The sequence below is a fragment of the Methanofastidiosum sp. genome, assembly GCA_013178285.1.
GTDB lineage: Archaea > Methanobacteriota_B > Thermococci > Methanofastidiosales > Methanofastidiosaceae > Methanofastidiosum.
The window spans coordinates 1-57,671 of the sequence record JABLXD010000001.1; the positions used below are offsets into that span (position 1 = coordinate 1).

Annotated in this window: 62 protein-coding genes (1 of these 62 running past the window's edge); 19 read left to right on the forward strand and 43 right to left on the reverse strand. The window is 37.1% G+C overall.

Translation table 11 applies throughout. The features are described from left to right. On the reverse strand, positions 1–311 hold a 311-nt coding region (gene tmk / locus HPY60_00005; GenBank protein ID NPV49566.1), incomplete at its 3' end, for a dTMP kinase. Between the two features lie 93 nt (positions 312–404). On the opposite strand from tmk, the gene HPY60_00010 reads away from it, so the two are divergent. Next, positions 405–1,007, forward strand: coding sequence for a hypothetical protein (locus HPY60_00010; GenBank protein ID NPV49567.1), 603 nt, complete (start codon positions 405–407; stop codon positions 1,005–1,007). Here HPY60_00010 and HPY60_00015 read toward each other — a convergent pair. Next, the gene (locus HPY60_00015) at positions 1,004–1,480 is read right to left on the reverse strand and encodes a hypothetical protein (GenBank protein NPV49568.1); all 477 of its coding nucleotides are present in this window, start codon (positions 1,478–1,480) and stop codon (positions 1,004–1,006) included. The genes HPY60_00010 and HPY60_00015 overlap by 4 nt on opposite strands. A 165-nt stretch (positions 1,481–1,645) precedes the next feature. On the opposite strand from HPY60_00015, the gene HPY60_00020 reads away from it, so the two are divergent. The 10 genes from HPY60_00020 to HPY60_00065 are packed head-to-tail and all read left to right on the forward strand — an operon-like array spanning position 1,646 to position 9,335. Next, a complete protein-coding gene (locus HPY60_00020) occupies positions 1,646–2,758 on the forward strand; it encodes a hypothetical protein (protein ID NPV49569.1) in 1,113 nt (370 codons plus the stop codon). 12 nt (positions 2,759–2,770) lie between these two features. Then, positions 2,771–3,436 (forward strand): ribose 5-phosphate isomerase A, encoded by a 666-nt coding sequence (gene rpiA / locus HPY60_00025; protein NPV49570.1) that lies wholly within the window; start codon positions 2,771–2,773, stop codon positions 3,434–3,436. 44 nt (positions 3,437–3,480) lie between these two features. Further along, positions 3,481–3,921 carry a transcriptional regulator gene (locus HPY60_00030; protein NPV49571.1) on the forward strand — a complete coding sequence of 147 codons (441 nt, stop codon included), beginning with the start codon at positions 3,481–3,483 and terminating at the stop codon, positions 3,919–3,921. 6 nt (positions 3,922–3,927) lie between these two features. Further along, positions 3,928–4,290: a metalloprotease gene (locus tag HPY60_00035; protein NPV49572.1), complete on the forward strand. Its 363-nt coding sequence runs from the start codon at positions 3,928–3,930 to the stop codon at positions 4,288–4,290. Next, the gene (locus tag HPY60_00040) at positions 4,287–5,099 is read left to right on the forward strand and encodes an asparagine synthase (GenBank protein NPV49573.1); all 813 of its coding nucleotides are present in this window, start codon (positions 4,287–4,289) and stop codon (positions 5,097–5,099) included. Before HPY60_00035 ends, HPY60_00040 begins: the two co-directional genes overlap by 4 nt. Before the next feature lie 32 nt (positions 5,100–5,131). After that, positions 5,132–6,652 carry an AMP phosphorylase gene (locus HPY60_00045; protein NPV49574.1) on the forward strand — a complete coding sequence of 507 codons (1,521 nt, stop codon included), beginning with the start codon at positions 5,132–5,134 and terminating at the stop codon, positions 6,650–6,652. Then, positions 6,652–6,990, forward strand: coding sequence for a hypothetical protein (locus tag HPY60_00050; GenBank protein NPV49575.1), 339 nt, complete (start codon positions 6,652–6,654; stop codon positions 6,988–6,990). The genes HPY60_00045 and HPY60_00050 overlap by 1 nt, the downstream gene beginning before the upstream one ends. After that, entirely contained in the window at positions 6,983–8,110 is a 1,128-nt protein-coding gene (locus tag HPY60_00055) for a DUF362 domain-containing protein (protein NPV49576.1), read from the forward strand. The genes HPY60_00050 and HPY60_00055 overlap by 8 nt, the downstream gene beginning before the upstream one ends. A 43-nt stretch (positions 8,111–8,153) precedes the next feature. Continuing rightward, positions 8,154–8,477 (forward strand): carboxymuconolactone decarboxylase family protein, encoded by a 324-nt coding sequence (locus tag HPY60_00060; GenBank protein ID NPV49577.1) that lies wholly within the window; start codon positions 8,154–8,156, stop codon positions 8,475–8,477. Between the two features lie 21 nt (positions 8,478–8,498). After that, complete coding sequence (locus HPY60_00065; protein NPV49578.1) at positions 8,499–9,335, forward strand: deoxyribonuclease IV; 837 nt, start codon at positions 8,499–8,501, stop codon at positions 9,333–9,335. Here the strand turns inward: HPY60_00065 and HPY60_00070 are convergent. The 11 genes from HPY60_00070 to HPY60_00120 form a co-directional block, all read right to left on the reverse strand. Next, positions 9,304–10,866 (reverse strand): radical SAM protein, encoded by a 1,563-nt coding sequence (locus HPY60_00070; GenBank protein NPV49579.1) that lies wholly within the window; start codon positions 10,864–10,866, stop codon positions 9,304–9,306. The two genes, HPY60_00065 and HPY60_00070, sit on opposite strands and share 32 nt — an antisense overlap. Positions 10,867–11,017: 151 nt before the next feature. Next, complete coding sequence (locus HPY60_00075; protein ID NPV49580.1) at positions 11,018–11,551, reverse strand: 2-oxoacid:ferredoxin oxidoreductase subunit gamma; 534 nt, start codon at positions 11,549–11,551, stop codon at positions 11,018–11,020. Then, entirely contained in the window at positions 11,548–12,324 is a 777-nt protein-coding gene (locus HPY60_00080; GenBank protein NPV49581.1) for a 2-oxoacid:ferredoxin oxidoreductase subunit beta, read from the reverse strand. Before HPY60_00080 ends, HPY60_00075 begins: the two co-directional genes overlap by 4 nt. A 47-nt stretch (positions 12,325–12,371) precedes the next feature. Then, complete coding sequence (locus HPY60_00085) at positions 12,372–13,544, reverse strand: 2-oxoacid:acceptor oxidoreductase subunit alpha (protein NPV49582.1); 1,173 nt, start codon at positions 13,542–13,544, stop codon at positions 12,372–12,374. Further along, entirely contained in the window at positions 13,534–13,743 is a 210-nt protein-coding gene (locus tag HPY60_00090) for a 4Fe-4S binding protein (protein ID NPV49583.1), read from the reverse strand. Before HPY60_00090 ends, HPY60_00085 begins: the two co-directional genes overlap by 11 nt. A 118-nt stretch (positions 13,744–13,861) precedes the next feature. Continuing rightward, positions 13,862–15,079 (reverse strand): hydroxymethylglutaryl-CoA reductase (NADPH), encoded by a 1,218-nt coding sequence (gene hmgA / locus HPY60_00095; protein ID NPV49584.1) that lies wholly within the window; start codon positions 15,077–15,079, stop codon positions 13,862–13,864. Positions 15,080–15,088: 9 nt separating this feature from the next. Further along, a complete protein-coding gene (locus HPY60_00100; GenBank protein NPV49585.1) occupies positions 15,089–15,505 on the reverse strand; it encodes a Zn-ribbon domain-containing OB-fold protein in 417 nt (138 codons plus the stop codon). Then, a complete protein-coding gene (locus HPY60_00105; GenBank protein ID NPV49586.1) occupies positions 15,498–16,646 on the reverse strand; it encodes a thiolase domain-containing protein in 1,149 nt (382 codons plus the stop codon). Before HPY60_00105 ends, HPY60_00100 begins: the two co-directional genes overlap by 8 nt. A gap of 4 nt (positions 16,647–16,650) precedes the next feature. After that, positions 16,651–17,694 (reverse strand): hydroxymethylglutaryl-CoA synthase, encoded by a 1,044-nt coding sequence (locus tag HPY60_00110; protein ID NPV49587.1) that lies wholly within the window; start codon positions 17,692–17,694, stop codon positions 16,651–16,653. Between the two features lie 129 nt (positions 17,695–17,823). Further along, entirely contained in the window at positions 17,824–19,341 is a 1,518-nt protein-coding gene (locus HPY60_00115; GenBank protein ID NPV49588.1) for a methanogenesis marker 3 protein, read from the reverse strand. A 2-nt stretch (positions 19,342–19,343) separates the two neighbouring features. Next, positions 19,344–21,767: a DUF87 domain-containing protein gene (locus tag HPY60_00120; protein ID NPV49589.1), complete on the reverse strand. Its 2,424-nt coding sequence runs from the start codon at positions 21,765–21,767 to the stop codon at positions 19,344–19,346. A 45-nt stretch (positions 21,768–21,812) separates the two neighbouring features. Between HPY60_00120 and HPY60_00125 the strand changes: the two genes are divergently transcribed. Both HPY60_00125 and HPY60_00130 read left to right on the forward strand, forming a co-directional pair. Further along, on the forward strand, positions 21,813–22,853 hold the full coding sequence (locus tag HPY60_00125; GenBank protein ID NPV49590.1) for a tRNA-guanine transglycosylase: 1,041 nt from the start codon (positions 21,813–21,815) through the stop codon (positions 22,851–22,853). 186 nt (positions 22,854–23,039) lie between these two features. Continuing rightward, positions 23,040–25,661 (forward strand): hypothetical protein, encoded by a 2,622-nt coding sequence (locus HPY60_00130; protein NPV49591.1) that lies wholly within the window; start codon positions 23,040–23,042, stop codon positions 25,659–25,661. Between the two features lie 42 nt (positions 25,662–25,703). Here the strand turns inward: HPY60_00130 and HPY60_00135 are convergent, their stop codons facing one another. The 3 genes from HPY60_00135 to HPY60_00145 all read right to left on the reverse strand — a co-directional run bounded on the left by HPY60_00135 (position 25,704) and on the right by HPY60_00145 (position 26,955). Continuing rightward, positions 25,704–26,132 (reverse strand): hypothetical protein, encoded by a 429-nt coding sequence (locus HPY60_00135; protein ID NPV49592.1) that lies wholly within the window; start codon positions 26,130–26,132, stop codon positions 25,704–25,706. Between the two features lie 120 nt (positions 26,133–26,252). Then, positions 26,253–26,561, reverse strand: coding sequence for a hypothetical protein (locus HPY60_00140; GenBank protein NPV49593.1), 309 nt, complete (start codon positions 26,559–26,561; stop codon positions 26,253–26,255). A 136-nt stretch (positions 26,562–26,697) separates the two neighbouring features. After that, positions 26,698–26,955 carry a hypothetical protein gene (locus HPY60_00145; protein ID NPV49594.1) on the reverse strand — a complete coding sequence of 86 codons (258 nt, stop codon included), beginning with the start codon at positions 26,953–26,955 and terminating at the stop codon, positions 26,698–26,700. 173 nt (positions 26,956–27,128) lie between these two features. Here HPY60_00145 and HPY60_00150 point away from each other — a divergent pair, with 173 nt between their 5' ends. After that, positions 27,129–27,419, forward strand: coding sequence for a hypothetical protein (locus HPY60_00150; GenBank protein NPV49595.1), 291 nt, complete (start codon positions 27,129–27,131; stop codon positions 27,417–27,419). Further along, positions 27,420–27,803, forward strand: a complete 384-nt coding sequence (locus tag HPY60_00155; GenBank protein ID NPV49596.1) for a hypothetical protein — start codon at positions 27,420–27,422, stop codon at positions 27,801–27,803. Here HPY60_00155 and HPY60_00160 read toward each other — a convergent pair. Genes HPY60_00160 through HPY60_00175 form a run of 4 tightly spaced genes read right to left on the reverse strand, consistent with a single transcriptional unit; the run spans position 27,800 to position 33,024 of the window. Beyond that, on the reverse strand, positions 27,800–28,087 hold the full coding sequence (locus HPY60_00160; GenBank protein ID NPV49597.1) for a hypothetical protein: 288 nt from the start codon (positions 28,085–28,087) through the stop codon (positions 27,800–27,802). The genes HPY60_00155 and HPY60_00160 overlap by 4 nt on opposite strands. Before the next feature lie 2 nt (positions 28,088–28,089). Next, on the reverse strand, positions 28,090–31,029 hold the full coding sequence (locus tag HPY60_00165; protein ID NPV49598.1) for an FtsX-like permease family protein: 2,940 nt from the start codon (positions 31,027–31,029) through the stop codon (positions 28,090–28,092). After that, a complete protein-coding gene (locus HPY60_00170; protein ID NPV49599.1) occupies positions 31,013–31,699 on the reverse strand; it encodes an ABC transporter ATP-binding protein in 687 nt (228 codons plus the stop codon). The genes HPY60_00165 and HPY60_00170 overlap by 17 nt, the downstream gene beginning before the upstream one ends. Before the next feature lie 17 nt (positions 31,700–31,716). Continuing rightward, entirely contained in the window at positions 31,717–33,024 is a 1,308-nt protein-coding gene (locus HPY60_00175; GenBank protein NPV49600.1) for a hypothetical protein, read from the reverse strand. Positions 33,025–33,229: 205 nt separating this feature from the next. Between HPY60_00175 and HPY60_00180 the strand changes: the two genes are divergently transcribed. Both HPY60_00180 and HPY60_00185 read left to right on the forward strand, forming a co-directional pair. Continuing rightward, a complete protein-coding gene (locus HPY60_00180; GenBank protein NPV49601.1) occupies positions 33,230–33,520 on the forward strand; it encodes a hypothetical protein in 291 nt (96 codons plus the stop codon). Continuing rightward, entirely contained in the window at positions 33,520–33,912 is a 393-nt protein-coding gene (locus tag HPY60_00185; GenBank protein ID NPV49602.1) for a hypothetical protein, read from the forward strand. The genes HPY60_00180 and HPY60_00185 overlap by 1 nt, the downstream gene beginning before the upstream one ends. A 3-nt stretch (positions 33,913–33,915) precedes the next feature. On the opposite strand, the gene HPY60_00190 is transcribed toward HPY60_00185, so the two are convergent. The 22 genes from HPY60_00190 to metG form a co-directional block, all read right to left on the reverse strand. Continuing rightward, complete coding sequence (locus HPY60_00190; protein NPV49603.1) at positions 33,916–35,832, reverse strand: hypothetical protein; 1,917 nt, start codon at positions 35,830–35,832, stop codon at positions 33,916–33,918. A gap of 136 nt (positions 35,833–35,968) precedes the next feature. Next, positions 35,969–36,448, reverse strand: coding sequence for a universal stress protein (locus HPY60_00195; GenBank protein NPV49604.1), 480 nt, complete (start codon positions 36,446–36,448; stop codon positions 35,969–35,971). A gap of 10 nt (positions 36,449–36,458) precedes the next feature. Beyond that, positions 36,459–37,886, reverse strand: coding sequence for a hypothetical protein (locus tag HPY60_00200; GenBank protein ID NPV49605.1), 1,428 nt, complete (start codon positions 37,884–37,886; stop codon positions 36,459–36,461). A 120-nt stretch (positions 37,887–38,006) separates the two neighbouring features. Next, positions 38,007–38,798, reverse strand: coding sequence for a hypothetical protein (locus HPY60_00205; GenBank protein ID NPV49606.1), 792 nt, complete (start codon positions 38,796–38,798; stop codon positions 38,007–38,009). A gap of 10 nt (positions 38,799–38,808) precedes the next feature. Continuing rightward, a complete protein-coding gene (locus HPY60_00210; protein NPV49607.1) occupies positions 38,809–39,639 on the reverse strand; it encodes a hypothetical protein in 831 nt (276 codons plus the stop codon). Between the two features lie 250 nt (positions 39,640–39,889). Beyond that, entirely contained in the window at positions 39,890–40,393 is a 504-nt protein-coding gene (locus tag HPY60_00215; GenBank protein NPV49608.1) for a hypothetical protein, read from the reverse strand. 116 nt (positions 40,394–40,509) lie between these two features. After that, positions 40,510–41,673, reverse strand: a complete 1,164-nt coding sequence (locus tag HPY60_00220; protein ID NPV49609.1) for a hypothetical protein — start codon at positions 41,671–41,673, stop codon at positions 40,510–40,512. Between the two features lie 101 nt (positions 41,674–41,774). Then, positions 41,775–42,710, reverse strand: a complete 936-nt coding sequence (locus HPY60_00225; protein ID NPV49610.1) for a hypothetical protein — start codon at positions 42,708–42,710, stop codon at positions 41,775–41,777. 116 nt (positions 42,711–42,826) lie between these two features. Then, complete coding sequence (locus HPY60_00230) at positions 42,827–43,840, reverse strand: hypothetical protein (GenBank protein NPV49611.1); 1,014 nt, start codon at positions 43,838–43,840, stop codon at positions 42,827–42,829. A gap of 103 nt (positions 43,841–43,943) precedes the next feature. After that, positions 43,944–44,435, reverse strand: coding sequence for a PIN domain-containing protein (locus HPY60_00235; protein ID NPV49612.1), 492 nt, complete (start codon positions 44,433–44,435; stop codon positions 43,944–43,946). Beyond that, entirely contained in the window at positions 44,428–44,634 is a 207-nt protein-coding gene (locus HPY60_00240; protein NPV49613.1) for a hypothetical protein, read from the reverse strand. The genes HPY60_00235 and HPY60_00240 overlap by 8 nt, the downstream gene beginning before the upstream one ends. Positions 44,635–44,773: 139 nt before the next feature. After that, positions 44,774–45,109, reverse strand: a complete 336-nt coding sequence (locus tag HPY60_00245) for a DUF86 domain-containing protein (protein ID NPV49614.1) — start codon at positions 45,107–45,109, stop codon at positions 44,774–44,776. Continuing rightward, positions 45,106–45,399 carry a hypothetical protein gene (locus HPY60_00250; protein ID NPV49615.1) on the reverse strand — a complete coding sequence of 98 codons (294 nt, stop codon included), beginning with the start codon at positions 45,397–45,399 and terminating at the stop codon, positions 45,106–45,108. Before HPY60_00250 ends, HPY60_00245 begins: the two co-directional genes overlap by 4 nt. Before the next feature lie 59 nt (positions 45,400–45,458). Then, positions 45,459–46,811, reverse strand: a complete 1,353-nt coding sequence (locus HPY60_00255) for a PFL family protein (protein ID NPV49616.1) — start codon at positions 46,809–46,811, stop codon at positions 45,459–45,461. A 5-nt stretch (positions 46,812–46,816) separates the two neighbouring features. Beyond that, positions 46,817–47,104, reverse strand: a complete 288-nt coding sequence (locus tag HPY60_00260; GenBank protein ID NPV49617.1) for an ACT domain-containing protein — start codon at positions 47,102–47,104, stop codon at positions 46,817–46,819. A 66-nt stretch (positions 47,105–47,170) separates the two neighbouring features. Further along, positions 47,171–48,250, reverse strand: coding sequence for a hypothetical protein (locus tag HPY60_00265; GenBank protein NPV49618.1), 1,080 nt, complete (start codon positions 48,248–48,250; stop codon positions 47,171–47,173). Between the two features lie 143 nt (positions 48,251–48,393). Beyond that, entirely contained in the window at positions 48,394–49,416 is a 1,023-nt protein-coding gene (locus HPY60_00270; GenBank protein NPV49619.1) for a hypothetical protein, read from the reverse strand. 130 nt (positions 49,417–49,546) lie between these two features. Further along, positions 49,547–50,593 carry a hypothetical protein gene (locus HPY60_00275; GenBank protein NPV49620.1) on the reverse strand — a complete coding sequence of 349 codons (1,047 nt, stop codon included), beginning with the start codon at positions 50,591–50,593 and terminating at the stop codon, positions 49,547–49,549. A 157-nt stretch (positions 50,594–50,750) separates the two neighbouring features. Further along, the gene (locus HPY60_00280; GenBank protein NPV49621.1) at positions 50,751–51,218 is read right to left on the reverse strand and encodes a hypothetical protein; all 468 of its coding nucleotides are present in this window, start codon (positions 51,216–51,218) and stop codon (positions 50,751–50,753) included. A gap of 85 nt (positions 51,219–51,303) precedes the next feature. Then, positions 51,304–52,293, reverse strand: coding sequence for a hypothetical protein (locus HPY60_00285; GenBank protein NPV49622.1), 990 nt, complete (start codon positions 52,291–52,293; stop codon positions 51,304–51,306). 101 nt (positions 52,294–52,394) lie between these two features. Then, positions 52,395–53,645: a PQQ-like beta-propeller repeat protein gene (locus HPY60_00290; protein NPV49623.1), complete on the reverse strand. Its 1,251-nt coding sequence runs from the start codon at positions 53,643–53,645 to the stop codon at positions 52,395–52,397. Positions 53,646–53,742: 97 nt separating this feature from the next. Beyond that, positions 53,743–55,779, reverse strand: coding sequence for a methionine--tRNA ligase (gene metG / locus HPY60_00295; protein ID NPV49624.1), 2,037 nt, complete (start codon positions 55,777–55,779; stop codon positions 53,743–53,745). 138 nt (positions 55,780–55,917) lie between these two features. Here metG and HPY60_00300 point away from each other — a divergent pair, with 138 nt between their 5' ends. Next, positions 55,918–56,415 (forward strand): hypothetical protein, encoded by a 498-nt coding sequence (locus HPY60_00300; GenBank protein ID NPV49625.1) that lies wholly within the window; start codon positions 55,918–55,920, stop codon positions 56,413–56,415. A 44-nt stretch (positions 56,416–56,459) separates the two neighbouring features. After that, positions 56,460–56,975 carry a hypothetical protein gene (locus HPY60_00305; protein ID NPV49626.1) on the forward strand — a complete coding sequence of 172 codons (516 nt, stop codon included), beginning with the start codon at positions 56,460–56,462 and terminating at the stop codon, positions 56,973–56,975. A gap of 43 nt (positions 56,976–57,018) precedes the next feature. Here the strand turns inward: HPY60_00305 and HPY60_00310 are convergent, their stop codons facing one another. After that, positions 57,019–57,671, reverse strand: the 3' portion of a protein-coding gene (locus HPY60_00310; GenBank protein ID NPV49627.1) for a hypothetical protein. 553 nt of this gene lie beyond the right edge of the window; 653 of the gene's 1,206 nt are visible here — the last part of the coding sequence; its start codon lies beyond the right edge, outside the window — the gene reads right to left on this strand; its stop codon occupies positions 57,019–57,021.

Here is a 57,671-nt window from a genome sequence, read left to right on the forward strand (position 1 = left end):
GCACCTTGATACGCCATGTTGGAATATTTGTATCTGTCCGATATTACAATTTTATTTTGATCTAGAGCATTCTTTATTTTAAGATAGTGCTCGTGTCTGTCAGCGGCATAAAGCATTGCGACAGTCTCAGATGCTAATGATATTTTTTTTTCAAGATTTGATTTTATGATTTTCCCTATTGGTTCATCATATATTGGCTCATGAGTCAGTAGTACCTCAAATCCATTATTTTCAAGAAATGATGCGAGTAATTTTGCTTGTGTTTCTTTTCCAGATGCATCAATGCCTTCAAACACAATGAATCTTTTCATAGATTGCTTAAAGACAAATTCATTTTTATAGTTTAGTGTAAGAGTTTAGAACAATTTAGTAAGATTTTTAAGCCATATGGTTAATGAACATTAATGGTTTATAATAAACTCTACATCAGAATAGCCGCTGCAGGAAACTTTGATGAAAAGTTTCTTATTGATTTTCAAAAAGAACTACAGAGCCTTTTGTGGGACACGCTTGGAATAAATGCAAGTTGCTATTACAATGTTTCAAATTCAGGAGGTATTCCAATATACAAAATACCTCCAACAGCATATACTCCTCATGTAGGGAAATACAATACACAGAGTTTATTTGTATTTGGAAAACAAAGAAGAGAAGAATCTCTCAAAAAATTTGGAAAAGCTGAAGTTCTTCTGAAAGTACTCGTATTGGTAGATTTTGAGATATACAGATCAGGATTTGCCGGAACTCTTTTTGGTGAGGCTGAAGTTGGAGGCGAGATAGCCATTGTTACAACAGCCCCTCTAGAGAACCATTTCAAGAGTAGTTTTCTAATAAAGGAAAGGGCATTAAAAGAAGCATTGCATGAACTTGGCCACACACTTGGTCTTGACCACTGTAAAGTTCCAGGATGTGCAATGAACATTTCTAAGGATATCTATGATATAGATGAAAAAAAGAAAACATATTGTAAAACATGTTTAAACAAGCTATTTGGTGGATACACTTAGGAAACTCTTATATAAACAGTGTTTGGGAATCCAGAATCTGCCATTCCTTTGTAAGATACTTCTCCAGTATTTTTACTTACCTCAAACATTAAAGCATGGTAGCTTACAGTAAGATTATTTCCGTCTAATTTTCCAATTCCTCTCAACACCTCTATTTCATAAAAAGTTCCCTTATCTGTTACCTTGTAAGTTGGGCTATAGGGGTGAAAGGAGTACGACCTTGTACCTGCAATTTTCTGACCATTATCCCAAATATATGCATCTACAAGTTTCAGTGCATTTTTCTCTGAAACTGGAATCATAGTCTCCATCTGTGTGTTTAGCCTATCTCTTTCTTCTGTTAGAAGATTTTTTTCAATAGTGAGGGTTTCAATATCTTCTTTCAAATCCTTATTTTCGGTAAACATAAGATATGATGTAGCTCCAAAAATAAGTACAAGTATTCCGAGTATTGCGATTAAATTTTTGCTCATAGTATCACTTTTTAATAAGATTTCAAAAAATATCTATATAAATATTTGTAAAAACTGATAATTAATTATTAATTATCATCGTTATCTAAAGAAATTGCTATAGATTATAGACGATAGTTTAATCTTTTTAGAAAGATTTAAATATTCTTTTCCAAAATGTTGTTTATGAATAGGAAACTTAGGATGGGTATCTCACTTTCTCTCGTTTTATTCACTTTGTCATTGTTTATAGCTTACGCTGCAGCTGAATCTGCAGCTAATTCTCAGCATTATAGATTTCAAATGAAGTTTTTAGGCACAGAGGGGACTGTAAGACCAGATGAAAATCTCAGAATCTCTGATGTCAGATTTATAATAAATAAAGATACAATTACTCTAAAGATGAATGTCTATATTCCAAGGAATTCTGGAATTGACAAAATGGAAATTTCTTTTGTCAATGATCCCGATCGTTCAAAAAGATTTTTCCTTGAGCCTGCAGAGGCTAAAGGTGTTGTAAGTTCAATTAAACCACTTTATATGAATGCATCTCAATCTTATTTCTTGAGGGATGGAGATGTCTCTAGGAAGGTATCTATATTGACCCTTACATACAAAAGAGTGGGAGACTATTATTACCAACTGCCTTTAAATGCAACAGTCGATTCATTTTACGGTGAATTTTGGATAGTCTTTGATAGAGGTACAGATGATCCTTCGATATTACTTGAAAACAACAACATTAATATTTCATTTTCATACCCATATGGAGATGCCGGAATAAATGGGATTAAAGTCCCAGATGATTACACAATAGCTACAGTTACCCCTGAGACAACAGAGAGAGTAAAATCATTCATTGTCTATTACTCAGCACCACCAACTAGTGTTTTCATAGAAGCTGTGAGAGGTCAGACAGAACCAACTCCTCTAGAAAAGTTAAGTTTATGGGGCAATTCAAATCTTGGTATATTTCTTATTATCTTCACATTCATTTGTGGTATAGATTCCTCTATGGTTTTCCTTTCAAGTTGGAAGAAATCTTTTGGAAATAAGAAAAACGTTAAAGTAACTATCAAAAAAGAAGAGTGCGAAGAAAAACCTCCTCCTGAAAAACCTAGACCAAGACCTATACCGGCACCTGTTGAAAGAGAAAGGCCTGTAAGAAGGGAAGAGCCTGTTAGTAGATATCAGCCATATGGTAGAGTGGACAGCACAAAAGACCTTATTGATGATATAAAAAGACTTGAAAAGGCAATGGAAGATTATGAAAACTCAGTAAGATTAAGAAAGAAATAAAGGTTGAGATACTTGGATGATAAAAAATCAGTTGGTACATATGCGGCATCACTTGTAAAAGATGGTAATGTTGTAGGGCTAGGAACAGGAAGCACTACTGCATTCACAATAACAGAACTTGGAAGAAGAATAAAGGAAGAAGGCATCTCAATATATGGTATACCTACTTCATTCCAAGCAAAGCTTTTGGCTGTAGAATCAAATATACCAATTACAACTCTAGATGAACATGATATAGATATATCGATTGACGGTGCGGATGAAGTGGATCCAACTCTTTGCCTCTTAAAGGGTAGGGGTGGGGCCTTATTACAAGAGAAGATAATTGACTACAATGCGAATAGATTTGTTGTTGTTTGTGAAGAAAGAAAACTTGTAGAAAGGCTTGGAAAAAATTTTCCTGTGACTATTGAAGTATTTCCACTTGCATATAGAAAGGTCTTTGAATCATTGACTTCATTTGGTAAGCCTATATTGAGAGATGGGGGCAAAAAAGATGGCCCGGTAATGACAGACAATGGAAACTTCATAATTGACTTATTTACATCTGTTGAAAATCCTAAATCCATGGAAAGAGAACTAAATGACATACCAGGTATATTTGAAAATGGGATATTTACTTCAAAATGCGAAGTAATATTTATGAAAAATAATAAGATAGTAGTTCTTAAATCATGATAAATTATTTATAATATAATTTAAATAAATAGTCAGGTGATAAAATGAAAGAATATGCCAAGGAAATAAAAATCAATGTTCCAGAAAAAAGCGATATAGATAAAGGATTAATGGATATGCTAAAATTCTTTTTAGACACAGAATCAAAAGTAAAGATCTATTTGTATCTCTTAAAAAAAGGCAGCTCTACCTATGACAGTATTGCCGAAGGGACGGCAATATATCCAAGTATGTGCCGTGAATCTTTAGCTTCAATGGAACAGATGAAGGTAGTGGAGAAGTCACCAGGAGATCCAGAAAGGTATTCTGCAGTTTCGCCTTCGCAGCTTGTAGATCGAAAAATTGGTCAAATTGAGAAGGAGCTAAATGAATTCTTAAAACTTGAAGAGATAGTAAAAGAGAAAAAAGAGATTAAAACTCCCATACTTCCTTTCAAAATAAAGATAGAAAGGGTAGAAAATACGGATAGTAAGGATGAGGAATGAAATCTTTTGTTAAAGATTAGTAATGAGCTCTTAGATTTCATATCTCATGCTGCAAAAAGTACCCACCCGAATGAATTTGCTGCTTTTTTAAGAGAGGATAATGGAGTTATTTCTGAAGTTATTTTTTCTCCTTTTAGTATATTTGGAAAGAACTCATCTACAATCTCCCACTTTAGTCTTCCAATTGATGCGTCTATTGTAGGCACAGTCCACTCACATCCTTCTGATAATGGACTTCCTTCAGAAGGAGACTTAAACTTTTTTTCCCGCTATGGAAAAATACATATAATAGTCAGATACCCCTATGGTGCAAAGGATTATTTCTTTTACTCAAGGGAAGGGGAAATATTAGAATACGAGGTTTTATGATGCAGCTAAAAGAAGAGCTTTTTAAAGCACTTTCAAAATCTGCTTTAGACCTAGTAGGAAAAAGAAAAGAGGTACCGATCTCATTTTCTGGCGGTGTTGATAGCTACATCACTGCAGCCTTAGTTAAGAATTATTCAAATCCAATCCTTTATACTATTGGAAACGCAGAATCAAAGGACATAGATTATTCAAAAATTGCATCTGAATCCTTAGAATGCTCCCTTGAAATAATAAGCTTATCCGATGAAGATATAGTAAAGGGAATCGAAGGAACTATTGGGATTATAGGCAGAGAGAATAGCCTTGACATCTTGATAGGTACGACCTTTTATCTTATTGCAAAAAGAATAAATCAAGATAGATTCAATATCTGTCTATCAGGTCAAGGTGCAGATGAGTTATTTTTTGGATATGATAAATATAGAAGGGCTATGGCAAAAGGTGAAGATCCTGATGGGTTAAGAAATAAGGATGTAATGGGGCTAGGAGAGATATTGAATAAACGAGAATACAAGATATTTGGAAATTTTGGTATAAAATTCTTATCTCCTTTTTTAGATGAAAATGTCAGAAAAATAGGCCTGCAGATTGAAAGGCACTATAATCTGAAAAACTCAAGTGACAATTTAAGAAAACATCTTCTTAGAGAAATCGCACATGATTTAGGGGCCCCTCCAGAGATTGTAAATCGTAAAAAGAAAGCTCTGCAATATGGCTCAGGAATCCTTGATGATGTTAGAAGGATATCCAGAGAAAAAGGATTGGCTTATTCTCTTAATGCTTATCTAGAATCTATTAAAAAATCGTAACTCTTTTAATAATAGTTTACAATATATATATTATGGAACTTAAAATAAAATATCTTGATATTCAGGAAATCCAAGATATTGTTTTCTTAAATGTAAAGGATGCTATAAAGGAAAGAATAGACCCTGGAGAGAAAATTATTATTAAAAAAAATAATTATTCTTATTCATCATCTGCAGTGCTAACCAAAGGCCTAGTAGCACAAGGATTTATTGGGATACCTCTGGAAAAATCAAAGCATTACAATCATTTAGAAAACGAAATAGTTGAAGTATTCCCTGATGTTAATATGGAACTAGTCCATATATCAAAAAAGAAAATAGATGGAAAAATACTGACTAATGAAGAGATAACAAAGTTTGTAGGCGGGATTATTAACGGGAATATTGATAGTGTAATAATCTCTAGCTTTCTTACAACAACTCAAATACTTGGAACATCTACAAAAGAAATAGAATACCTTACTCGTGCAATGGCTGAAACTGGAACAATGATAAGATTTGACAAAGGTCCTATAATGGATGTTCATAGCATTGGAGGTGTTCCAGGAAATAAAACTGCACTTCTCACAATACCAATAGTTGCATCTGCTGGCCTTTACATTCCCAAAACATCTTCAAGGGCAATAACATCTCCTGCAGGGACGGCCGATGTTGTAGAAGTAATATCGCCTGTTGATTTTTCTCCAGAAAAATTAAAAGAAATTGTCAAAACAACAGGAGGATGTCTTGCATGGAGTGGAGTCTTGAATTTATCGCCAGCAGATGAGAAGATAGTTGAAGTTGAAAGGAGACTTCATATAGATCCAGAACCGATCATCCTTGCAAGTGTTTTAAGTAAAAAATATGCGATGGGTTCAGAGTTTCTTCTTATAGATATACCAATGGGAGATGGAACTAAAATTAATAGTTGGGAAAATGCAAGGAAGCTTGCATCTAATTTTACAGAACTTGGATCGTCTCTTGGAATGCATGTCGAAGTTGCTGTAACCTATGGAGGGCAGCCTATTGGAAATGCCGTTGGGCCAGCACTTGAGGCAAGGGAAGCTTTAATGGCCTTAGAGGGGAAGCGAACTGGAAGCCTTACCGAAAAGGCCATTGGTCTTGCAGCTATACTACTTGAGCTTGGAAAGAAGGTAGAAGTTGGCAAAGGCAAATCAATGGCAAGAGATATCCTTGAAAGTGGAAAAGCCTTAGAAAAGTTTAGAGAGATCATAGAGGCCCAAGGTGGTCAATCTGATATAAAACCTGACGAAATACCCTTGGGGGAGTTTAGAGAAACAATCCTATCAGAAGATTCTGGGTATATAACTAAAGTTGATAATGACACTATTGTTAAAGTTGCAAAAATATTGGGAACCCCTTTTGATAAGGGAGCGGGACTCCTGTTAAATTATAAAGTAGGGGACCGTGTTGAAAAAGATGATGTAATTGTAGAACTTTATGCAGAAAGCAAGGAAAGACTTTTATCTGCAAAGAGATTTTTGGATTACAATAGGATATTCCAAACTGAAGGAATGATCCTTAAAAGATTTCCAGGACTTAGGGTGATTTGATGGAACCTGATTATTATAATCTTAAACATAGGAGAATCTTGGAAGATGCTAGAAGGAAAAGAGAGGACGGAATTATCCTATTTTTTGCACTGTTCTTGTCATCTCTATTCTTATTCCTAGTGGGGTTCGGGTTCTCTGTTGTTCTTATCGTTGCTGGAGTTATTGTTCTATTGTTAGGGGTCTTGTTGTTTATTTATGAAGACTCACAAAGTAGGAAATTCCTTGATAAAGCCTCTGAAATGGAACATCCTCTTGAAAATCCAGTTGAAAAAGAAGTGGAAAATGCAATCACTGATCTTTTGATTGAAGGAATCTCTTATCTGATGAAACATGACTAAAACAGTATACATTAGAAAGGCTCAAGACTACGAAAAAAGTCTCTCAGAGAGTATAAATAAAATCCTAAACGATTTAGGAGGTATAGAAAGATTTGTAAAAAAAGGTGACAGAGTCGCTCTTAAACCTAATTTGTTAGTTTTTTCGTCACCTTCAAAGGCCATAGTAACTCATCCCCTTTTCGTATTCGAAGTCTTTAAGAAAATAATTGAAGCAGGTGGAGAGCCTTTTGTAATAGATAGCCCAGGAAGTGGGATACCTTTCACAAAATCTTCTCTTAAATCCCTATATAGATTGACAGGTTACTGGGATACCTTCAAAGATTATTCTGACTGCCTTAACACAGATACCTCTAAAGTCAATGTAGAAGTTGAAAATGGCCTTATCCTCAAGAGAATCGATATTTTAAAGCCAATTCTAGATGCAGATGTCATTATTAATCTGCCAAAAATGAAGACTCATACTCTTACATTTCTTTCGGGTGCAGTGAAAAATATGTATGGTTCAATTCCAGGTATGGAAAAAACACGTTATCACTCAAGATTCACAAATGTACACGATTTTTCAAAGGCCATACTCGATGTTTGGAACGTTACAAAACCTGATTTGACAATAATGGACGGGATACTCTCTCTTGAGGGTGATGGCCCTGCAATGAGGGGGCTCCCAAGAAAAACTGAAATAATATTGGGTTCAGAAGACTCTCTGTCAATGGATCTAGCTATATGTAAGTTGATTGGATTATCGTATAATGAAATACCTTACTTAAAGGTCGCAATAGACAACAACCTTTCTGATGGAAACTTTAATCTAGTTGGAGAAATTCCAGAAATAGATAATTATATCCTTCCAAGAACATACCACGGTAAGATATCTTTAGACCCGGTATCATTGTATAATTATATCGTATTCCCAATATTCACCAAGTTTTTAGTTGAAAAGCCAAAGATACTAAAGAAAAAATGTATAAGATGTGGTGTATGTCTAAGGAGTTGTCCTGAAAAGGCAATAACTATGGGTAAAGAATCAGCCATTATAGATTACAGTAAATGCATTAAATGTTATTGTTGCCACGAGCAGTGCCCCGAGGGTGCTATTGACCTTAAAAGAATTAACTTATAGAAATCCATTTAAATATAAGTATTTTCATGTATTTGGTGATAAAATGAAAGAAGAAGTTTTCTACGGAAGAGGTATGAAAAAGATCAGGACAGATTGCCCAGAAGTATATGATGCAATTATAAAATTAAATGATGCCGTATACACAGGTAAGGCTTTGGATTACAAAACACAGAAACTAATTGCTATAGGGATTGCGGCGTCCAGATGTGATCAGAGTGCAACTGAAAAGCAGATGAGATCAGCAATGAAAGAGCTTGGGGTAACATCTGATGAAATAGCAGATGTCTTAAGAGTAGTATTGCTCCTCTCAGGTATGCCGTCTTTTACAAAGGGCATGAGGATTCTAGAAGAAATAGAAAATAAATAAAATAATTAATTTACTATTTTTATGCTAAGAATAGGATTTCACGTATCTGTAGCCCAAGGATTCCTAAAGGTCTTTGATAACGCAAAAGCCCTTGGGGCTAACTGCTGCCAGATATTTACTCACTCACCAAGAAGCTGGAAATTTAACGTAGTATCAGAAGACCTTGGAAAGATATTCAAGGATATGTACCAAAAAAATGATATTAGGCCCATAGTTGTCCATGATTCTTATCTACCAAATCTTGCTTCTGAAGATGGAACTATGTTAGATAAGTCAATTGACTCTATCAAAAAAGAATTTATCTCGTGTAATAGATTAGGCCTAGAATTTTTAAATATACACCCTGGTGCGCATAAAGAACAGGGAAAAGAGAAAGGATTAATTCAAATTTGTAAATCGCTTAACTCAATTAAAGATTATGTAGAAAAATCTACACTGTTATTTGAAAATACATCTGGGAGTGGATCCGTTTTAGGATCTAGATTTGAAGATCTTAAATTTTTGCTTGAGAACACGGATTTCAGTTGTGGAATAACACTTGACACCTGCCATCTTTTTACTTCTGGTTATGACATATCGAATAAAGAAGCTCTTGAAAATACGCTGTCTAGTTTTGACAAGATAGTGGGCCTAGAAAATTTAAAATTAATACACCTAAATGATTCTCAAGGAGAGTTAAATTCAAAAAAAGATAGGCATGAGCATATAGGTCTTGGAAAAATTGGGCCAGAAGGATTTAAAGCTATAGTAAATCACGATTATCTAAAGAATATACCTATGATAATGGAAACTCCAGTAAATGAAAAAAGGGGAGATAAAGAAAATATTATTTTTTTGAAGAAAATGATAGGGATTTGAGGTTTCTGTGACTTTGTATATTCTTATCCCTGTTCTGTTTTTCCCATACATCTAAAGGTATTGCATACTCTTTCTCTATTTTTTCTCTGTGTAAGCTGTTGTAAGTACAAAATGGAATAACTTTTCCCCCTGGGACTGCATAATGTATGGCGCATCTCTTGACCCTCTCAACATCAAAATTATATGGGTCTTGGAAATGCATGCATCCAATTAACATTGTGTGATAACTAAAGTCAGCCAATGTATCTACATCCCCTTCTCTAAGCACGCTCAACAAAAGCTTCTTGATATCAAGATTCTTTGGCTTCCTCTTTAAGTCAATTAGGTGAGGCAACTCCCTTGTTATTTTTGCAATTGCCATTGTTTTACTGATTTTTCCCCCACCTTCTACCTTTTCGGTCAGATCTTTTAGTAATCCAAAAAATCCATCTACATCAATAAAATGAGTGATTGGAGTAAGTTTTCCTTCGTCGTCAACGAATACATAAGTTGCAACACCGCAATGCTCGTGACAAGTAAATCTAACCTGAGGTGTTTGTCTCCAAGCTTCGATAAAATCTGAAAATGCATTAACGCTTGATGGGGTGTAAAAATCTTCTGCCAATACTTGCCCTTCGGTTTGCTCTTCAACAAGTTTTGTAAAATCAGGAATAGTAATCCTCATTTTTTCCAGTTCTTCTGTATCTATTCTGCCTGCAAAAGAAACAGGTTGGAAGTTTATACCTCTAACAATATCAAGATTATTTACGCCAAAGCGTATTATGTCGCCAACTTGATCGTCGTTAATACTTTTGACCAGGGTTGGAACTAAAACAACGCTTGTTAAATTTGATTTCCTAAAGTTCTCAAAAGCTTGAAGTTTTATAGGCAGCGCATTAAAACCTCTAGCGGCGATATATGGCTTCTCAGTCACTCCGTCAAACTGTAAATAAATAGTATTAAGTCCTTTTTTCCTAAGCTCCTTACAAAAATCAAGATCTCTAGCAAGACGGACCCCATTAGTTGCAATCTGTGCCAGTGTAAATCCTAATTTTTTTGCATCTTCTACAATCTCTGGAAGATCATCCCTTATTGTTGGTTCTCCTCCGGCAAATTGAACAACCATACACGGAACAGGCTTTTCATCTCTGACTAACTTCATCATTTTAACTAGTTCTTCTCTAGAAGGTTCAAGAACGTAGCCTGCAGTCTGAGCATTTGCAAAGCATATAGGGCATTTCATGTTGCACCTATTGGTGACGTCAATATTGCAAAGAACAGTGGGTGTAAAGTGTTCTGGGCAAAGCCCACAGTCGTATGGGCAGCCTTTTTTTGTTTCTGTGTTTGGATTGTCTAGTTTTGGGCCATCTACATGATATTTTTTGGCATGTTTAAACATTTCATAATCTGACCAGTAAGTATCTTCAAAGTTGCCGTGTTCAGGGCAGTTCTTTTTTATGAGTACCTTGCCCTTACTCTCAACAATATCTGCACTAATGACATTTAAACAGACAGGACATATTGACTTAGTTTTATCAATTAATTCCGACATTTAACCACCGATAAAATGATATAATAGGGTATCCTAAAATAATATTTAAAAGCTTTTCCTTGATATTTTTTTTCTCATTTCTTATATTTTATAATAATTTAATTAAAAAAACTTGGGTATTAATATTATTAGTTATATTTTTACTCAGACATTATTTAATTATTTTAACTTTTTTCATGCCTGCCTCGAATGCATTAAGATTTAAATCGAGCATTTTAGGTATACTATCTTTTATTGACTCCGTCATTGAATCTCTTGAGATCAAGTTGCACAATTGATTGAATGCTCCAAGCATGACAATGTTTGCAACAATTTTAGTTCCAAGTTCTGATGCAATTCTAGTTGCATTAATTTCTGCAAGTTTAAAGTCGCCTTCGATTTTATTATCTGGAATCAACTCTGGGTCATAGATTATAATGCCTTCTCTTTTTGTTCTTGATGCGTATTTAAAGAAAGCTTCTTGACTCATAATTATAGAAATCGCGGCAGATTCAACTTTTGGATAGTCAATTTCTTCATCGGATATAACTACTTCAGAGCGTGTTGATCCACCCCTCGCCTCTGGCCCATAAGATTGAGTCTGGACTGCATTGAAACCTTCAAGTACTGCTGCCTTACCCACTATAACGCCAGAAAGTATTATCCCTTGACCACCAAATCCACTTATTCTAATACCTGCCTTCATTTTAACTCACCACAAAATTTTTTGTATTTAGTGTTAAAGTCTTCTTTCTCTATGTCTACGAGTTCGCCGATTACCATCTTATCAGTAGACTTGCCCTCTGCCAACATTTTTTCATAAACTTTGATATTTATTGTTGATTCCTTAAAATGCTTTGTCATGTCAAGAGTTGTCCCCATTTTATTTAATCTGCCGTAAGAAGTAGGGCAAGGAGACAGTACTTCTACAAATGAAAATCCAGTTTTTTGAAGTGCTTTCTTAATAGAACTTATGCATTGGACTGGATGTGCTGTGGTCCATCTAGCTACATAGGGGGCACCTATTACCTTTGCCATCATTGAAAGATCAATAGGGTATTCTATGTTTCCATAAGGTGTTGTTGTTGTTTTAGATTTAAGCGGAGTGGTAGGAGCTACCTGGCCCCCAGTCATCCCATAAATAAAATTATTAATTGAAATAACAGTAATGTCAACGTTCCTTCTTATTGCGTGGAGAAAATGATTGCCACCAATGGCTCCACAATCCCCATCTCCAGTGAAAACTATGACCTTTAATTCAGGATTAGCAAGCTTAACACCTGTAGCATAGGCAATTGCCCTACCGTGTAAAGAGTGAAGCCCATCTGAATATATATAACCGGGTACCCTTGATGAACATCCTATCCCTGATACAAAAACTGTTTTGTTCATATCTATATTTAAATCATGGATAGCACGGAGAGAGAAATTCATTACACTTCCTATACCACATCCTGTGCAAAATATAGTTGGGAGCATGTCCTTCCTTAAGTATTTCTCTACAACTATGTCATTAGAAATAAAGCTCAATTTTTATCCCCCTCTATGACTCTTAAAATCTCGTAAGGTGTGTGTATTGCACCACCAATTTTTGGTACTGAAACAACTTTAGTATCCTTACCAACTGTTTCTCGGATAGGGTGAATCATCTGCCCAAGATTCATCTCAGGAACAATTACGGTATGGGCATTTTTCAATAGCTCTTTCATCTTACCGTAGTTAAATGGCCAGATTGTAATAAGCCTTATATGCCCAACTTTAATGCCATTTTTTCTAGCTTTTTTGACAGCACTTGCTGCAGGCCTTGAAGTTGTACCATATGAAACGACGATTATTTCTGCATCTTCTAAAAATGAATCTTCATAATACCATATAGTGTCAATGTCGTCTTGAACTTTTTCAATCAATCTTCTTACAAGCTCCTCGTGAACTTCAGCTGAAGTTGTTACTGGGAATCCTCTCTTGTCATGGGTAAGGCCTGTGACATAAGTCCTATAACCTGAGCCAAATGGTGCAAATTCGGGTACTTTTGAGGGTCTTGTAAATCCAGTTCTGTATGGCCTATACTTATCAGGCCCTATTGTAGCGGGAACTCTTTCATCAACTTTTACAGTTGTGACTTCAGGCAACACAACTTTTTCCCTCATATGCCCTATTTCGGCATCCAATAGAAGAATAACAGGAACTCTGTAATCCTCTGAAAGATTAAAGGCTTCAATTGTGAGGTCAAGTGTTTCCTGAACAGATTTAGGGGCCAGTGCAATTATCTGATGATCGCCATGTGTACCCCACATAGCCTGCATAACGTCGCCTTGCGCTGCTTCTGTCGGCTGACCGGTACTCGGCCCACCCCTTTGAACGTTAACAATGACGCAGGGTATCTCTGCCATGCATGCATACCCTATACATTCTTGCATCAATGAAAATCCAGGCCCACTTGTTGCAGTCATAGACTTTACCCCAGTACAAGATGCCCCTATAACTGCGGCTATGCTTGCTATCTCGTCCTCCATCTGGACATATACCCCGCCGAGTCTTGGCATCCACATTGCCATGCCTTCTGCAACCTCTGTAGCAGGTGTGATGGGATAGCCTGCAAAAAATCTACAATCAGCGAGTAATGCGCCATAAACAGCGGCTTCATCACCCTGTACAAAAAGATTTTTTTTACCTAAAAGCCTAATAACATCATTTGTCATCTTTATCCTCCACAATAATTGCAAAGTCAGGACACATCAATTCACATAAGTGACATTTTATACATTTTTCAGGGTACTTGACTTCAGGAGGGAAAACGCCCTTTTTACTTAGTTTTTCAGATTTTATGTACACTTTTTTAGGACAGTATTCCACACACAAAAGACATCCTTTGCAGTAGTTTGTGTTGACATGAATCAAAAAATCACCGTAATAATAAAGAGAAGAAATTTAAACCTTTTATAAAGTTTATCATTTAAATGCTTATATTAACTTAACAAATAAAAATAATAGGACATTTGTCCAAAAAATAATCTTTTTATCGTCCATATTCAATATGGGCTTTTGCAAGATGTCTTGCTGCAAGCGCCCCTATAAGGGATATTTCCCCTGCCAATACGGTTGCGGCGCATATCTCAGATAATGCCTTTGAGTTGTCACCGCTATTTTTGCCGCCGCCTGAGATGCCAAGTATACCAAGGGCTTCTTTCTGTGTCTCTATCTTAGTTCCACCGCCAACAGTTGCAACTTCAAGAGAAGGAAGTGTGACAGCAAAGTATACTCCATCTTTATCTGATTCTACTGTTGTAAATCCCTGGCTTCCCTCAACGACCTGGGCAATATCCTGACCGGTAGCTAGAAAGATTGCTGCCACAATATTTGCAAAGTGAGCATTGAATCCGTATGAACCTGCTTGTGCTGAGCCAATCATATTTTTTCTGTAATTTACTTCAATTAATGTATTTGCATCTGTCTTAAGTTTAGTCTCTATTATTTGATTAGTGATATATACTTCGGCAGTAATGCTTTTCCCCCTCCCTTCAATTAGATTTATTGCAGAAGATTTCTTGTCAGTGCAGAGGTTTCCAGATAGTGAAACACTTTTGACCTCTGGAAAAGTATCCTCAATCAACTTTAGAGCGGCGTCTGTTCCAATAGTGACGCCATTCATACCCATGGAATCCCCAGTGTCATAGACGAACCTTAAGAAAAGATTTCTTCCGACAAGATAGGGGACTATTTTCTGAAGCTTTCTAAATCGTGAATCTTTTTCTGCTTCTTTTTTAATCTGATCAAAGTTATTCTCAATGAACTCAGTTATTTTGTAATAGTCTCTTGAGGAAGTTAGTCTTAGCACAGGGGCTCTGGTCATGCCATTTCTAAATATTGTTGTTATCGCCCCGCCAGATGAAGAGATAACAGAAGCCCCTCTGTTGGTACTTGCAAGAAGTGCCCCTTCTGATGTCGCCATAGGTACATAGAAGTCCCCATTTGCATAATTACCATTAACCTTCAAAGGGCCTATGACTCCCATTGGAACTTGTACAGAGCCGATCATATTTTCTATATTGGTTCCAAAAAGATTGTCTGGATTTAGAGAATATTTCCCGATGTAATTGAGAGAAACATTTCTTATTTTCTGAATTGCTTCTCTCCTTATTTCTACCGCTTCTTTAGGAGTTTTAGTAAAATTTTCTATTTGATATATTTTAATCTCGCCATCGATTACCTTTTTTAAAATCTCTTCTTTTTCCATCTAATCCTCTCATGGATGGGCATATTCAACGATTGGCCTAAATTTATAGCCATAACATATTATGCCTTCGTCATTATACTCCATTATCTTCCTTGTGACCATTTCAACTTCCATGCCAATTTCAAGTTCTTCGGCTCTTGCATCTGTTATCTGGGCCGTTATAACTGGCCCTTCCATAAGCTCTATGAGTGCAACTGCAAATGGCAAATTATATTTGTGCTCCTTTGGAGGGCTGTTGATGTTGGTAAAGGATATTATCTTCCCTCTGCCAATAAGCTGATAGTTCTCATGATTTCTACTCTTGCATTTAGGACAAACTGTCCTATATGGAAATGACAATGCCTCACAATCTTTGCACTTTGAACCTACAAGCCGGTATCTCCTAATCTGTTCTCTCCAATGTCTCGGTACATCCACTCTAATCACCCCTCTCAAGAACAGATACAGATATTGTTGCTCCGCTGCCGCCAATATTTTCTGCTAATCCTCTTTCAGCATCTACACGCCCATCTCCCCTAAGGCTAGAAACAAGCTCTCCTATCTGGTATACGCCTGTAGCGCCAACAGGATGGCCCCTTGCTTTAAGCCCACCGTAGAGATTAATTGGAAGCTCTCCTCCAATGTAATGCTGACCTTCTAGCGCCATCTTTGTGCCTTCGCCCTTCTTTGCAAATCCCATGTCTTCTATAGACAGAGCGCTCATTATGGAAAATGCGTCGTGGATTTCGGCTATATCAATATCCTTTGGAGTAACGCCGGCCATCTTGAAAGCCTTCTTGCTTGCAGCAACAGCGGCAGAAAGAGTTGTCATGTGCTTTCTGTCATGAACGCCCAATGTGTCTGTGGCAAGTCCAACTCCCGATACAATAATTGGCGTATCTGTAAACTCCCTTGCTTTCTTCTCAGAGCATAAAATTACTGATGCCGATCCATCACATATTGGAGCACAGTCCATAAGTGTAAGTGGATCTGCTACTACGGGCGAATTTATTACTGTTTCAAGAGAAATTTCTTTTCTATACATGGCATGTTTACTGAAAGGCGCATTTTTGTGGGATATTACAGGAAATATTGAAAGATCTTCTCTTTTAATATTAAATTCATGCATGTAACGTCTCATGACAAGTGCATTTAGAGCTACAAAAGATACGCCGTGAAATGCTTCATAATCTCTGTCCGATGCATTTGCAAGGATTGATGTCGTCCTTGATGGGAGAACATCAGTCATTTTTTCAACTCCTGTAACAAGGACATAATCATACATTCCTGATTTTACACCCATATAACCTTCAATGAAAGCAGCCCCTCCAGATCCGCATGCTGCTTCTACTTTGACAGCTGGTATCGGCCCAAGCCCAGCAAAATCAGCTATCAATGCGCCAAGGTGCTCCTGGTCTATAAAAGGTCCAGATGACATGTTTCCAACATAAAGTGCATCAACTTTATCTATACCGCTATCTTCAAAAGCCATCCATATCGACTCTATTGCAAGGTCCCTCAATGATTTTTCCCAGTGCTCCCCTACTTTTCCAAGTCCAACTCCAATTACGGCAACATTATCGTCCATTTGATCACATCCTTATCTTCTTTCTATACCTTGCATAGCGTGCATAGTCAATCTCTTCCCTTCTCTCGATATACGATCTAACTGAAGGCGCTTTTACTTTCCTATCCGCAAGTTTATCTGTAACTTTAAGGGAGAATGCGTCACTCCCTGCGCCAGACCCGTAAGAAGCACAGAATATTCTATCCCCTTCTTTGGCCTTATCAAGTACTGCTGCAAGCCCCAAAAGAGCAGAACCTGCATAAGTATTACCTATGTAGGGCGAAACTAATCCATCAATAACCTTTTCTTTTGGAAATCCAAGTATCTTTGCAATTTCAAGCGGAAACTTTCTATTTGGCTGGTGGAAAATGGCATAATTATAATCATCAGGTTTTGTTCCAAGTTCTTCCATTAGTGCTTTTGAGCTGCTGAGAACATGCTTAAAATAAGAAGGTTCTCCTGTGAATCTATTTCCATGTTTTGGATAATGCTCATGTTGTCTCCTCCAGAAGTCAGGGGTATCGGTAACATAGGATAATGAGCCTTCAATGACGGCCAAACTTTCTTTTGCACTTCCAATTATGTACCCTGCGCCTCCAGCTGCTGCTGTGTATTCCAGTGCATCGCTTGGAGCTCCTTGGGCAGTATCCACACCTATGCCAAGGGCGTACTTTGCCATCCCGGAACCTACATAGGCTATGCATGCCTGTACAGTTTCACTTCCTGCTTTACAAGCAAACTCCCAGTCTGCAGCGTTAACAAATGGTGTAGCTGCAATAGCTTCTGCAACTATTGTGGAAGTCGGTTTTACAGCATAGGGTTTGGATTCAGTACCAACCCAAACTGCTCTCAAGTCTTTTGGATCTATGCCAGCCCTCAGAAGGGCATTTCTGGCTATTTCTATGGCTATAGTAACAGAGTCCTCATCTGCACCTGGGACTGATTTTTCTCTAATTGGTACAAGGTTTGGATCATTTCCCCAAACTCTTGCAATTTCCGTGTTCTGTATTCTGTATTTTGGGACATAAGCACCATAGCCTATAATACCTACAGATTTACTAGGCTTCATCAAATTCCTCCTCTAACAAAGACGATTTACCATAGATAAAAGAGATATAATCGGAACGATATATAAGATGGAAAATAAAATATATATAAATATTTCGGTATTAGTGAAATATTGTATCGGCAAAAAACGTTATTTTTTGATTTCCTTTATGTAAATTGACTTTTCTTTATTGAAATCAATTTTTACTTTGTCAAGGTCGATTTTACCAACTATATTTGTTCCATCGAACTCTTCCCCAGTTGGGCCGTATGCCTTGTCATCCTTCAATCTGACCCCTATCAATCCTTTATGCTGTCTTGACATGTTTGTAATGCCAACATCCCCCCTACTAGAAACACCAACAGGTGAGTTCTCTGGGGTCAAACCCCCAGCTTCAACGCTCCCCCCTTCAAATGCTACAAGAGAAACAGTTGGATGGGCAAATTGAATGTCAAGCTTCCCAACTGGTTTGTTTACAAGGCCAGTAATCTTCCTAAAGTATTTTACTGTGCTTGGAGCTTTATCTTCATACAGTTCAATTTCAATTATACTATTTTTATCGACGCCTAGGGTCTTTGTAGCTTTAGTTTTTAGAACTTCTGCAGTATATGGCGGCTCCTGCTCCACTATAACTGCCCCATCAGATGTATCCCCGGACCTTTCCTGTTTGATACCTTCTGCATTAAGTCTATTTTCAGCTTCTTTTTGATTGAGCCCAAGTAAAGAAAGGCTTTGTGGAGAGGTCCTAACCATTACTTTATCCCCTTTTTTTAGCATCTCGATTAGCTCAGACCCAGAGGTAATGACAGCCGCAACTGAGTGATTTGGTGTGGTGATCCTTTCCTTTTTATATATGTAAACTACACCTGTATTCTTACCTTCGGTTCTGACAGAAACAGAGTTTTTCTTTCTTAGATTAGAGTTTTCATTTTGGACATCAAACCCAATCAACCCCTCAGAAGCTACATATGACTCTGTTGTATTATCAATTGTAATCTGGCCATCCTTAGTAAGGGAAAAAATATGCTCCATTGCCATTGGGGTATTATCATTAAGCTTCATAAGTATTTGAGAGAATATTCTCTCGCCATTCTTTGGCTTGTAAGATAGGTCAGTTGTAGTTTCAAAATCCTTTTCAACAGTAAAGACTTCAACTGGTTCAATTGAAATTATCTCATCCCCTTCTTCTATCAAAGATAAAACATGCCTGCCTTGGGTAATCTTTCCAATAGTATTCTTGGTCCCGTAACTTCCTTTCTGGATCTTTTTAGAAAGGGCGATATATGTTGTATTGTTGTCAAATCCGGCCAATATGAAAAAAACGTCCCAGGGATTATAGGTCTTCTCTTCTTTTGAAGGGACTAATGATGTGGAAACTGATCCTATCGCAATAAGAGTTGAGGTTTTCCATCTGACATTCTTTTTTTCAAACTGTTTTGAGATTTCTTTGAATACTTTTCCCTCTTCAGAGCCTTTAATCTTAATGACAAAAGCCCCTTTATTTGTTGTAACTAGAAACTCATCAAGGTAGGAAGACTTTTCTGTTTCCTTCTTGATTACCCCCACAGTAGAACCTTTTTGATAAGAAATATTATTATTAGAAAAAATTTGATTTAAGGTGGCTCCTTCTTTTGTCTCAATTTTATTTCCGTCAATTTCAATTTGCATGGTCATAACCTCAATAATACTATGTCCCTAATGTGCTCGTCTTTCTTGCCTCTGAAAGCATCAAAGACTTCTCTTCTCTCCTTTCCTTTAGAGTTTTGATATACGACAAGCCAGTATGGAAGGTATACCTCTTCAGTTCTCCAGATTTTTGCATTTCCTAAAGATTCAATGCCTTTTGAAACGTCATTTTTTGATATAAGGGGGTCAATTACTTTGCCCGATATTTCCTTGCTATTTAGGGATAAATTCAGTTTTTTAAGTTTTTTATCCTCAAAGCCCCTTACCAATTTAAATTTTATCTTTGGCCTAACGCTGAGATTGCCCCCATCTTGCTTATACTCTATTAATCCTTTTGATTCTAGGCTTGAGATCAATGAATGCGTTTTTCTAGGCGTAAGACCTGTTTCCTTTTTAATATCTGAAAGAGTTGGATTTTCTCTGTCTATTAGATAGTCCAAAAACCATTTGTCATCAGGCTTTAGTTTGTAGATTTCAGAAAATCCTACAGTTCTTGAAATCTTTCCGTCCCAGATAAGTAGTTCCCCTGTAATTCCATCAAAGAAGCATGACATGCTCTTGTAACTGCCCTTCTTTGGCATATAATCAAAAAACACCATTGTGAGAGGATAGTAAATAGGATATATTCCCTTTATCTCCTCAGACCTAAATGATATTTTTTTCTTATTTTTTGAGGCAATTTCTTTCATCTCGTCATAGGATATTTCGGCGGATATAATCGGGGCTATCCTAATTCCTTTAAACTTAGCTTCGCCTATCTCTTGAGCTTCATACTCCTCAAATAGCTCAACTTCTTCCAAAGAATCCTCTTCCTCATCAATCATGGGGATGTCGAGGACAACTGGCTTTGGTTCCGGTTTAGGTTTTACTTCCTCCTTTACATCAAATTCTCCATCAAGCCTTAGCTCTTCGATAATATCTTCAAATGAAAATTTTAGCTTATACTCCTGATTTGCTATATTTACAACTTCTTCCATTTCAGCAAGCGGCCTCTTCTGGCGATATTTTTCTAATATAAGATTTTTAACATTTGTCTTCATAAGTTCGGGATCAATCTCAAGCATTGGCTGCCTTTCTCTTCCCTCATGCTGGCTTATTCTAGGCCTAACAGATATCAAAAATGCCCTGGAAGTAGACTCTTCCTTGTCACCAATTATTGCACTTCCTATTGGGAGGGATCTTATGAATCTAAAATCAGAAAGTTTATTTGGTATTTCAGACGGCATCCTCTGAAGGACCGCTTTGATATCGTCCTGATAGACAAGCTTGTGGCATATTAGTAGGTCAACTTGAGAAAGAATTCTTGAATCAATAGCTGAGGGCTGCTGAGTTGCAAGGACAATGGAACAGCCTGGCTGCCTCCCCTGCCTAACATATTCAATAAGACTATCAGTTGCTGCTGTTACTTTACCGCCTCTTGGAACAAGGATGTGTGCTTCATCTATCATGAGCCATGTGACTGGTACATTTCCTAAGATATTTATATCACCCATGGCTTCCTGTCTTGAGATGACTTTTCTAGTATTGAGGATATTCCTTGAAAGGAGCCCAACAACAAGAGCCCTGACGTTATCCTCTAAGAAGCTAACATCTATGACAGAAACTTGGCCCCTCTTTGATAGATCATTTAGTTTTGTTCCGTTCTTGTCAAATATCCCCCACTGGATTGCACCTGTGAGCCTTGCATTGAGGGCCCTTCTTGTGTTCTCCTTAAATCCACCTTCACGGGAGGATATGCTCTCTTCGTTTTCAATTGTCTTGATTAGATCCTCGATATCATAATCATCACCAAGCCCGGCAACATGTTTTTCATCAATAGTTGTGTATCCTGACTTTGTCTTCTCAATTACCCTCTCAATTAGAAGGCCCATTGTGTCAAACCTTTCAATATCAAAGGTAAGGCACCAATCTTCAACCCTTAACTCAGATGGTTTTATCTTGAAGACATCATCCCACGTTTCTTTGGGTGCCTTGTGGACGTAACCTTTTGGGATAAAGACCCTAACATTTTTTATCCCTGTGGGCTTTAATCCCCACCTCTCAAGCATTTCTCCCTCGCTTGCGGTCTTGTTTTTTTGCTTCATGCTCCAGAATATGCCCATCGGGTCAATTATCAAAATCCCGACTGCATCGTTTTTCATAGCCATCTCTTCAACTATGACCCCAAGTGTGTATGACTTACCGCTTCCCCTCATACCACAGATGAATATTGCGTGAGGGCTTATGCTATCAAGAAGAACCCTCCTATTCAGGTAGTTAGTCCACTGTCGGCTTGTTTCATTTACCTTGCCAATGTAAAGAGCAGCTTTACCCTTATACTTCTCAAAGGTACTCTTTTTTCTACCAACGTATGCCCCTTCTTCATCAGAAAGAAGTTCCAATTTTTCCTCAATATCGATCATGTTCACTAAAAAGATATAAAAAGCTCTATAATTAAAACCTTTTCGGATTTAATGGAAGCGATTTCTAGAATTAAGACTGCTCACGGAGACATCAAAACACCTACCCTTCTCCCTGTGTGCGCACTTACCTATGGCGTTTGGGACGTTTTCATTGAAGAAAAGGTAATTCCTCCGTGGAAACTTTCAGATGCTACACTTTTCTCATTAGAGTATGTAAGAAACACAAAATATGAGGAGAAGGTCATAGATGGCTTCCACAAACTTTTTTCAGAAAAGAAGCCCATATTTGTTGATTCAGGTGGATTCCAATCTATGAAAAAGGGCATTGATAGGGATCCTATAGATGTGCTTAGATTCCAGGAAAAACTCAAAGCTGATGTCGCTGCCACCTTTGATTACCCTGTTCCACTAAATGTTGAAAGACCCGAATATATGAAAATGCTTCAAAAAAGTATTGACAGCGCTAATTTGGCCCTTGAAAATAAAGAAAGAGAAGAGATGTTACTATATTCTTGCGTTCATGGATTTTCAGAGGAAGAGATAGACTGGTATTTTTCAAAACTATCTAGCGGCTTTGATGGATATGCAATGGGCTCCCTTGTTCCAAGAAAAAATGATTATAAAACATTAATAGAGATAATCCATAGGGCAAAGATGCATGTACATGAGCGCGGAAAGCCACTTCACATATTTGGAGTTACTGGATTTCCCATGCTTTATGCATTGAGCTATATGGGAATTGAAACAATGGACTCCTGGACCTATCTTGTTGCATCAATTTACAAGGAATACATACACCCAGAAACCTTGAAAAGGGTGAGGATGAGAAAAACTGGGAAGATACCAGAGTGCGACTGTTTTATTTGTAAGGAACGTGGGATGGAGGATTTTCTTGGAGCTACGAGTGTTCCACAAGCGTATCTAGCGATTCATAATTTGAATATGTTCATGCGGGAAATGAAGTTGATAAAAGAGCACATGGATGAAAATAGCTTTGAAGAGCTAGTTGAACAAAAAAGCAAATACAATCTCAGGATAAAAAAGGCCTATGAATATGCAAAGCAACATATGAATAGAAATTCAAGTTTTTAAACTAAAAATTAAATAAGCTTTTTTGATTTTATATAAACTACTACAATCTAGGAGAACTCATGCTCTATTTTATATTATATATATTTAATCAAAATAAGAATTATTAAAATAATAGAAAAATAGATAAATATGTTTGACATATAAATAATGGCATATTAATTCATAATTTGCCATAAAGAGGGAACAATGAGAGGTTTAAATAAAGTAATTGAAAGAATATCGATTTCAATAATCTCAATTACTCTTTTACTTTCATCAGGCTGTTCTGGTACTCAAGTCATACCTGCAGATACAAATGTTGATGCGATTGCAGTATGGCAGTACTACGTGGATGATCCTGTAAGGGGCGCAGATTGGGACACTTACTATTCATTGTGGGACGATGATAACAAACGCTGGTGGACTCCAAATGGGACGCCCGTATACTGGATATCGGATCAGATTGGGGATGATTTTGATCCGAATGTCGAGTTTGGACCGTCAAAGACTGCAATTGCCGTATGGTCAAATCAGAATACTGGGGATATATACTACTCTAAATGGAACACGGACAAACTGATCTGGACAGATGAATTACCTGTGTCTAGCATATCAGGGTTGGATATCGACCCAGATATAGCATACAACTTTGATGGAAATGCAATTACAGTTTGGGTCCACATTGATGAGGAAGGAAGCAGGTTGATATACTACTCCGTTTATGATGGAACTAATTGGTCAGCAGGAAAACCATTGGTAGAAAACTACTCTCTTAAATGGGGGCAGCTACCCGAAATAACATTTGTTTCAGAATTTTATGGAATGGATGCAATTGCTATATGGACTGACTACCAAGGTAGTCTCCCCAGAATTTACTATTCACAGTTTAATGGGGCTAGTTGGACAACACCGCAACCAATTCCAGGTCAGACTGAGCCGCCGCTAGTTGACTTTTATAACTTCACGCTTACAAGAAATGGAATTTCTGAGTTTGGTAGGGTCAAAGCTGTGTGGTCAACATTTAACAAAGATAGCTGGAATGTTTTCTATTCTCTATGGGACGGCACCACCTGGTCAAAACCAACTATAATTGGAAGCCACTACATGCCAGAGATTGATTGTGACGCTTATGATTATTCAATGACAGTTTACTCATACTTAAATCCAGGATTGGATATTTACTCCTCCTATGAAGGGGATAGTTTCGCACCAAAATCTGTTGGAGACACAGGAAAAAATGATTGGAGGCCTGCAGTTACATATCTTGAAAATGGGGCAGCAATAGCCGTATTCTGGTCGGAGTCTTCTGATCAAGACATGTACTACTCAAGATGGGACGGCAACTGGAGCCTTGTTAATCTGATATACCCAGAAGAGAATCTAAAAGGATCCACAAGAAATCCTGAAATATCTTCAGATACCCTATTGCCATCAAAGAGAACTTGGTGGTGGAAGTGGACCCCAAGGTACCCACCAGGTAGACCACCAGACCCCCCGCCTGGTGAGCCTCCCCCTGATGGTAGACCCCCTCCACCTGGAGAGCCCCCGACAGGCATACCTGCACCGCCAAGGTTGCCCCCAGAACCTCCTGAAGACCCAGTTCCGGCAGATGGGAAACCTACTGAACAGCCCAGAGAACCTGAAGGGACAGATGTCTGCCATTGGGATTTAAAGACAAAAGCTTGTATCGGGGGGTGTAGCCCTGGATATGAGTGTACTAGAACGGCAGGTCCTGGCGCCACAAGCCCATGTGCATGCCTAAGCAAGGATAGATACAACTTACCATGCAGATATAGCAGAATGGAAGGCAAATGCATTGGAGTCTGTGAATCAACTGGCGAATGCAAACAAATTTCTGCAGAAGAATGTAGGTGTGACACCATTATCGAACCTGACTCATTCTTTGATGTTTTTACAGAAATTACCCTAGTTGAAAAATGCAACTCGGGAGAGCTATGTAGGGCATTTGCCAAAATAAGCAATCTTGGTAATAACAAAGTATCCAATGTAGAATATAAGGTAGAAGTTGGGAGTAAGTCATATGGCCCATACTTATACGAGGGAGAAATTAATCCAGGCCAATCTGTGGATATAGCGCTAACCCTTTCTTTCACAACCCCCGGAACATACAACTTCAAATTCATAGCAGATCCTCAAAATAGAATCAATGAATCAGATGAAAACAATAACATTGCTACTCAGAAAATAACTGTTGAGGGAACTGAAATGCCGCCTGAAGCTGTGAATCTATCAATGAATAAAATAACTATTATGACCGAGCCCTTAGTGGGACAACCTACGCTCTTTGTATTTGATTTCGGATTTAATTTACCCAGTAGTTCAGTTGATTCTTACCCGGTCAGCATAATCGTCAAAAAAAGTGATGGGATGTCAGAAACAATAACTGGAATGGTAAATCCGGATATTCCTCAATATACCTTACCATATATCTTCCCATACCCAGGAGAATACACAGTCCAATGTATAATTGATCCTAATAACATAATTGCAGAGACAAATGAGGCAGATAACTCAAAAGTTATTCAGGTGTATGTAGAGGGCAGTTCAATTCCCAGCGGGGCAGAAGATATTGTAGAGAAGATAAATGAAGCCCAAGCCACTCAAAATCTTGCAAAAGTTCTATTAGATCAAAAAATAAGTCAGGGTTATACCGATTTACCGTGTGAAGACATCTACAGCAATGGGTCAGACATATACAGCATGGCCATCGTCCAGTATAATCTAGGGGACTATGCAAATGCTAACGCACTTATAGATCAAGCTATCAATACATTCCAAAACTCAATTGATTGTCTAGAGACACATTAATTTTAAAATTTTAATTTTTATTTTTTTAAAAAAGAAATTTAATTAATAGTTGTGATTTTTAGTGAACTCGTAGATATTAAAGTTATAAAACCCTTCCTCATTTAATATCCCTGAAAAACTAAGGACTATTTTTTCCTTTTCTTGTTGGTATTTCATCGCAGTTTCAAAGTCATCTTCGAGCATGGCAAGCCTTTCCTCACTGCTGTATGCAGCATACTCAGTTTTTAGATTTTTAAGTTCGGAAATATCTACACCTTTCAGTTCAAGAGCGTCTATCGCGTCCTGCATTTCTTTTGCCATATTGAAGTCCTTAATCTCATTTGATACAATTGGATCTTTTGGCAAAATTGCATTTTGGTCGGTAGAATCATCACCAGTATTCAAATTCAAAGTATCACCTAAGATTAAGATTGGAATTGTTATCAGTAGTATCAAGGCCAAAACGAGGATAAGTGTCTTTATTTTTCCCATATGATCTTCCTCTTGAAAAGAAGATATTGTTTGATTATAAAGCGATTCTGCACCAGAATTATAATACAATCTTATAGAACAAAGGTATTATATGAAAATAGTAAAATAAAAAATAAAGATTTATTTTCTGTCAGGAGGGGCAAAGTTCCCATCTTTTGGGAAATCAGGCCTTACTCCTGGAGTAAAGTTTCCGTCTTGGGGCGGCATTTGCCTATCGCCAGGGGAGAAATTACCCTGATTCTTTGGAACTTCTTGAGGGGTCTCAAATTGAGTATTCTCAGTTGTAGTTTGAGCAGAAGCTGTGCTCTGTTGTTCGGCACAACCCGCAAGAAATACTGCCAGGATCCCCAAAATTGCCAATCCCAGTATTATCTTCTTTTTGTTTGTAATGGTATTTATGTCATCACCAGAGATAGCTTTAGTTCCCATTTAATAGGGATTTTGTAATTTAGTTTCGGGTAAATCTCTTGTAACAAAGTCATATAAAAAAATCTCCGGCAAGATGCTTTAAGGGGCATATAGAATTTCTTGCCGAAGTTTAAAAACGGAGGTTAAACGCAGCATCTCATATGATCTGGGGTTGTCTATTCATGAAATTGAATACCCTTCTTTTTAGACTCACATACTGCCTAAATATTTCGTTTCTAATATGAGGATCGTAATTATTTGTTTTGATACTATCAGTTATTTCAAAGTAAATCGAATCAAGCTCATCTTTGAAACTTGAGACTTCAAGACCTTCAGATTCTAGTATGCCCAAGGAATTTCGGAGAATATTAATCTTATAGATTATATCCCCAAAGTAGTTATATTTTACATGCATTCTATCACCGTCCCGGCCAATGTATTTTTTACCATCATTTACTAATATAGGGATTTTGTAACATTGTCATGGGAGAAATGCCAAATTTGTAGGAACAAAGGTATATAATATATATAAACAAATGTTAATGACTGTTGTTATAGTTATATTTTACAGCCTTTCTAGGTAATCCCATGAATACTGAGTATAGAACAAGTAACGTCATAATCCTGAACATATTGGAATGTGTCTTGAAGAAAAGTTCATGTAACAATGACGTTCTAAAGTCCCACATACTTCAGTACGCAAACATGAAGACAACAATGGCCGAGAGATACCTTAAGGTCTTGGAAGATGCTGGGTATCTAACAAAAGAGGAAAAAGATTGGGGAAAAAGAAAGGTAATCTGTTATAGGGCAACTGAGAAAGGCATTGAAAGGTACAAGTGGTTTTGTAAAATTAATGAAGAGCTTGGAGGAGTATGAATGGAAGAAAGTTTTACTAATCTTCTCTACGGACTTATCGACTATATGGAAAAAGAGAAGAAAAAATTATATTTAGCGGTAGTATTCACTTTGATAATAGTCCAGATTGGACTTTTAATAAACATTGGGACATATCTATCAATGAGGTACCATATTGAGTTCCTAATGCGCATAATGAGAGTATTTGATTTTGGTCCCAGAGGCTCTCCTCCATTCTTTGTAATCTTAAACTTTATCTCCTCGCTAGTTATCATCTACGGTGGAGTAAAGATCCTCTTGTTCCTAAGGCAATGGGAACACAAACTGAAGAATATAAGGGAATTTGAAAAAGAGACATTTGAAGATGTCATGAAAGGACAGATAATAGAAGAGGAAAAAATCTAAGACTTGTGAATTTCATTTTTTATTATATCCTCAATCTGAATTTTTATAGAGTCTATAATCTTCTTTCTTAAGAAAAGGCAGTCTGTGGAGATCTCTTTTCTAATCTTAGAAAGTATTTCCTCATTGCATTCCTTTTTGTAATCCTCAATTCTTTCTGAGATCCGAGTAAGCTCTCTCTTCAAAGCTGAAACGTCAACTCCCTGCTCTTCAAGCTTCTTTATTGATAATCTAAATTGAGAGAGTGTGTCCAATATCTCATTTAATCCTGAATTATTTATTTCCATATCTATTCGTACCTTAAAACACTTAGTGGCCTAATTTTAACTATATTATAAGCTGGTATAATAGATGCAAATACTGATATCAATACAGACAAACCTATTAATTCTACCATAAATATAAGGCTTATGATTGATTTATCGAGCCCTAAAAACATGGACATTAGTTGTGATGCGAGATAGAGCACCAAGAGGGAAGTAAATCCTCCTGTAAGGCCTGCCGAGATATTTTCTATGGCGATATTCTTTAATACACTCCTATTCCTTGCACCAATTGCCTTCATGATGGCAAATTCTCTTTTCCTGTCGAGTGTTGATATGTACATCATATTTGCAATCACGATAACTGCTACGAATAGAGAAAACGATGCAATAATAGATATTGGTATAAGGACCTGGTCAATTATTCTTGTAACCATTTCCTGTATTCTTGATACCTCAAATATCCTGTAGTCGGGAAACATCAAACTAAGTTTTTTCATGGCAATTTCTTCGTACCCTTCTTCTGCATCAATAGCCAGTGTATAAGTATATATTCCAGAGAAACTATCTTTCAGAGAACTATAAGGGATTATTATATTTGCCTCAAGATTAAAGGGCCCTTCTCTAATTTCTCTTACTTCAAATGTCTTGGTCTGCTCATTTAATTCCAATGATATTGTGTCCCCAACTTTAAGCCCGGTTAAGTTAGATAGGGCTTTAGAGATAATGACTGAGTTATCCTCGTAGATTGGAAAATATTCATTTTCAAGTCCGTTTCCAACAATATTTACCGTAACAGATGACGTTGCTACTTCACTGCCGTTTAATTCAATGATGTTAAAATCCTTGTTATTGGATGTTTTCCTGATTCTTTCAACTGTTTCATATGAAGTCATGAGCCCAAGGTTTGTTGATCCCCCTCCCCCTGGTCCAAAAGTTGATGTCTGTGTGTACAATCCGACGACCGTCATCTCAATGGGATAATCTTGATATTTAAAAAGGATCTTATCTCCAACTTTTATTCCAAAGTAGTTTGCCCCCCTAGAGGTAATTATAATATTGTTCCTTCCTATATCTTCTTCACTAAGTAGCCTTCCAGAAACAATCTGCTGATTAACAATATCTTTTCCAATATTCTGCCCAGAAATGGAGACACCAGCCATGTACCTATCTTCCACAAACTCCCGATCTTCATCTGACATGCGATAAAGATAATTACTAATCGGTCGCCCGTTAATACTTTCTATGTAGCAGTCGGAAATACTAATGGAGTATCTATAAATATTAGATATGCCCTCGGTGAGCAAGATTCTCTCTTCTACCTGTTTTATAGTAGATTCAGGTATTGACATGATTTGCATATCATAGTTTAAGTTGTTTGAAAGGCTCTCACTGACAGAAGATTTTACACTCTCCCCTGCAATTAGGACCGCACCTACCGTTCCAAGGCCAATTGAAATTGCTAGTAGGGCTGTTGCTATTGTCCAGCAGTTTCTCTCAAGATTTTTAAGGGCCATTTTTATAGAAAGAAATCCAAAAGTAGGGATATGTGATATTGCCTTGACAAGATATCTACAAAATATCGTGAATCCTAGCATTATTATAATCATAACATAGATTATGAGAACTAAAGACCATGAGTTGAGATTGATATTAATGATGGCTCCAAAGATTAGGAGAGCTAAAATGGTAATAATAAAAAATCCAATATCTTTGTAAAATGGATCATCACCTTCCATATCCTTCAATACTATTATAGGTCTAATCCGGCTACCTATATATGCAGGCAAAAGCTGGAAAACCATTGTAGAAAAGAGGCCCAATAAAAATCCATATAACAGCGTATCAGTATTAATTGTCCATATAAGGGATGTTCTAAAAATACTGCTGGCTACAACTGCAAGTTGTTTTGAAAGTAAGATTCCAAGAACTACACCTGCAGAACTTCCTATCAATCCGAGAAGAAGTGCTTCAACTATGAAAAAGAAGATCACATTGATATTCTTTATTCCAATAGCTTTCATTATGCCTATTTCTTTCTTCCTCTCTTTCATGGAAATGTACATTGTAGTTATGATCCCTAGACCTCCAACTAGAAGCGCCACTATTCCAGATAACTTAAAAAAAGTGAATACAATTTCTAATGAACTAAGAGTGTTTTCGCTCTGTTCTATGTATGTCGTCGTCCTGATGTTATATTTCTCCCTCTCATTTAGCTCAGATTCAATAAGATTAACTGTATCTTCCATTAAATAATCATTTTGAGTCCTTATAACTATTTGACTTGGTGGATTTTCATTAACATCATAATTGAACAATTCCTTAAAAGAGGCCATTTCCATGTAGGCATAGTCACTAATGTCTCCGGTGCCTGTAGAAACTACCCCTGCTATGTTTAGTTCAACTAATTGATCATCAATAATTACTAGTATAGTACTGCCACTTTCAAGACCTAGATTATCTGAAAGTGTATCTGTTATTAAAATGTCATTAGTATCCTGAAATAGTAGGCTATAGTCCCCTACATTAGGCTCAATAGTAATTATCTCACCATAAAGGGGATACACACCCGGATCAATAGCTACAAATCTTATCATTGTTGGCTCATCTGAATCTGTAACAGCCATACCATTAAGAGTATAGGTATATTCTTCTATAGTTCCAGCGTCTTTTAATCCAGAGAGAAAATCTTCAATTAGATCAAAATCTATAGTCGTTGTTGTTGTGCCCATTCCAGGCCCTTGAAACCCTCCTCCTCGCAAATTAAGCCTTAGATCTCCACCAAGATCACTCTTGACCGTCCCCGATATGGTATACTCTGCTGAATAGCTTACAATGCCTATGGCTATAATCGCTGCAACACTTAGGGAAATAGCCAATAGAGAGAAGAGTGTCTTTTGCTTTCTTCTTAGAAGCGAACTAGAGGCATATTTAAAATAAATGCCAATTCTAGAGATGAGGCCCATGGTTGGATACCTCTCTTATTTTCCCATCCCTGATGTAGATTATCCTGTCAGCTATTTTAGCAACTTCATCTGAGTGAGTCACAAGAAAAATAGTTGTTCCAAATTCTTCTCTCAATTTTTCGAATAGGTGCAATACCTTTACTTCAGTCTTAGAATCAAGATTTCCTGTAGGTTCGTCACCAAAGAGTATTTTTGGATTATTGATTAAGGCCCTTGCTATGGCAACTCTTTGCTGTTCACCGCCGCTCATCTCTGTAGGTTTGTTGTTTCTCCTATGGCCCAGACCAACAATTTCAATTAGCTCATTCGGATCTTTCTTTTTTCCATTTGTAAAATAAGAAGGCAGCGCTATATTTTCTAAAGCAGTCAATGTCGATACAAGATTGTATGCCTGAAAAACAAATCCAATTTTTGTCCCTCTAATCTCGGCAAGTTTACTTTCAGGGAGTCTTGTGATATCAATGCCATCGATTAATATGCTTCCTGATGTAGGTAAATCAAGTCCCCCAAGTATTCCAAGGAGCGTACTCTTTCCAGAGCCTGATGGCCCCATAAGCGCAACTATCTCGCCAGAGCCCACTGTGAGATCTATGCCCCTAAGTATGGGCACTTCTGTACTCCCTAAGTTATAGGATTTGTAAATACCTCTCGCCTCGATTACGTTTTTCATGTAATCCACCTTCAATTTCAGTGCTCTTCTGGAGTTGGAGGTACAACTTCTTTCTTGGATTTCTTTTTCTTTCTATAGATCAAGCCGCCTGCTATTGCAGCTACTAGAACAATTATGGCTGAAACTATTGGAATTATAGGTATAGTTGGAGAGGATTGTGTTCTAGCAAATGGAACACCGCCCTGTTGTCTTGATCCAGAAGATGTCTGTGGTGAACTGGATGAAGAGGTACTTCCAGCCCCTGGAGGTCCTGAACCGATGGATAGGGTAAATTCCCTTTCAGATTTGAACTCGCCCTGACTATCAATATAAGTTACTATTAATTTGCAAGGAACCGTTCCCATAGTTTGTGCTGTGTTAAGGTAAAATACCCCATTTGCATAATCATTTTTCTCTATTTTTCCAAGAAATGCTTGAGGATTTCCAGTGAACTTGGAATCCAATTGAAGCTTAACGTTATCAGCGTCGGCCGTCCCAATATTTTCAATCTTTAGAGTCAAAACAAAATCTGAGCCTGGAGAGAGGGTAGAAGGATTTGTGGAGATCCTGCCAATTTCTAGCTTTGGTTTACCAACTATTAGAAGGCCTATCTCTTCATTCTGCGTATATTTATTTCCCAATGCATCTTCAAATTCTAAGGTCAGGCTCATCTTTTGATTTCTTGGGGCCAAGTTTTTATCTATGGCAATATTGAAAACTGGCCTTGCATAAGAGCCTGCACGGATATTGGTAAAAGTTTCACTTAGTGAAGAGCTAACAGGGATGATATTGTCATTATTGGTATTAAGTGTCACCTTGGCATTCTTGATATCATTCCCGCCAGAATTCTTCAAATTAATAGCAAGATCAAATATGTCCCCAGGGTTAACAGTGGCGTTGCTCACACCGTCAATTGTGACAGAATCAACTTTTAGAACAGTCTGCCCCACCACTTTTATTTCAACTTCATCCATGAAAGTGCCTACATTAGTAACTATCCTTACCGGTACTGTGTATGTCCCGTATTTTGCACCGCCGTCAACGTTGACTGTGAAATAAGCGGTAACAAGGGTGTCTGTTAAATTTCCTATATGAAACTCGTTTGAGTTCTCACTTGATTTTGAGAAAGGATATGAAAGGTCTAGATACGCCTTGACATTGGAAAAGTCAGTTGAAATTTTATTATTAATTCTTATAGTAATTTGATTGTTTTCTGTTCCTGCATAAAGTGTCGATCCACCAGAGATTTCTGCTTCTATATCTTTTTCTTCTTCAGAAAAAACTTGGGCCATACTGGCCGTTGAGATTAGGACTAATGTGATAAATAAAATCGGAATAATTTTCATGTAATACCTCCGTTATGTACCTTATATCGTAAAACGTTAAATTACATATAAAGACATTATGCACCAGAAAAACGATACAAAGTCATATAACTTTGGTATATTAGTCCTTTAAAGCTTTTTTATATAGTAATATAGGATTTAAAATCCGTTACAAATATATAAGGCCGCCTTGATTATTCTCTATATTTATGAGAAGGATAAGGTCATGAACAACAATTACAGGAACAGCAATCAGATAATACTGAAAATATTGGAGTGTATACTCAAAAAGAAGTCTACACAAGGAAAGGTCCTAAAGACCCACATAATGCAGTATGCAAATCTAAAGACAACTATGGCCGAGAAATATCTAAACTCATTGGAGAACGCAGATTATATCAAAAGAATAGAGGATACTTGGGGAAAAAGAACCGTGATCTATTATGATATCACTGAAAAAGGAATCGAGAGGTATAGGTGGTTTTCAAAAATTGATGGAGAGCTGGAGGGAGTCTAGTGGAGGATAGTTCAATTAGCGTTTTGTATGACCTCATTAGTTACATGGAGCGAGAAAGAAAGAGACTACGTCTTGCCACAATAATAGTCCTGCTATTGGTCCCGATAGGCCTAACATGGAACGCCATCTCACTTTTTTCAATTCTGACTGAGGATCAACTTATTATGAAATATGCTGTGGATTTGACAACAACACTTGGTATTGGAAGGCACAGTATATTCCTGATAATTTTGATTTCAAACATTGCAACCTCAATAGGCCTTGTATACCTTGGAGCGAGGAATCTATCATTCTTAAACTCCTGGGGAAAGAAGCTTGATAAGATAGAGGGCATTGAAAAAAAGATATATGATGAAGTAATAAAAGATGAAAAGATTTCTGGAGAAGAATAGATATTATAGATAGTGCCTTGAAAAGGTTATGAAGTCATCTATTGTTCTATTAAGTGAATCTGAATCTTTTCCGCCAACAATCACAATTCTCTTCCCATAAAGGCCGAACTCGATGAACTCCCATTCCCCATGAGAGGTGCTCCACTTTATCTTTGTAAATCCGGTATTATAAAGTTCATCAATTAAAATATTGTCAATTTCATTTCCAATCAAAATAAAATTCTTCTTTATTTTATCCAATTGTGTGACTTCCCTATCAAGCTTGACTATGGCAGAAGGATCAATCTTTATTGTTTTATCATACGTAATCGTTCTAATAACAACATCCTGGGATACTTCTAGGCTCACTCCGTCTTTATCTATATTTTCATATTTTGGATCTGTTATTTTAATGTCAAAGTATCCATTTGGACCTTTTAAAACAATAGGCTCACAGCATTCAAGATCTATCTTATCGCAGAGAACAACTTCAATGCCATCGTAATTACATTTCTTAAATCTTGGGTGCGAAGCGTTTATATCAAGAAAGTCATCGCACGTGCCATATATTCCATCTTTTCCAGGATTTATATATACTGGAGAATTCATTGGGGGGAACTTAATTGAAGCGTTGCACTCTTCTGTTAGAGATTCATAAACGGGAATATTTTTCTCTGATGAAGATATATTACCATCTAAATTGATATCAACTCCTCTTTCAATAATATTCTCAACATAATTAACTACCCTTAAGCTGTAGTTATTTGGATTTGTCAAGAAAGGTTCACAACAAGAGGTATCATAAATTACTCCAAAGTCCTTTAGAGAGTATACATTAAACTCTGCAAGGTATTCTCCATTTGCACCTTCAAATACTTTTATCCCGTCAATATAAAATGTCGGAAAAGACCATACGGCTTCCTCCACCCCATCAATTAGCATGTATTCCTTTTCAACTATATAGTAAGGATCATTTTCATAGTTATTAGAAGAGTTCAATGAGAAAGAGTTATTTCCTCCATTTGGATCGCATTTCGAAGGATTGCAACTGCAACATGATCCGTTGGCATCCATTACCATTACGAACTGCTCATTTCTTCCCTTAAAGTCAGAAACTTCTAGAAAAACTTTGTATTCGCCTGAAAATGTCCCCGAACTTGGAACTTTGAACTTATCCCCAGAAGATGTTTCTTCCGTCTGCTGACCCTGAATATCGAGAAGATTTACAGTGTACCATCCAAAATCTTTTCTCTGGCCAACTTTTAGTATAACACCATTGCTCATCTGCCTTGTTCCGTAGACAAAGTATTTCAAACGAACATTTCCTTCACTGTCCCTGAAATCACCGTTACGCAAAAGGTAATAGTAGTCATCAAAGAACTTGATTTTCTGTGAGGAAGATAGTATCTCTATGTTAAAATCACAGTTCCATAAACTTGATGTGGATTGTTTTGGGATATTTACAACACGATAGATAGTTCCTGATGAATTGAAGTCGATGCAATAATCCTTTGGAGTGTCAGTGTCCCCCATCACCAATAATATTTCTTCATGTAACGAATCTGGGTCATACTTATTATTTTCACTGTCTTTATTTGAATACCATAGAGAAGTAAGGCCATCTGCAAATTGAAATCCATTGACATATGAGTACAAAGGATCTATGGCAACTATATCGCCATAGCTCACATTATCAATTGTTGCTGAATAGTATTCAGATCTTTCAATTTCAGTGCTCTTTGTGTAGTAATTTGCAATAAGCGATGCAAGTTTGGATGCTTGGATGACTTCATTTGAGGATGCATTTGATCCAAGCACAATCATTGCATCTACACCATCTTCACCATAGAAGAAATCATTTCCAAATGGTGCAGCCAGTGCACTATTATAGAAGGAAATAAATATAATTACAGTTAGGAATATTACGACTTTTTTTATCAAACTGGCCACCAATTAACAGATGTAATACAATTATTATAGTGTAAGTTAAATGTATCTATAAAGGCATTATGTAATTTAATAATAATACAAAGTAATGTAACAAAGGTATACCAAGAAACGTGTTAAAATAAAAATATTATTTTATAATTAAAACTGGGATCTTAGAGTTCTTGACAACTATTGAGGCAACCTTGCCCAATGCGTCCTTATGCGACCTGGAGAATCCGTATTGGCCCATAACAATCAACTCATATTTACCGTCCTCTGCCTCTTTCAAGATTTCCTCTGAGGGAGTTCCGGTTCTTGCCTTAGTTTTTGGTTCAAATCCAAACTTCATTAAAAGCTTGTATGCATTCTCTAGTATCTTTACACTGACATCAACTGATTTTAGATTCTTTAATTCCTCCACTGTTTCTACATTTTTGAGTTCAACTTCTTTTAACTTCCTAACTTCTTCATCGAACTTTCTTTCATAGAACTTAAACTCTTCATGCACATGAGGCATGACATAAAGAACCACTATCTCATGATCTCCTGAACTACAGAATAGCTGGGCGCTGTAAGCCAGAGTTGTGTCTGAATAAAAAGACCCATCTGTACATATCAAAATCTTCATATTATCACCGTCACATATATGGTATTAAAAATATCAGTATTATGTTAGCAATCAATGTAGATATACCCCCTACCGCAAGCCCTATCCACAGCCATTTCAAAAAACTCATCCGGTATTTCTTCCTTTTTTCAAGTATACCTAAGGCAACTATGTTTGCCGTGCTTCCTATCATAGTTATGTTACCGCCATAGCATCCACCAAACAGCAAAGCCCACCAAAGTGGAAATGTATTAATTCCAAGAGCTTTGAAGCTATCTACAACTGGGATCAAAGCTGCAACTAACACAACGTTATCCAAAACACTTGAGCCAAGTGATGCTATCCATAAGACTATAGTTGTAAGTATGGGAAGGCTCCCTGCAACTCCCGCCACAGCCTGTGCCAAGACATCAGTTGCCCCCGTGAATTTCAAAGTACCAACCTTTGCAAAAAGCATCATGAAAAACACTAGGGTCCACCAGTCAACGTCTTTCTCAATATAATCTCTTGCTTTATTCCTCTTCCAGAGCATCACAAGGCTTGCCCCAAGTAATGAAGATACCAAAAGCAAAGTATTGTAAGGAAGGTCAAATAGTGTTTCTAATCTTCTGTGCATGGCAATAACTGCAATTGTAAAGATAAATATCCCCACCCCGATTTTAAAATCACGTTTGTTAGGGACAAACTCCCACTCGTCTTGGAAAGCCAATCTTTCAGTTGATCTAATCTTTAATCTTATTTTAGATTTAAAGAGGGAGATATCATTCCTGTACCAGAAGAGGACGATTCCTATAGTAGCTATCAAAGATACCATTGCCACGGGAAATGCCCATACTATAAAGTCCTCAAATGACAGCTCACCCCTCATTGCTATCAATATCCCAATGGGATTGCCCAAGACGGTCCCTGAGCTCCCTATATTAGTTGCCAAAACACACGAAATAACATAAGGCACAGGATTGACATCAAAATAATCTGTTATTTCCAATAACACTGCAGTAATGAAGATAATTGAAGTTACCTCATCTATCGCCATAGCAAGGAATGCTGAGAGTATACAAAAAACAATGAGGAGTAGATGAGCTTCAAAGTTTGTAATTTTTATTATCTTAATCATCAACCATCTGAAAAATCCAACTTCCTTTAGCATCCCAACGACCGTCATCATACCGACAAGGAATAAAATGACTTCAAGTGATGCAAACTCAATTAAATGGGGTATGTCAAGCGTCTTCGTCAATAACAAAGTAATTATCCCCATAAATGCTATGGCAACTCTAAATCCCCAAAAAAGCAGTGTGCCAACAACAGTTGCTGCGAGTATTGAGGAGGCTATGACCTGGTTCTGCTTGAGTCCTGCATAATCCAGTAAAACTCCAATCGTTATAGTTATGAAAACAAGTATAAACGCATCTCTTTTGATATTAACATTTCCGCTCCCTTCGTATTCATCTGCCATAGATTTTCACCATAAATAAGGATATTTGGAATTATGAGAATTTAAGCTTATCGGTATTTGACGAGAAGTAAAATCGATTAAAGAAGAAAATAAGTTTAGAAAAGAAAATTAAATTAAAATTTATTTCCAGAGCCATCCTAGAATTCCTTTATTATTTATTTCTTGATCTGCTAAAGTTTTAAGCCTCAATTGTTCCTGTTCTATGTTTTGAATCTGTTCCTGGAGTATAACTTTTGTTTGTGGGTCAAAGTCACTTTCTAAAATAAGTCTATTTAGCTCCCTGATCCTTTCTTCATTCCTTATTGTCTCCTGCGCTATAAGGGCTGCAGATTCACTATCCCCGCCCACAAAGAATTTGACAAATCCACTTCTACTTCTGATCTGTTCTTCTGCCCTAGTTGTAATCTCCAAAGAATTTTTAATTTCGTTTGAGATATTAGAAATTTCTCCCTGGTTTTTGCCAAACATTGTAGCAGTTGCCCCCATTGTCTCAACTGCAATTTGGGCCATTACTTGATTTTGAGAAGAGTAACCTTGAGTAGAGTTTGCTTCTTGAGTTTTTTGCTGAACGATCTCCCTTACCTGTTGTTCCTTGTTTGAAGTTACTTGGTTTTGATTCTGGATATTTTGAGTTGTTCCTGAAACGTTGCCTTCCTGCTGATTAATTTGAGTTTGCTGTTGAGTCTGTATGTTCGAAGCGTTTCCTTGATTTGACGTTTGCTGCTGAACATTCACTTGGTTTGCGTTTTGTGTTGGGGTGATATCTTTATTGCTAGCATTTGTAATATTTTTGGGTGTCGTATTAGAATCAGGTCCATTTTGATTTTGTTGCCCTTGATTGTTTGGTGCTGCTGCAATATAAGTTGAAGTAAAAAGAAATAAAATAATAAGAAAAATAAAGAGTTTTTTCATTTAATCCTCCTTATTTCTTGCCTCCGCCACCGCCATTGCCGCCACTGTTTCCATTGCCATTTCCGCCTGCATTGCTTGAGTTACTCTTAGAGCTGTTGCCTTTTTCGTCATTGTTCTTGTTACTGTTGTTAGAGTTATTGGTTTTATCTTCCTTCTTGTCTTGGATCATTTCTTTGATTCTTTCTCTTTCTTCAAGTTTTTCCTGTAACTTAAGCTCATTCTGTTCCTTTAGCTGTGTCCTTGTGGCATCCTTTTCCAAGTATCTCTCAGTTGCCCTAAGTCTTGCTTCAAGTGAGGTCAACAATCCAAATGCCCTTCCAGTGTATCCGTCTTCTATTGCTAGCGATATCTTGTCAAGTGTCTTTGATATCTGGCTCAAGTGAGAGTAAACTGACTGGGGTAGATCAAAACTGTCTATGTAGTAAGATGTTCCATCAACGTCAGTGAAGTAGTACCCATCTTCCTTTTCTTCAAAGTAGAATTCGTATTCACCAAGAGTGTACATTCCTTCTTCAGGTGTTTCTTCTTCAGTTGTTGTCTCTTCGCCAGTTTCTTCCCCTGTTGGTTCTTCAGACGGTGGTTCCTCGCCGACTTCTTCTTCAGTTTCTGGTGTTACGCCGTATAGAACAAATATTTGTTCTATGGTCTCGTAAAATTCATTTGCTTTTTCAGTGAATTTTTCATCGATGACAGAGGGTTCAGAAGTTACATCTTCGATCTCTTCTGCCTCTTCAAATGCTACATTGCTGATATCTTCAATCGTACTTTCGGCCAGTGCCGGAGCTATAACGCTTAATAGGAGACCTATTCCTATTAATAAGGCAATATTTGTAGTTTTCATGCAAAAAATAGTTTTTTTTCAAGTATTTAAAGCTTTCTGTGCCTTTATTTCAAAATTAAAGCTTTATAATAGTTCATAATAGTTTTTAATCGTTCTTTATTGTTTATTTTGTTTTTTAATTGTTCATAATAGTTTATTTTAGTTTTTAGAATTTAATTAAAACTTATTAAATAGATTAAGACATAAATATGATTCAATATGTAAAAATACGTTAAAATTAAGAGTATATAGAAAAGAGAATAAAAAAGATTTATTTTTTCTTACCAAAGCCTAGTATCTTCATGAATGCAGACATTGGTGAAGCTTTTGGAGTTATTGTTATTGTTACTGTATCTCCACAGTCTTCCTCGTCACTTGTAAAACTAATTGTCCCAGGTTGGGTTCCTCTAAACGTCCAAGTTATCCATTTAATTCTTGGATCTGTTGGATTTGGAATAAATCCTGATTGTATTAGATTCCAATTTTCATCAAAATATTCTACATTTATCAACTCGAGAGGCCCTATTTGATAAGGAAGTCCACCATTGGCCACAATACCAGTTACAATGTTATTGATTGTTTTATCGCCAATATTGACATCACTCGTAGCTTCTAGAAGTAAAGATATTGTTAAGGTATCCCCTACATGGGCTGAAGTTCTACTAATTCTGTAGTAGTCATCACAAGAATAACTTACTCCGGCCATAGTCTGTGCTACTCCAAACACACTTGCTACAAAGAGCAAACTTATTACAATAGCAAATATTTTCTTCATAATTATCACCTTTAAGCTATATTTTTTTACGGCAATTGGCTATATAAATATTTGCTTTTAATGTTTGATAATTAAAAAATTAATTAAAATAAACTAATAAGAAAAGAAAATTAAATTTATGGTATTGCAAAATCAATCTGTATTGTGTCAAATGTCCCATTTGGCGATAGAGCCAACATAGTCACCTTGTAGGTACCAGAGGGTACATTTGGCCCAACTGTAAATGTTGCCTCGTAGTTTGCTATGTTATGTGCTTTTATCTTCTGGCCATTTGGAGATATATCGACTGTGACACCTACTGGAAGGCCCACAAATTTTACCATGGCATTTCCTTGTGTGAAGAAGCCCCTGTTTTCTATCTGGATTGTTGTCTTCTGAGTTCCAGGAGCTGCATTAAAGGCAGATACAATCTTGCCGTCCTTAATTATTGTAGATCCGCCTACTATAGAAAATCCTTCTATATCGACCTTTGGATAGAGGATAGCTGCAGGCATAGATTTTTGTCTGCACTCATAGCAACATTTTCTTTCTAAGACTATCCCAAATCCATCTTGATCGAAATCTCCATCTGCAGTTATAGTTATGCTTGAGGGTAGACCTACTATAGTATTCATTTGACTATCTGGTTGGTCGCGGAAGTATACCCAAATATATTGCCCAAAATAATCTGATGAGGACATAAGAGTTGAAAATGGAAGCCCATTGACATATATTGTTCCTGAGCCCGAAAAATATAGCTTAAGATTATACTCCTCGCGCGCAATTTGGCAGACATAATTGTTTGGGATTGTACAGCCAAGAGCTATCTCAGAGTTACAATCACTCTCTGCAGGGCAATTACTTTCATCTATGCACTGAATGAAGCCAGAAAAGAGTTGTGACGCAGGCCCAGCCACGCTGCACCTTGGAACTGGGATTGATTGCCCAATAGTTATCGGTTTAGGAGAAGCGATTGTGGCTGCAAGTCTACAATATTCTCCACCTATATAAGGGGACTTTTCATACATCCTACACTCTTCCAGACACTCTTCGCAGTCTTCACAGTCATCTTGACAATCCTCACAGTCATCTTGACAGTAAGCATTGCACCCTTCTCGCTGTATTAATTGTGATGTGCTAATACAGTAGTTATAATCCTCTTCATCAAAATAAGGTTCATAAATAACATATTCCCATTTAAATCCTTCTAGATGGTCATCATATATTGTTACTTGAGAGCATCCTGCAAATAATGAAATTAAAATAAGTCCAGATAATAACAACACCATTTGTTTTTTCATAGTTATCACTATTAATGTTTTACAATAATAGTATTCATTACTATATAAAGTTTTCGGTAATCATTGTTTGATAACGAGAAAAGATAGAAAGAAGAAAAAAATTAATTTTTGTTTTTCTTTAGGATCTCTAGGATCTTCATTATAGGTATCGATCCAGTGGGTCCTCTGTTTGATGCGTAGTGGAATCCCATATCAACTGTGCCTTTGTCCCATTTTTCATCCGTTCTAGTTGTAAGTCCGTTGTATAAGTCTAGGGCTGTTGACTGGGCAGAGCCAGAATCGACACAGGGGCTAGAGTATTCAAGGTAGTAATCTCCAAGCCTTCCAGTTACAAACTTTGGGTCACTTGAGATTGAGCCTAGCCCCATAGAATCCTCATAGTTTCCTACGGTGTTATCAAATGCATTACAGTAGTCTGTTATAACTCTTTCAGAAAACCCATAATTACTGTTGCCATAGGCAATACAGTTTATAGAATTGGCTTGAGTGTCCTGCTCATAGAATCCGTCGTAGCCGTTTTTGGCAGAGGTGCAGTTAATAAAAGTGCCCTCCATAATAGAATTAAATCCGGTACCTCCATTGTCATATGCCAAGCAGTTCTTTGCCATACCCCTGTCACCTATATCAAATCCAATATTTCCATTGTTATATGCTATGCAGTTTTCTAATGTATTGTCCGCATATAAATCAAATCCAGAACGATTTTGTGGCGCATTCCTAATTGTGATGTTTTTGATTGTTATGTATCTTGCATTCCCTCCCTCAAGGCCATTGCCTGCTGAAGAAGCATCAATTATAGTATTGAAAGGGCTATCCCCAATAATTGTGATATTGTCATTATTGATGGTAATGTTATCAAGAGGATAATAAGTACCAGCATGTATGTATATCGTGTCGCCAGCGCCAGCACCTTCTATTATTGACTCAATATCATCGCCAGGATAGATATGATGAGTTGCTCCAAGAATAGGATTTACCATAATCAAAATAGAAAGCAATAACAATCCGGATATTATTAAAGAGGTTAATTTTTTCATTATAATCACCATTATCAGATATCAATAATAATTATCAATAGTATTTAAGTGTTACTATTTGAAAAATCACTGATTAAAGGATTAAAGAAAATATCTAAAAAAGAGAAAAATTAAATTTATGGAACAACTATCTCAATGACAATCCTATCAAATGTCCCGTTCAGTGAAAAGGCAGTCATTACAACTGGGTATCTGCCTGAGGGAACATTTGGATCAACGGTGAATGTTGCTTTGTAAGTTCCGATCTTGTGGGCTTTTATCTTCTGTACTCCAGGATCTAGGTCAAGAGTTATTCCTTGAGGCAGTCCATCAACTCTGACCCGGACATCATTTTGAGTAAAGAATCCCCTGTTCTCAATCTGTATCTCTGTCTGCTGAGCGCCGGGCGATATGTTAAAGCTTGATATGGTCTTTCCATCTTGAATAATTGTATCTCCGCCAACTATCTGGAAGGCCTCGATGTCAACATTTGGATAGAGGATTGCTGCAGGTATAGATTTTTGTCTGCACTCATAGCAACATACACTTGAAAACTTTACACCGGCAATTCCTAATTCATCACCTGTAATTGTTACAGATGAGGGTATGCCCACAATTGAATTTGGAGTGACATCTGGGCCCTCCTCAGGCCTATCTAAAAATGTAACAGTTAAACTGCCAGGTACTACAAAGGGCGTTCCATTTACATATACAGTCCCAGAATAGAATATTTCAAGTTTATAAGATTCACCAACAACTTGGCACCTATAGTTACTTGGCAAAAGGAAATTTGAGCATGGCGTACCGTTGCATTCCTTCCCAGGTGTGCAGCCTGTGTAGTCAGTGCATGTTGATGTATTTTTAAAATCCTCCCTAGCGTTATTTGGATTGCACCTTGGAACAGAGAAGGTGTAAGGTAAAGTCACTTGTTTAGTTATTGCAATAGTGCATGAAGTTTCACAATCTGGATTTTGAGTTGAGCCACATTGGGCCATACAATTTTGATCTAAGACAAGTTCATAAATAATTGGTCTAGTCTGACACCCTTCAACATGATCTGGATATATGTTAACATATGATGTTTCTAAACAACCACTCAAAAGCGAGATGGCAAAGATCCCAATAATTAATAAAGAAATTGATCTTTTCATGATAATCACCATTATAATTACAGATATTTAAAATATAAACTATTTAAAGTTAATTCCTAAAGCTTGTAACTGATGCTAGATGCCGTGGAAAAATAATCAGGATTCAAGGCCTAAAGATATTCAAAAAATTCACTCTATTGAAATCACTGTCATTTGTTGCTATATTCTCAATATTATATAATTTGCAAGTTGCTACATTAATAGCATCATTTGGGAGAAGGGAGTATTTAGAAATAAAATATTTGATATCTGCTTCTGGTCTATATTCTAAGAATTTTATATTCTCAAGTGACAAGATCTCTTCTACGACCTCAATTGAAATTTCACTCAAAATCTCGGGTTTATCTTTAATAAGTTTAGGAACATCCTTTATCGAGATATTATATTTTTCACTTATTTTTACCCTTAGATAGTTGAAATATGTTTCAGAAATAACAATTGAGTTAATGAATCCAATAAGTTTCTTTTCATCTATCCTTTTAAAAAATAATTTGACATTGTTATAATACTCTTCACGTTTCAAAAGAAAGTAAGTAAACATATTAGAATCTATAAAAATTCTTGAGCCATCTGGGAGGCTAGAAATGTTATTCAACATCTACACCGTATTCAGTCATTTCAATGCTTTCATCAATAAGCTCTTTTTTTGACTGGACAAGTTTTTTTTCTATTTCATCGATTTTTGATCTTCTTATTTCCAAAATAACTTTTTCACCGTCGATTCCAAGTTTGGAAAGATCCTCATCTGTTTTAATAATCCCATCTTTAATTTTTGCATGAACAATAATGCCCATATTACTCAGTTAAAAAGAGTTCTATTTAAATCTACTTATTACTAATTAGTATTTTTGAGATAAGAAAAATATAAATTAATTCCTAAAGCTTGTAACAGATGCCGGGATCCTTCCGCCCCTTTTCACAAATTTAGAGCAGTCAACCTTCTTTGATTTTGATAATATTTTCCTTTAATTCTTTTAAATCAGAAGAGATAATTAACCAAACTCTAGTCATGCTTACCCCAGAATACTCATGAATCAATATATCTCTAAGTCCAGAAATACTCCTCCAAGGCACTTGAGGATATTTTTCCCTAACCTCTTTAGGTATTTTCTTAACAGCTTCACCTATTATTTCAAGCCTTCTAATAACTGCATCTTGTACAATGGTATTTTGATAAAATTCTTTTTCAGATACGCCTTCTGTATATTTCTCAATAGATTCGATGCTATCTATTATGTCTTCAAGATATACGTCGATGCTTTTTTTCAGAATAGGCCCTCCTGATCTTTTAAGATGTATTTCTTCAAAGAAGGTTTAATTGTGGAATATTCTACAAGATCAACTTTTCTCTTTGTCGCATCCTCTATCTCGAGTTTAATGTCTATAAAATCTAAAAGACTTAGATCGTCATCTAATTCAACTAGAATGTCTATATCACTTTTATCTGTATAGTTGCCACTAACTATAGATCCAAATAGCGATGCCCTCTTTACATTATGTTTTTTTAATATTGGGATAATTTTTTCCCTCATACTATCTTTGTTGGATACAGTTTCCATCTAACAATATAAGACATAATTGTATATAAATATTGTTAGTAAAAATATAAGAAAAGAGATTAATTCCTAAAGCTTGTGACTGATGCCGGGATCCTTCCGCCCCTTTTCACAAATTTAGAGCAGTCGACCTTCTTTACAGGCATTACTGCACCTTCTCCGAGTAGCCCTCCGAAGTGGACGTAGTCCCCTTCCTTCTTTCCTTTGATTGGGACAAGTCTTGCACCCACTGTTTTATTATTGTAAACTCCTATGGCCATCTGATCTGCTATAATCCCTGCGATAATTTCTGCTGGCGTGTCTCCTGGAATTGGAACCATGTCTAATCCTACAGAGCAGACTGAGGTCATTGCTTCAAGCTTTTCAATGTTTATGTATCCCGCCTTTGCAACTTCTATCATGCCCCTATCTTCTGATACTGGAATAAATGCACCACTGTATCCTCCAATACGTGAGCTTGCCATTATGCCGCCTTTCTTTACAGCGTCAGTTAGAAGCGCCAATGCGCATGTAGTCCCGGGCCCACCACAGTGCTCTATGCCCATGTCCTCAATGATCTTTGCAACGCTGTCCCCTACTGCTGGTGTTGGTGCGAGAGATAGATCAATAGATCCAAAGTCGACTTTCATTCTCTTTGCAACCTCTTCTCCAATTAGCTCTCCGGCTCTAACTATCTTAAAAGAGACGCGCTTTATTGTGTCGCAGAGGTCCATGAAGTTCCCATCGGTCTTTTCTACTGCTGCCCTTACTACCCCAGGCCCGCTGATACCAACGTTGATTGATGCGTCAGAGTTTCCAATACCATGATAGGCTCCAGGCATAAAAGGTATATCCTCTGGTGCGTTTGCTAGTACAACTAATCGTGCACAGCCTGTGTCAGAAATCTCAGAGGTCTTTTTGATTATCCGGCCCATCCTGAGGATCTCGTCCATGTTGATGCCATCACGAGTTGAAGCAACGACAACTGATGTGCATAATCTCTCTGTTGCGTCCATTGCCTCAGGTATTGATTCAATGAGAATGTTGTCTCCTAAAGAAGCGGAACGATGCACTAAAGCTGTATAGCCTCCAATAAAATTGATACCTAGATCTTCAGCAGCCTCGTCTAAAGTTGTAGCGATCTTTACTGCTGCTTTTTTAGAGGGCATTCCTAGGGCATTAATTAATAATGATATTGGTGTGACAGATATCCTCTTATTGACTATCGGGATGCCAAAGTCCTCCTGCACCCCATTTACAATTTCGACAAAATCTCCAGCTTTATCGATAAGCTTATCAGTAATCCTTTCGCATGTGTGGCCAACATCATTTTTAGCACAGTCCAATAGATTAATTCCTAGCGTGACAGTTCTAATGTCAAGCTGCTCGACCTTTACCATCTTGATTGTTTCAAGAATCTCATCTGACGTTACCATACACTTCAAACCCTGTGCATCCTGTCAAATATCTCCTTCCTCTGAATGAGAAGATTAATGTTAAGTTTTGTTCCTTCGTCTTCAAGGTCTTTCTTTATCTTCTTAAAGTCATAGCCTGACGTTTTGATATCAGCTATGGCAATCATCGAGAACACGCCGTCAAGAACGGTCTGGCTTAACTCTAAAATATTGACATTTAAGTCAGCAAGAACCCTTGTGACACCTGCCACGATGCCGGGTCTATCGGCTGATAATACGGTAATAACAATCTTTTCTCCAATTTGGTCTGCCATGAGTAAAAAGATGTTTATTATCTTAAAAAGTTAGTGGAAAAAAGAGAGAAAGTAAATAAAGAAAAGTTACTTTTCTTTATTGAGTTTTAATATCTTCAATATCTGTGCTATTGGGAGAGATTTACTCCTTGGAGGAACGCCCTGGTACTTAATTGTAAAGTAGTTTTCTTCTGTGTCATTGTACACATATCCTGTTACAACAATATTGTTTTGTGAGTCTACTGCAACATCGTAAGCATCGTCATGGGCACCCAAAGTAAAGTCATAATCCCTTTCCCAAATTGTTCTACCATTTGAATCATATTTCACTGTTAACCACTGGTATTTTTCTCCAGAAGGATCATATTTTCCTCCGGCCAATACTATATTGTCGTAAGAATCTATCGCAACTTTGTAGCTCCATCTGCTCCCAGAATTATCATATATCCTCCATATCTCTGTCCCGCCAGTGGCCAATTTTATTGTGCATGATGCATAATTAATTGAAGGATCAGGATCGTTAACCCAACCGGTAACGACAATGTTATCGTGAGAGTCTACAGCAACACCCACCCCATAATCAGAACCTGAAGTAATATCAATAGTTTTATCCCAGAGCATATTGCCGTTTGGATCACGCTTTTCTATGAAATAACTATCTCCATCTCCAATTACAATTATGTTATCGTGAGAGTCTAATGCAACGTCATCCCCACTAATTCCAATTGCACTCGGCCACAATGGAGTTCCAGTTGAATCGTATTTTCTCGTACCCGAACTGCCTGTTACTATTATGTTGTTATTTGAGTCAACTACGACAGCTTCACCACCAAAAGTGATTGCGCTTGCCCATAGAGGATTACCATTTGGATCGTACTTCATTGTCTCTGAGCCGTCTGTTAATATTATGTTGTTATTTGAGTCAACTGCGACATCATTGCCATAAATGGAGTGGGCCCATAGTTCGTTGCCATCTGGACCATACTTTACTGTACCGCCGTCTCCTGTAACAATCACATTGTTTTGGCGGTCAACTGCAACACCGTATGGTTCATTATCGTTGCTATCGTATATCTTAGACCATATGATATCCCCATCTGCAGCATATGCCGCCCCTATGGATGCTAAAAACATTATAGCTAATATAATAGAGATTAGTTTTTTCATACTTTTTCACCTATGGATACCCTAGAATAGACAAGCAAGAATATATAAAATTATTGGTTGTTATTGATAATCAATATTAAAAATAGAGCTTGGTCTGTAAGGTGGAAAGTTAATAATGAGAAAAGTGGAAAAAATAAAAGAAATTAGTTGTTCTTGAATTTGCCAAGCCCAAACTTCTTCATAATCCAGTCCATCGGGAGTGGCTTCTTTGGTGTTTCGCATACCACATCAAGATTTGCAAGGAAGATCTGGTATCTGGATAAGTCTTCACTAGAATGATAAAAATTTTCGTGCCAGACAACTCTGCCACAGTATATGGCGGGATATTCCAAATTGTAAGGATCCGCTGAGTCTCTTATCAAAAACTCTTGCCCAGTTAATAGATTGTGCCCGTATATACTGTATTCGCCTTCCCGCCAGACGACTATGTCCCCGTAAATATCAGGGTATTGTGCATATGTAATCATATCAGAGGAAATAGAAACTTGCTCTCCTGTCTTTAAATTATGTTTCCATATTTTGGTGCCCTCTTCCCATACGACTATGTCGCCGTATACTACCGGGCGGTATGCACCGTCCGTATCTCTTATCAAAAAAGGTGTGGTACTTGACTTTAGATTGAATCCGTAGATATCTCCACCATCTTCCCATACGACTATATCTCCATTGATTGCCGGATAGTCTGCCATATCTGAATCAGATATCGTTCTAAAGACGCCTGTTTTTATATTGTAAGAGCGTATGTCCCCGTTCTCACTCCATACAACTGTGCCATCATAAATATCAGGCCAGTAAGCTTTGTCATCGTTACCGCCTACAAGCGTTGCCTGTTTTGTCTTAAGATTATAAATGGAGATTTTGCCATCCTGCATCCAGACAACGTAATCCCCCCATATGGCAGGGTATCCGTTTTCGCCAATATCTTCAGCTATCACAAACTGCTGATTGGTACCAAGATTGTAACAGTAGATGCTGTAGAGCGCCCCCTCATCTATGACTGTATTGTCCCAGACTATTATGTCGCCATAGATATCAGGGTATTGATTATCATTCGATGGGTCATTTGTTATCTGCTGTTGGGATAGAACCTTCGTCCCTAGTACGGAGGCCGCCATTGAAAACATCAACACAAACATTATAAAAAATATCATTAAGGATTTTTTCATAATTACACCTTTAAGTCAATATGAAAAATATTTATTTCATATATAAAGATTTTGTTTTTTCTTGAGAATATACCAATTATAAATGAAAATTACTAAAAAAGAATATTAAAAATAGATAAAAAAAAGAGAATTATTCGTTGTCTTTATTTTCCTTGAGTATCTTTAGAATCTTATCCATTGGTAGGGATTTGTGTGTAGTGCAGACAACATCAAGGTTTGCAAGATAGATGTCATAGTTACCGTTTCTGTAATCCTGGTAGACCACACGGCCACAGTATATTGAAGGCTGCTCCTGACTTGAAGTGTTGGTAGTTATCTGAAACTCGGAGTTTGTCATAAGATTGTATCCAAATATATCGTTATTTCCTGTTTTGGTATCTTCCCATACAATTATATCGCCGTAAATCCCTGGTGAATCCTTATCAAATGTATCTGCAGTTATCGGGAACTGCTGCTTTGTCTTTAGATTATACCCCCAGATGTCATAGTTTGTTCCGTCCCTTCTGTCTCGCCATACGACATAGTCGCCGTATACCTTTGGCTGTCCTTGAACACGAACCTCTTGGCATATGAGAAATTCAGATTTTGTATTTAGGTCATATCCGTAAATATCGTTTGTGCCGTTCCTATCGTCTCGCCATACGACAATATTACCGTATATCGAAGGCTGATACTGGTCGGCTGGGTTTGTACATATCGGGAAAATCTGCTGGGTCTTTAGATCATACCCAAATATATCATTGTTGCCACCATTTTTCGTATCAACCCAGACGACTATATCGCCGTATATCGCCGGCTGTTCTTTATCAGAGGAATCTGAAGTTATAGCAAACTCTGTTTTGTTCCTTAGATTGTACCCCCAGATGTCATAGTTTGTTCCGTCCCTTCTGTCTCGCCATACGACATAGTCGCCGTATATCGCAGGCCATCCTTGGGCACGTGCTGCTGTGCAAATGGCAAACTCTGTATTTGTTCTGAGATCATATCCGTAAATGTCATTGTTACCATTTCTATCGTCCCTCCAGACTATTATATCTCCATATATAGCTGGCTGCATCTGATCATAGGTGTCTGTAGTTATCCTAACTTCTGACAATACTTTAGTACCCATGACAGTAGAAAAGGTGGCAAATGCCAAAACAGATATCATAAATAATATTTTTAGAGATTTATTCATATTAGTCACCATTAATTGTTATGAAGAAAAATTTAGCATATTTAAAGTTTGTGCTAGATATTGTGAATTTAGCAATGGAAAATAGAATATAAGAAAAAAGAATGCTTAAAATTAATAAAAAAGATATTTGAGAAAAAGAAGAGAAAAATAAAAGAAATTAATTGCCTTTGTTCTTTTCTAAGATCTTCATGAACTGGTGCATTGGGTATTCCTTTGGGGTTACAGTAATATTGAGTTTGTTCTCGTTGCAAGTAAAAGTTGCACCGACAACACCAGGGCTCAATGCCCTAAGTTTGTAGACTTGAACTGTACCACATCCACACCCAGTACCCCCTGATGACCCTTTATCTGAAGATATAACTTCAAAATTATCGCAGAAAATAAATGCACTGCTTTGTAGATTACAATCAAAACCGTATATTTCTACAGTAATGATGTCACCTACGTGAACTAAACTGGGCCCATAAATATTACAATAACTTCCACATGGAGAACAGGGTGACGGATTACATATTAAACAATAAATGTAACATGCTTTATCAGAGGGTTCACAAAATCCAGTAACAGAAGTTAGAGTCGTGACTGCAAACAGCAAGCTTATCAATATAGCCATTATCTTTTTCATAATGTCACTATTAAGTTAAGAATAAAAGAGAGTAGTAATATTTAAATTTATCTGTAAGAAGAAATATATTAAAAAAAGAAGAGAATTATTCCTGATTTTCTTTTAAGATTTTAAGGATTCTATAAATTGGTAATCCTGAAGGTGGTGGACTGTTATTCGAAGCGTAGTGGAACCCCATATCAATTGTGCCTTTATCCCAGATTCCATCTGTTCTTGTTGTGAATCCTTCATATAATCCAAGAGCAGCTGATGATGTAGAGCCTTTGTCAACACATGGGCTGCTTGGCAAAAGATAGAATGTATTTATTCCATCGACAAACTTTGGGTCAACTGAGATTGATCCAGTTCCAGCAGGTGTTTCATCATAATTACCGTTAAGATTATTCCATGCGTTACAATATATCACTTCTGAAGAGATATTATTTTCAATATCAAATCCATTGTCACCATTTCCAACTGCTATGCAGTTTATCACTTTAGTTCCGCCATCGTCACTGTAGAATCCATCGTAGACGTTTCCAAAAGAGGTGCAGTTGATGAATGTGCTGTAGCCATTATCTCCAATCCCATCACATCCATTATTGAATGAAAGGCAATTTTTAACTGTAGCATAATCGGCAACAAGAATGCCGTTTTCTACATATGCAAAGCCATTGTTGTGGGTGATACAGTTCTCAATAGTTGCATACTCTCCACCCACCCAATTTCCACCAACATTTTGTTGATCCATAAGAATTCCATATCCCGGCGCATTTCTTACGGTAATATTTTTTATAGTTATATATTTTTTCAATGAGTAGAAGCCGCCTCCGCCAGAAGATGTTGCATCAATTATAGTATTAAAAGGACTGTCGCCTATTATTGAAATATTATCTGCATTTATAATAATTGTATCATCTATAAGATAAGTTCCGGCGTGGACATAAATTGTATCACCTGTAGATGCAGCTTCAATTATTGCCTCAATATCATCGCTAGGGTAGACATTAAAAGTAGCCGCAGAGACCGGGCTTAATATCATAAAAATACTTACTAAAAGTATTGACATTATTAGTATAGATTTCATTTTATTCATAATAAACACCATTATAATGTTAAAAATAAAAGAAAATAATACTATTTAACTTTTTGGGTTTTGATTTTCAAAATAATTAAGAAAATAGAATTTAAAAAGATTTATTCGTTGTCTTTGTTCTTCTCTAGTATCTTAAGAATCCTGTCTATGGGAAGTGATTTTGGCTGTAAAGTTAATTCTCTACCGAGGTTTAAGTTGTTATGCTGGAATTTTGGCCAGGGAGAGTCCGCATAAACACTCATTGATCGTTGGTATGCCGCATAGGTCCATCCTGGGCTACCGCTTAATGCATAGAGATTATAGTCACTGCTTCCTACATAGATCGTGCCGTCAGAGCCGATTGTAGGGGATGACCTACCATCATTATGGATGTTCGTCCTCCACTTGTAGTCAGTGCGATTGCCACTTCCTGTTGGGCTTATCGCATAAAGGTAATTGTCTTTGCTTGCAATGTATATTGTGTCATCTGCACCAATTGCAACAGATGCCGGAATGGCACCACCTGTTTCAAATGTCCATTTCAAGTCCCCGCTTGTTGGGGTTATTGCATAGAGGTAGCCGTCAGACCCGCCTATATAGATTGTTCCGTCAGTCCCTATTGTAGGAGAAGCACGACCCATACTGCTACCTGTGGAGTAACTCCATTTTTCAGAACCATCTGGATTTATTGCAAAAACGTTTCCACTCCAGTCCGCTACATAGATTGTTCCATCCCTACCAACTGCAGGGGACGAGCCAATACTGTCTTCAGTCTCAAATGTCCACTTTTCAGAACCATCTGGATTTATTGCGTAGAGGTAGTAGTCAACGCTCCCCACATAGATTGTGCCATCTGCACCAATCGCAGGGGAAGAGCGTGCATAAGAAGTGCTGTCAATATCATAATCCCACTTTTTAGTACCGCTTGGCGTTAATGCATAGAGGTAGCCGTCATGACTGATAAAATAGATTGTGCCATCTGCACCAATCGCAGGGGAAGAGCAAATGTAACCAATGCTGCCATCATTATCAAATATCCATTTTACAGTTCCGTTGGGATTCATTGCATAAAGGCCGTTGTAATAGTGCCCGATATAGATTGTGCCATCCATACCAATTGCAGGAGAGGAAGCGGTGAAATATTCTCCGCCTGTGTCATATTTCCACTTTAGGGCTCCACTTGGCGTTAATGCATAGATAAATCCGTCATAGTCCCCGAAATAAATGGTACCGTCTGCACCAATCGCAGAGGAAGTATAAACATAATCTTCTGCAGCATATGTCCACTTTATATCTCCGTCTGCGGCAAGAACCGCTCCAAAAGACGTTAAAAATATACCAACTAGTAAAATAACTGTTAATCTTTTATTCATGAAAAATCACCGTTATAATTATCTAAATATAAATTCAAATTATTATATAAAGTTTTGCCTAGAATTAGAAAAATATTAAAATAATTTAAAAATAAAATTATCTTATCTTTGCACCGGTCTTCATTTCCTTATCTGCTTCTAAAAGTGATACAAGCTTTCCGTCGTCAGCTGCCAAAAGCATCGCTTCACTCTTGACACCACGGATTGTTGCTGGCTCCAAGTTGCATATCGCCACTATCTTCTTTCCGACTAGCTCTTCCTTCTTATAGTAGCTCTTTATACCTGCAACTATTGTTCTTTCTTCCCCCACATCAATCTTCATCACGTAGAGCTTGTCAGCCTTCGGGTGGTCATCGACTGAGATGATCTTTCCAGTCCTTATATCAAGTTTTGCAAACTCATCAAATGGTATCATGGGTGTTTCCTCCTTCTTTACCAGTGTCTTCTTCATTGGCGCTGGGTTATCAAGCTTTTGTATCTGGCGCTTTATCTCCTCGTCAGGGACTTTGGAGAATATAGGCTCCGGTTTTTCTAAAGGCTTCCCCTGCTTTAATAGGAGCTTTGCACTGTCATCCCAGACAAACTTATTGATGCCTATTTCTTTTAGCATCTTCTCTGTTGAGAAAGGCAAAAATGGATTTAAGACCATTGAGAGTGTCTTTGCTAGCTCTAGTGATATGTAGATAGTGTTTGCTGCTTTTGCTTTATCGGTCTTTACTAGCTTCCACGGCTCCTTCTTGTCAAAGTACCTGTTGCAGCTCTTTGCAAATGAGACGACCTCTTTCAATGCGTCCTTCATCTTGAATACCTTTATCAGGTCAGAGACCTTTGTACCGATCTCTTCCATGTTCTTTATGGCTTCCCTATCGTCATCATCTAGGAGTGATTCATCCATCTCTGGGATCTTGCCGTCAAAGTTATTGTAGGCAAATGTGATACTCCTGTGGACAAAGTTTCCTATTATGTCGTTTAGCTCGTCATTTATCCTCTTCTGGAAATCTTCCCAGAGGAAGTCAGAGTCCCTTGATTCAGGTGCTACAGTTGTGAGGTAGTATCTTAAGTAGTCAGGCGGGAAGTCCTTTAGGAAGTCGCCAAGCCATATCGCCCAGTTCCTTGATGTTGAGGTCTTCTTTCCCCCGATATTTAGGTACTCATTTGCCGGGACATCGTATGGTAATTTCCATTTCCTGCCTTCGTACTCACCGTACCCGAGCAAGAATGCTGGCCACATGATAGCGTGGAACGGAATGTTATCCTTACCTATGAAGTGGACTATTTTCCCATCTAACCAATAATCCTTCCATGCGTCTGGTTTTCCCATTCTCTCTGCCCACTCCTTTGTGGATGAGACGTATCCAATTACAGCTTCAAACCAGACATAGAGAACCTTGTCCTTACCCTCCTCTAGTGGGACCTTAATACCCCACTGCAAATCACGAGTGATTGCTCTATCTTGCAGACCTTCCTTGATCCAGTTCAGGCAGAAGTTAACGACATTAGGCCTCCAGTGCTTGTTTGACTTCATCCAGACTTCAAGCTCGTCTTGAAAGTCGCTTAGCCTGATAAACCACTGGAACGTTTCCTTTACCTCTGGCGTTGTGCTACAGGTGATGCACTTTGGGTCGACTAGCTCGATAGGCTCCAAGACTTTTCCGCATACCTCGCACTGGTTTCCCTTTTGGTCCGGGGCGCCGCATGTCGGGCATGTCCCCTCGACGTATCTGTCCGCCAAGAACATGTTGCACTTGGGGCAGAATGCCTGGACAACAGTCTTTCTCTCAATATGGCCGTTCTTCAAGATCTTTAAGAAGAAGTCTTGAGAGGTCTTATGGTGAACGGGAAGTGAAGTTCTTGAAAAGTTATCATAGGATATGCCTAGATTTTTAAAATCTGTCTTCATATCCTCATAGTAAAAGTCAACAAGTTCCTTTGGCGTGACGCCATCCTTTAGGGCCTTTATCTCTATTGCCGTTCCATGTTCGTCTGTTCCACCTACATAAACTATATCCGCGCCAGCTAGCCTATTGTACCTGACATAGGTATCTGCTGGAAGGTAAGCCCCTGCTATATGGCCTACATGGAGGGGGCCATTTGCATAGGGAAGAGCGGAAGTGACAAGTATTCTTTCTCTCATGATTATAACTCCTATTTAGTATTTAATAGTGCTTAAAAAATGTTTAAAAGGCTTTGTGAGGGGGGAAATGGGGAGGAAAATATGTCCTAATTTTAGATATTAATCAAATTATATAAATACTATATTTTTAGAAAATGTATGCAAGAAGTACCTAAAAAAGTCTTTGAAGATATTAAGAAGAATTTAGAGGAATTTCCAATTATAAAAGAATTATTTGGCTCAGATTGGATTGATTCTCAATTTGAGGTAAAATATCTCAAAGAATTACACCCTTTTTTTAAATCTTTTTATAACAAAGATTTTCTTGAAAAGATATCTACAAAGCTTATACTTATTAAAAATAAAACAGATAAAATAAAACGTATAATAAAAAAAATTAAAACAAATGAGGATGAAGATACGACCCGTTCTATATTAAGTGAAATAGAAGTTTTATCCTTTTATTATAACAAAGAAAATAATAATTTTAAAGTTGAGTACGAACCGATCTTAGAAAACTTAGAAAAAGTACCTGACATTAAACTTACAATTGCAAATAAAGAGTATTTTGCCGAAATTATTACCATATTAGATGATCAAAATTTTAGGGAAATCGGCAGAATCCAAAACATAATTGAAGATAAAATTAATGATTAGAGAATAACCCATATGCAATTTGTTTTGGCACTGAAGCAGATTTTGTGGATGAAGATATAGATGATTTTATAGAATTAATCAAATCAATAATAAATGATCATGATTCTATTAATTTTGCGGAGACCTATTATTATACTAAAAACGATAAAGGGATAGCACATTTCATTATTGGCAAAACTACTAATGGAAAAGGTGGAGTTGCTTCAAAAATGGTGGGCGGATTACTAAAGGATGCTGGAAGAATCAAAAATAAACTTCTCGGCGAAATAAAACATTTCCCAGAAAATGTTCCGATAATAATTATAGTGGATTTATCATATGTGATTGGAGATTTTGTTATATCTGATGAGGTATGTATAGGACAACAAGTTGTTCGGATAATCCCTGAAACTTCTGAATCATTTCCTGCAATCCTTGATAACAGTATTTTTAACCACGATAGGGGAAAACTAATATCATTAGTAATTGCGTACAGAAAACACAACTATGAAGACAGAGTTGTATATCCCAATTCTAAATCACCTTACCTAATTAGTGATGACGTAATAAGCAGATTATAATTTTAAATAAATCATAGATTTAAGGCCTAATAATATATACACTTTAATCTTTTTCCAATCTTCTAGCTAAATCCTCAAAACTAGTGACTCTGTGTTTGATATAATCAAACTTAACTTGTGGAACTTTCAAGTAATTCCACGAATTACCTGTTTGTTCTGACACATCTTGGCACCATTTTTTTATAGCTTCATCTTTTCTATCAACATCTTCGTATTCTCTGCCCTTAGTTTCAATTATCCAGTTTTTTATATTATCTTTACAATTTTGTACTGCGACGAAATCAGGATGATAGAATCTAGTGGCTCCTTTTGAGCTTAGATAATCTATCTTAAAAGGAGTTGTTTCTAGAGAAGCAAATTTAAATATATCATTAAATCGCCTATCAAGAAATTCTGCAAACTCTGCTTCAAAATTATTTCTAACTGCTACGTAATTAAAAATAGTTTTATCGAGCCTAACATGTTTTCTGTTCCATGGGCTGATTTCAGTTTCAGAAAGTTTAATCGATTTTTGGAGAATAAGTGTATCTGTTTTTTCTGCAGTTAATTCACCGATATATTGAGTCAGAATAGATATTATGCCTTCTAATACATCTGATCTACTTAAAGCCTTTTTAGTTAAAATAGAATCAATGCTATCAATCTGAGTATCAAAGCACTTATTCAAAACATAATCCTCTACAATTGGGCATATCT

What these genes read in the sequence shown, in the direction of transcription:
- HPY60_00010 (NPV49567.1), top strand. Translation starts at nt 405, where the DNA reads ATGGTTTATAATAAACTCTACATCAGAATAGCCGCTGCAGGAAACTTT.
- HPY60_00015 (NPV49568.1), bottom strand. Translation starts at nt 1,480, where the DNA reads ATGAGCAAAAATTTAATCGCAATACTCGGAATACTTGTACTTATTTTT.
- HPY60_00020 (NPV49569.1), top strand. Translation starts at nt 1,646, where the DNA reads ATGAATAGGAAACTTAGGATGGGTATCTCACTTTCTCTCGTTTTATTC.
- HPY60_00030 (NPV49571.1), top strand. Translation starts at nt 3,481, where the DNA reads ATGAAAGAATATGCCAAGGAAATAAAAATCAATGTTCCAGAAAAAAGC.
- HPY60_00040 (NPV49573.1), top strand. Translation starts at nt 4,287, where the DNA reads ATGATGCAGCTAAAAGAAGAGCTTTTTAAAGCACTTTCAAAATCTGCT.
- HPY60_00045 (NPV49574.1), top strand. Translation starts at nt 5,132, where the DNA reads ATGGAACTTAAAATAAAATATCTTGATATTCAGGAAATCCAAGATATT.
- HPY60_00050 (NPV49575.1), top strand. Translation starts at nt 6,652, where the DNA reads ATGGAACCTGATTATTATAATCTTAAACATAGGAGAATCTTGGAAGAT.
- HPY60_00055 (NPV49576.1), top strand. Translation starts at nt 6,983, where the DNA reads ATGACTAAAACAGTATACATTAGAAAGGCTCAAGACTACGAAAAAAGT.
- HPY60_00060 (NPV49577.1), top strand. Translation starts at nt 8,154, where the DNA reads ATGAAAGAAGAAGTTTTCTACGGAAGAGGTATGAAAAAGATCAGGACA.
- HPY60_00065 (NPV49578.1), top strand. Translation starts at nt 8,499, where the DNA reads ATGCTAAGAATAGGATTTCACGTATCTGTAGCCCAAGGATTCCTAAAG.
- HPY60_00070 (NPV49579.1), bottom strand. Translation starts at nt 10,866, where the DNA reads ATGTCGGAATTAATTGATAAAACTAAGTCAATATGTCCTGTCTGTTTA.
- HPY60_00075 (NPV49580.1), bottom strand. Translation starts at nt 11,551, where the DNA reads ATGAAGGCAGGTATTAGAATAAGTGGATTTGGTGGTCAAGGGATAATA.
- HPY60_00080 (NPV49581.1), bottom strand. Translation starts at nt 12,324, where the DNA reads ATGCTCCCAACTATATTTTGCACAGGATGTGGTATAGGAAGTGTAATG.
- HPY60_00085 (NPV49582.1), bottom strand. Translation starts at nt 13,544, where the DNA reads ATGACAAATGATGTTATTAGGCTTTTAGGTAAAAAAAATCTTTTTGTA.
- hmgA (NPV49584.1), bottom strand. Translation starts at nt 15,079, where the DNA reads ATGGAAAAAGAAGAGATTTTAAAAAAGGTAATCGATGGCGAGATTAAA.
- HPY60_00105 (NPV49586.1), bottom strand. Translation starts at nt 16,646, where the DNA reads ATGGACGATAATGTTGCCGTAATTGGAGTTGGACTTGGAAAAGTAGGG.
- HPY60_00110 (NPV49587.1), bottom strand. Translation starts at nt 17,694, where the DNA reads ATGAAGCCTAGTAAATCTGTAGGTATTATAGGCTATGGTGCTTATGTC.
- HPY60_00115 (NPV49588.1), bottom strand. Translation starts at nt 19,341, where the DNA reads ATGCAAATTGAAATTGACGGAAATAAAATTGAGACAAAAGAAGGAGCC.
- HPY60_00125 (NPV49590.1), top strand. Translation starts at nt 21,813, where the DNA reads ATGGAAGCGATTTCTAGAATTAAGACTGCTCACGGAGACATCAAAACA.
- HPY60_00130 (NPV49591.1), top strand. Translation starts at nt 23,040, where the DNA reads ATGAGAGGTTTAAATAAAGTAATTGAAAGAATATCGATTTCAATAATC.
- HPY60_00135 (NPV49592.1), bottom strand. Translation starts at nt 26,132, where the DNA reads ATGGGAAAAATAAAGACACTTATCCTCGTTTTGGCCTTGATACTACTG.
- HPY60_00140 (NPV49593.1), bottom strand. Translation starts at nt 26,561, where the DNA reads ATGGGAACTAAAGCTATCTCTGGTGATGACATAAATACCATTACAAAC.
- HPY60_00145 (NPV49594.1), bottom strand. Translation starts at nt 26,955, where the DNA reads ATGCATGTAAAATATAACTACTTTGGGGATATAATCTATAAGATTAAT.
- HPY60_00150 (NPV49595.1), top strand. Translation starts at nt 27,129, where the DNA reads ATGAATACTGAGTATAGAACAAGTAACGTCATAATCCTGAACATATTG.
- HPY60_00155 (NPV49596.1), top strand. Translation starts at nt 27,420, where the DNA reads ATGGAAGAAAGTTTTACTAATCTTCTCTACGGACTTATCGACTATATG.
- HPY60_00160 (NPV49597.1), bottom strand. Translation starts at nt 28,087, where the DNA reads ATGGAAATAAATAATTCAGGATTAAATGAGATATTGGACACACTCTCT.
- HPY60_00165 (NPV49598.1), bottom strand. Translation starts at nt 31,029, where the DNA reads ATGGGCCTCATCTCTAGAATTGGCATTTATTTTAAATATGCCTCTAGT.
- HPY60_00170 (NPV49599.1), bottom strand. Translation starts at nt 31,699, where the DNA reads ATGAAAAACGTAATCGAGGCGAGAGGTATTTACAAATCCTATAACTTA.
- HPY60_00175 (NPV49600.1), bottom strand. Translation starts at nt 33,024, where the DNA reads ATGAAAATTATTCCGATTTTATTTATCACATTAGTCCTAATCTCAACG.
- HPY60_00180 (NPV49601.1), top strand. Translation starts at nt 33,230, where the DNA reads ATGAACAACAATTACAGGAACAGCAATCAGATAATACTGAAAATATTG.
- HPY60_00195 (NPV49604.1), bottom strand. Translation starts at nt 36,448, where the DNA reads ATGAAGATTTTGATATGTACAGATGGGTCTTTTTATTCAGACACAACT.
- HPY60_00200 (NPV49605.1), bottom strand. Translation starts at nt 37,886, where the DNA reads ATGGCAGATGAATACGAAGGGAGCGGAAATGTTAATATCAAAAGAGAT.
- HPY60_00205 (NPV49606.1), bottom strand. Translation starts at nt 38,798, where the DNA reads ATGAAAAAACTCTTTATTTTTCTTATTATTTTATTTCTTTTTACTTCA.
- HPY60_00210 (NPV49607.1), bottom strand. Translation starts at nt 39,639, where the DNA reads ATGAAAACTACAAATATTGCCTTATTAATAGGAATAGGTCTCCTATTA.
- HPY60_00215 (NPV49608.1), bottom strand. Translation starts at nt 40,393, where the DNA reads ATGAAGAAAATATTTGCTATTGTAATAAGTTTGCTCTTTGTAGCAAGT.
- HPY60_00220 (NPV49609.1), bottom strand. Translation starts at nt 41,673, where the DNA reads ATGAAAAAACAAATGGTGTTGTTATTATCTGGACTTATTTTAATTTCA.
- HPY60_00225 (NPV49610.1), bottom strand. Translation starts at nt 42,710, where the DNA reads ATGAAAAAATTAACCTCTTTAATAATATCCGGATTGTTATTGCTTTCT.
- HPY60_00230 (NPV49611.1), bottom strand. Translation starts at nt 43,840, where the DNA reads ATGAAAAGATCAATTTCTTTATTAATTATTGGGATCTTTGCCATCTCG.
- HPY60_00240 (NPV49613.1), bottom strand. Translation starts at nt 44,634, where the DNA reads ATGGGCATTATTGTTCATGCAAAAATTAAAGATGGGATTATTAAAACA.
- HPY60_00250 (NPV49615.1), bottom strand. Translation starts at nt 45,399, where the DNA reads ATGGAAACTGTATCCAACAAAGATAGTATGAGGGAAAAAATTATCCCA.
- HPY60_00255 (NPV49616.1), bottom strand. Translation starts at nt 46,811, where the DNA reads ATGGTAACGTCAGATGAGATTCTTGAAACAATCAAGATGGTAAAGGTC.
- HPY60_00260 (NPV49617.1), bottom strand. Translation starts at nt 47,104, where the DNA reads ATGGCAGACCAAATTGGAGAAAAGATTGTTATTACCGTATTATCAGCC.
- HPY60_00265 (NPV49618.1), bottom strand. Translation starts at nt 48,250, where the DNA reads ATGAAAAAACTAATCTCTATTATATTAGCTATAATGTTTTTAGCATCC.
- HPY60_00270 (NPV49619.1), bottom strand. Translation starts at nt 49,416, where the DNA reads ATGAAAAAATCCTTAATGATATTTTTTATAATGTTTGTGTTGATGTTT.
- HPY60_00275 (NPV49620.1), bottom strand. Translation starts at nt 50,593, where the DNA reads ATGAATAAATCTCTAAAAATATTATTTATGATATCTGTTTTGGCATTT.
- HPY60_00280 (NPV49621.1), bottom strand. Translation starts at nt 51,218, where the DNA reads ATGAAAAAGATAATGGCTATATTGATAAGCTTGCTGTTTGCAGTCACG.
- HPY60_00285 (NPV49622.1), bottom strand. Translation starts at nt 52,293, where the DNA reads ATGAATAAAATGAAATCTATACTAATAATGTCAATACTTTTAGTAAGT.
- HPY60_00290 (NPV49623.1), bottom strand. Translation starts at nt 53,645, where the DNA reads ATGAATAAAAGATTAACAGTTATTTTACTAGTTGGTATATTTTTAACG.
- metG (NPV49624.1), bottom strand. Translation starts at nt 55,779, where the DNA reads ATGAGAGAAAGAATACTTGTCACTTCCGCTCTTCCCTATGCAAATGGC.
- HPY60_00300 (NPV49625.1), top strand. Translation starts at nt 55,918, where the DNA reads ATGCAAGAAGTACCTAAAAAAGTCTTTGAAGATATTAAGAAGAATTTA.